At 71.0% G+C, this 45,890-nt stretch carries 45 protein-coding genes and 1 tRNA gene; 26 read left to right on the top strand and 20 right to left on the bottom strand.

Features of this window, described 5'->3' with window-relative positions:
- From JNL41_RS17795 to JNL41_RS17775, 5 genes are all read left to right on the top strand, one after another.
- A partial coding sequence (locus tag JNL41_RS17795; RefSeq protein ID WP_293477266.1) for an AMP-binding protein occupies nucleotides 1-601 on the top strand: 601 nt, incomplete at its 5' end.
- Nucleotides 602-640: 39 nt separating this feature from the next.
- Nucleotides 641-1,408 (top strand): SDR family oxidoreductase, encoded by a 768-nt coding sequence (locus tag JNL41_RS17790; RefSeq protein ID WP_293477264.1) that lies wholly within the window; start codon nucleotides 641-643, stop codon nucleotides 1,406-1,408.
- The gene (locus JNL41_RS17785) at nucleotides 1,408-2,610 is read left to right on the top strand and encodes a CoA transferase (protein ID WP_293477262.1); all 1,203 of its coding nucleotides are present in this window, start codon (nucleotides 1,408-1,410) and stop codon (nucleotides 2,608-2,610) included. Before JNL41_RS17790 ends, JNL41_RS17785 begins: the two co-directional genes overlap by 1 nt.
- Nucleotides 2,607-3,359: an enoyl-CoA hydratase/isomerase family protein gene (locus JNL41_RS17780; protein WP_293477260.1), complete on the top strand. Its 753-nt coding sequence runs from the start codon at nucleotides 2,607-2,609 to the stop codon at nucleotides 3,357-3,359. Before JNL41_RS17785 ends, JNL41_RS17780 begins: the two co-directional genes overlap by 4 nt.
- 56 nt (nucleotides 3,360-3,415) lie before the next feature.
- A complete protein-coding gene (locus tag JNL41_RS17775; protein WP_293477258.1) occupies nucleotides 3,416-3,691 on the top strand; it encodes a hypothetical protein in 276 nt (91 codons plus the stop codon).
- Between the two features lie 3 nt (nucleotides 3,692-3,694).
- Here JNL41_RS17775 and JNL41_RS17770 read toward each other — a convergent pair whose 3' ends face one another.
- Nucleotides 3,695-4,105, bottom strand: a complete 411-nt coding sequence (locus JNL41_RS17770) for a hypothetical protein (protein ID WP_293477256.1) — start codon at nucleotides 4,103-4,105, stop codon at nucleotides 3,695-3,697.
- Between the two features lie 146 nt (nucleotides 4,106-4,251).
- On the opposite strand from JNL41_RS17770, the gene JNL41_RS17765 reads away from it, so the two are divergent.
- The 4 genes from JNL41_RS17765 (at nucleotide 4,252) to JNL41_RS17750 (ending at nucleotide 10,555) form a co-directional block, all read left to right on the top strand.
- A complete protein-coding gene (locus JNL41_RS17765) occupies nucleotides 4,252-5,070 on the top strand; it encodes an acyl-CoA thioesterase domain-containing protein (RefSeq protein ID WP_293477254.1) in 819 nt (272 codons plus the stop codon).
- A gap of 106 nt (nucleotides 5,071-5,176) precedes the next feature.
- Nucleotides 5,177-7,300, top strand: coding sequence for a M13 family metallopeptidase (locus JNL41_RS17760; protein ID WP_293477252.1), 2,124 nt, complete (start codon nucleotides 5,177-5,179; stop codon nucleotides 7,298-7,300).
- Nucleotides 7,294-8,100: an RNA methyltransferase gene (locus JNL41_RS17755; protein WP_293477272.1), complete on the top strand. Its 807-nt coding sequence runs from the start codon at nucleotides 7,294-7,296 to the stop codon at nucleotides 8,098-8,100. The genes JNL41_RS17760 and JNL41_RS17755 overlap by 7 nt, the downstream gene beginning before the upstream one ends.
- A gap of 58 nt (nucleotides 8,101-8,158) precedes the next feature.
- Complete coding sequence (locus JNL41_RS17750) at nucleotides 8,159-10,555, top strand: ATP-binding protein (protein ID WP_293477250.1); 2,397 nt, start codon at nucleotides 8,159-8,161, stop codon at nucleotides 10,553-10,555.
- A gap of 108 nt (nucleotides 10,556-10,663) precedes the next feature.
- Here JNL41_RS17750 and JNL41_RS17745 read toward each other — a convergent pair whose 3' ends face one another.
- Together JNL41_RS17745 and JNL41_RS17740 are read right to left on the bottom strand one after the other, a co-directional pair.
- Nucleotides 10,664-11,461 carry a class III extradiol ring-cleavage dioxygenase gene (locus JNL41_RS17745; RefSeq protein WP_293477248.1) on the bottom strand — a complete coding sequence of 266 codons (798 nt, stop codon included), beginning with the start codon at nucleotides 11,459-11,461 and terminating at the stop codon, nucleotides 10,664-10,666.
- A 64-nt stretch (nucleotides 11,462-11,525) separates the two neighbouring features.
- Nucleotides 11,526-12,101 (bottom strand): NAD(P)H-dependent oxidoreductase, encoded by a 576-nt coding sequence (locus JNL41_RS17740; protein WP_293477246.1) that lies wholly within the window; start codon nucleotides 12,099-12,101, stop codon nucleotides 11,526-11,528.
- Between the two features lie 122 nt (nucleotides 12,102-12,223).
- On the opposite strand from JNL41_RS17740, the gene JNL41_RS17735 reads away from it, so the two are divergent.
- Nucleotides 12,224-13,150: a LysR family transcriptional regulator gene (locus JNL41_RS17735; RefSeq protein ID WP_293477244.1), complete on the top strand. Its 927-nt coding sequence runs from the start codon at nucleotides 12,224-12,226 to the stop codon at nucleotides 13,148-13,150.
- Nucleotides 13,151-13,152: 2 nt separating this feature from the next.
- On the opposite strand, the gene JNL41_RS17730 is transcribed toward JNL41_RS17735, so the two are convergent.
- The 3 genes from JNL41_RS17730 to JNL41_RS17720 all read right to left on the bottom strand — a co-directional run bounded on the left by JNL41_RS17730 (nucleotide 13,153) and on the right by JNL41_RS17720 (nucleotide 15,265).
- The gene (locus JNL41_RS17730) at nucleotides 13,153-13,995 is read right to left on the bottom strand and encodes a DUF6644 family protein (RefSeq protein WP_293477243.1); all 843 of its coding nucleotides are present in this window, start codon (nucleotides 13,993-13,995) and stop codon (nucleotides 13,153-13,155) included.
- Nucleotides 13,992-14,606, bottom strand: coding sequence for a DUF6644 family protein (locus JNL41_RS17725; RefSeq protein ID WP_293477241.1), 615 nt, complete (start codon nucleotides 14,604-14,606; stop codon nucleotides 13,992-13,994). The genes JNL41_RS17730 and JNL41_RS17725 overlap by 4 nt, the downstream gene beginning before the upstream one ends.
- 134 nt (nucleotides 14,607-14,740) lie before the next feature.
- Nucleotides 14,741-15,265 carry a nicotinamide-nucleotide amidohydrolase family protein gene (locus tag JNL41_RS17720; protein ID WP_293477239.1) on the bottom strand — a complete coding sequence of 175 codons (525 nt, stop codon included), beginning with the start codon at nucleotides 15,263-15,265 and terminating at the stop codon, nucleotides 14,741-14,743.
- Nucleotides 15,266-15,389: 124 nt separating this feature from the next.
- Between JNL41_RS17720 and JNL41_RS17715 the strand changes: the two genes are divergently transcribed.
- Together JNL41_RS17715 and JNL41_RS17710 are read left to right on the top strand one after the other, a co-directional pair.
- The gene (locus tag JNL41_RS17715) at nucleotides 15,390-16,427 is read left to right on the top strand and encodes an FAD-dependent oxidoreductase (RefSeq protein WP_293477237.1); all 1,038 of its coding nucleotides are present in this window, start codon (nucleotides 15,390-15,392) and stop codon (nucleotides 16,425-16,427) included.
- 14 nt (nucleotides 16,428-16,441) lie between these two features.
- Entirely contained in the window at nucleotides 16,442-17,611 is a 1,170-nt protein-coding gene (locus JNL41_RS17710) for an acyl-CoA dehydrogenase family protein (RefSeq protein WP_293477235.1), read from the top strand.
- A 133-nt stretch (nucleotides 17,612-17,744) separates the two neighbouring features.
- On the opposite strand, the gene JNL41_RS17705 is transcribed toward JNL41_RS17710, so the two are convergent.
- Nucleotides 17,745-18,428, bottom strand: a complete 684-nt coding sequence (locus tag JNL41_RS17705; RefSeq protein ID WP_293477234.1) for an energy transducer TonB — start codon at nucleotides 18,426-18,428, stop codon at nucleotides 17,745-17,747.
- Between the two features lie 139 nt (nucleotides 18,429-18,567).
- On the opposite strand from JNL41_RS17705, the gene JNL41_RS17700 reads away from it, so the two are divergent.
- A complete protein-coding gene (locus tag JNL41_RS17700) occupies nucleotides 18,568-19,392 on the top strand; it encodes a transglycosylase SLT domain-containing protein (RefSeq protein ID WP_293477233.1) in 825 nt (274 codons plus the stop codon).
- 51 nt (nucleotides 19,393-19,443) lie between these two features.
- Here JNL41_RS17700 and JNL41_RS17695 read toward each other — a convergent pair whose 3' ends face one another.
- Together JNL41_RS17695 and JNL41_RS17690 are read right to left on the bottom strand one after the other, a co-directional pair.
- Nucleotides 19,444-20,643, bottom strand: a complete 1,200-nt coding sequence (locus JNL41_RS17695) for a CoA transferase (protein WP_293477232.1) — start codon at nucleotides 20,641-20,643, stop codon at nucleotides 19,444-19,446.
- Nucleotides 20,644-20,709: 66 nt separating this feature from the next.
- Nucleotides 20,710-21,933 carry a hypothetical protein gene (locus JNL41_RS17690; RefSeq protein WP_293477231.1) on the bottom strand — a complete coding sequence of 408 codons (1,224 nt, stop codon included), beginning with the start codon at nucleotides 21,931-21,933 and terminating at the stop codon, nucleotides 20,710-20,712.
- 183 nt (nucleotides 21,934-22,116) lie between these two features.
- Here JNL41_RS17690 and JNL41_RS17685 point away from each other — a divergent pair, with 183 nt between their 5' ends.
- Nucleotides 22,117-23,247, top strand: a complete 1,131-nt coding sequence (locus JNL41_RS17685; protein ID WP_293477230.1) for a DUF2336 domain-containing protein — start codon at nucleotides 22,117-22,119, stop codon at nucleotides 23,245-23,247.
- Nucleotides 23,248-23,383: 136 nt separating this feature from the next.
- Nucleotides 23,384-24,184, top strand: a complete 801-nt coding sequence (locus JNL41_RS17680) for an NUDIX domain-containing protein (RefSeq protein WP_293477229.1) — start codon at nucleotides 23,384-23,386, stop codon at nucleotides 24,182-24,184.
- A gap of 1 nt (nucleotide 24,185) precedes the next feature.
- Here JNL41_RS17680 and JNL41_RS17675 read toward each other — a convergent pair whose 3' ends face one another.
- The 3 genes from JNL41_RS17675 to JNL41_RS17665 all read right to left on the bottom strand — a co-directional run bounded on the left by JNL41_RS17675 (nucleotide 24,186) and on the right by JNL41_RS17665 (nucleotide 26,691).
- On the bottom strand, nucleotides 24,186-24,647 hold the full coding sequence (locus tag JNL41_RS17675) for an Hpt domain-containing protein (RefSeq protein WP_293477270.1): 462 nt from the start codon (nucleotides 24,645-24,647) through the stop codon (nucleotides 24,186-24,188).
- Nucleotides 24,648-24,731: 84 nt separating this feature from the next.
- Entirely contained in the window at nucleotides 24,732-25,511 is a 780-nt protein-coding gene (locus JNL41_RS17670; protein ID WP_293477228.1) for an NAD kinase, read from the bottom strand.
- Between the two features lie 55 nt (nucleotides 25,512-25,566).
- Nucleotides 25,567-26,691, bottom strand: a complete 1,125-nt coding sequence (locus tag JNL41_RS17665; RefSeq protein ID WP_293477227.1) for a DUF2336 domain-containing protein — start codon at nucleotides 26,689-26,691, stop codon at nucleotides 25,567-25,569.
- Between the two features lie 116 nt (nucleotides 26,692-26,807).
- On the opposite strand from JNL41_RS17665, the gene glpK reads away from it, so the two are divergent.
- A complete protein-coding gene (glpK, locus tag JNL41_RS17660) occupies nucleotides 26,808-28,304 on the top strand; it encodes a glycerol kinase GlpK (RefSeq protein ID WP_293477226.1) in 1,497 nt (498 codons plus the stop codon).
- Between the two features lie 158 nt (nucleotides 28,305-28,462).
- Here glpK and selD read toward each other — a convergent pair whose 3' ends face one another.
- Nucleotides 28,463-29,518, bottom strand: a complete 1,056-nt coding sequence (gene selD, locus JNL41_RS17655; protein WP_293477225.1) for a selenide, water dikinase SelD — start codon at nucleotides 29,516-29,518, stop codon at nucleotides 28,463-28,465.
- 40 nt (nucleotides 29,519-29,558) lie between these two features.
- Between selD and mnmH the strand changes: the two genes are divergently transcribed.
- From mnmH to JNL41_RS17635, 4 genes are all read left to right on the top strand, one after another.
- The gene (gene mnmH, locus JNL41_RS17650) at nucleotides 29,559-30,614 is read left to right on the top strand and encodes a tRNA 2-selenouridine(34) synthase MnmH (protein WP_293477224.1); all 1,056 of its coding nucleotides are present in this window, start codon (nucleotides 29,559-29,561) and stop codon (nucleotides 30,612-30,614) included.
- 52 nt (nucleotides 30,615-30,666) lie between these two features.
- On the top strand, nucleotides 30,667-31,437 hold the full coding sequence (locus JNL41_RS17645; protein WP_293477223.1) for a class II aldolase/adducin family protein: 771 nt from the start codon (nucleotides 30,667-30,669) through the stop codon (nucleotides 31,435-31,437).
- A 358-nt stretch (nucleotides 31,438-31,795) separates the two neighbouring features.
- Nucleotides 31,796-33,067 carry an efflux RND transporter periplasmic adaptor subunit gene (locus JNL41_RS17640; protein ID WP_293477222.1) on the top strand — a complete coding sequence of 424 codons (1,272 nt, stop codon included), beginning with the start codon at nucleotides 31,796-31,798 and terminating at the stop codon, nucleotides 33,065-33,067.
- Complete coding sequence (locus tag JNL41_RS17635; RefSeq protein ID WP_293477268.1) at nucleotides 33,067-36,303, top strand: efflux RND transporter permease subunit; 3,237 nt, start codon at nucleotides 33,067-33,069, stop codon at nucleotides 36,301-36,303. Before JNL41_RS17640 ends, JNL41_RS17635 begins: the two co-directional genes overlap by 1 nt.
- A gap of 251 nt (nucleotides 36,304-36,554) precedes the next feature.
- Here the strand turns inward: JNL41_RS17635 and JNL41_RS17630 are convergent, their stop codons facing one another.
- Both JNL41_RS17630 and JNL41_RS17625 read right to left on the bottom strand, forming a co-directional pair.
- The gene (locus JNL41_RS17630) at nucleotides 36,555-37,067 is read right to left on the bottom strand and encodes a cytochrome c family protein (RefSeq protein ID WP_293477220.1); all 513 of its coding nucleotides are present in this window, start codon (nucleotides 37,065-37,067) and stop codon (nucleotides 36,555-36,557) included.
- A gap of 65 nt (nucleotides 37,068-37,132) precedes the next feature.
- Nucleotides 37,133-37,585 (bottom strand): YaiI/YqxD family protein, encoded by a 453-nt coding sequence (locus JNL41_RS17625; protein WP_293477218.1) that lies wholly within the window; start codon nucleotides 37,583-37,585, stop codon nucleotides 37,133-37,135.
- 84 nt (nucleotides 37,586-37,669) lie between these two features.
- On the opposite strand from JNL41_RS17625, the gene JNL41_RS17620 reads away from it, so the two are divergent.
- From JNL41_RS17620 to JNL41_RS17610, 3 genes are all read left to right on the top strand, one after another.
- A complete protein-coding gene (locus JNL41_RS17620; protein ID WP_293477216.1) occupies nucleotides 37,670-37,855 on the top strand; it encodes a hypothetical protein in 186 nt (61 codons plus the stop codon).
- 58 nt (nucleotides 37,856-37,913) lie between these two features.
- Nucleotides 37,914-37,989 (top strand) — tRNA-Thr (locus JNL41_RS17615).
- Nucleotides 37,990-38,040: 51 nt separating this feature from the next.
- Entirely contained in the window at nucleotides 38,041-39,447 is a 1,407-nt protein-coding gene (locus JNL41_RS17610; RefSeq protein ID WP_293477214.1) for an amidase, read from the top strand.
- Between the two features lie 177 nt (nucleotides 39,448-39,624).
- On the opposite strand, the gene JNL41_RS17605 is transcribed toward JNL41_RS17610, so the two are convergent.
- The 4 genes from JNL41_RS17605 to JNL41_RS17590 are packed head-to-tail and all read right to left on the bottom strand — an operon-like array spanning nucleotide 39,625 to nucleotide 43,539.
- Nucleotides 39,625-40,410: an ABC transporter permease gene (locus tag JNL41_RS17605; RefSeq protein WP_293477212.1), complete on the bottom strand. Its 786-nt coding sequence runs from the start codon at nucleotides 40,408-40,410 to the stop codon at nucleotides 39,625-39,627.
- Nucleotides 40,407-41,291 carry an ABC transporter permease subunit gene (locus tag JNL41_RS17600; RefSeq protein ID WP_293477210.1) on the bottom strand — a complete coding sequence of 295 codons (885 nt, stop codon included), beginning with the start codon at nucleotides 41,289-41,291 and terminating at the stop codon, nucleotides 40,407-40,409. The genes JNL41_RS17605 and JNL41_RS17600 overlap by 4 nt, the downstream gene beginning before the upstream one ends.
- Nucleotides 41,288-42,448, bottom strand: a complete 1,161-nt coding sequence (locus JNL41_RS17595) for an ABC transporter ATP-binding protein (protein WP_293477208.1) — start codon at nucleotides 42,446-42,448, stop codon at nucleotides 41,288-41,290. Before JNL41_RS17595 ends, JNL41_RS17600 begins: the two co-directional genes overlap by 4 nt.
- Nucleotides 42,421-43,539, bottom strand: a complete 1,119-nt coding sequence (locus tag JNL41_RS17590) for a polyamine ABC transporter substrate-binding protein (protein ID WP_293477206.1) — start codon at nucleotides 43,537-43,539, stop codon at nucleotides 42,421-42,423. The genes JNL41_RS17595 and JNL41_RS17590 overlap by 28 nt, the downstream gene beginning before the upstream one ends.
- Before the next feature lie 70 nt (nucleotides 43,540-43,609).
- Between JNL41_RS17590 and JNL41_RS17585 the strand changes: the two genes are divergently transcribed.
- Together JNL41_RS17585 and JNL41_RS17580 are read left to right on the top strand one after the other, a co-directional pair.
- Complete coding sequence (locus tag JNL41_RS17585) at nucleotides 43,610-43,963, top strand: DMT family protein (protein WP_293477204.1); 354 nt, start codon at nucleotides 43,610-43,612, stop codon at nucleotides 43,961-43,963.
- Nucleotides 43,964-43,986: 23 nt separating this feature from the next.
- On the top strand, nucleotides 43,987-44,589 hold the full coding sequence (locus tag JNL41_RS17580) for a hypothetical protein (RefSeq protein ID WP_293477202.1): 603 nt from the start codon (nucleotides 43,987-43,989) through the stop codon (nucleotides 44,587-44,589).
- Nucleotides 44,590-44,629: 40 nt separating this feature from the next.
- Here the strand turns inward: JNL41_RS17580 and JNL41_RS17575 are convergent, their stop codons facing one another.
- Entirely contained in the window at nucleotides 44,630-45,088 is a 459-nt protein-coding gene (locus JNL41_RS17575; protein ID WP_293477200.1) for a hypothetical protein, read from the bottom strand.
- Nucleotides 45,089-45,267: 179 nt separating this feature from the next.
- Here JNL41_RS17575 and JNL41_RS17570 point away from each other — a divergent pair.
- A partial coding sequence (locus JNL41_RS17570; protein ID WP_293477198.1) for a class I tRNA ligase family protein occupies nucleotides 45,268-45,890 on the top strand: 623 nt, incomplete at its 3' end.

Raw genomic sequence — 45,890 nt, 5'->3', positions numbered from 1 at the left:
CCAGCGCATCCTGGAGCGGTACGGCATGAGCGAGGCGGTGATCATCACGACGAACCCGCTGGACGGCGAGCGCATCGGCGGCTCGGTCGGCTACCCGCTGCCGGGCGTGGAGCTGCGCATCGGTGGCGGTGAGGAGACCGGCGTGATCCAGATCCGCGGGCCCTCGGTGTTCTCGGCTTACTGGCGCATGCCGGAGAAGACGGCCGAGGAGTTCACGGCCGACGGCTTCTTCATCACCGGCGACGTCGGCCGGACCGATGCGGACGGGCGGGTCTGGATCAGCGGCCGGGCGAAGGACCTGATCATCTCGGGCGGCTACAACGTCTATCCGAAGGAAGTGGAACTGGTGCTCGACGAACTGCCGGGCGTGACCGAGAGCGCGGTCATCGGCGTGCCGCACCCGGATTTCGGGGAGGGCGTGGTGGCGGTGGTGATGGGCCGCGGCGACGAGGCGGCGATGATCGCCGAGGCGCGCTCGCAATTGGCCGCCTACAAGGCGCCCAAGCGCGTGGTGTTCGTGGACGAGCTGCCGCGCAACGCCATGGGCAAGGTGCAGAAGAGCCTGCTGCGGCAGCAATACGAACACTTGTTCGAGGCCTGATCGCCGGGCAGGGTCCGCGTCCAGAAACGGGAGGACGGGATGGATCTGCAGCTCAAGGGCAAGACCGCGGTGGTGACGGGCGCGACGCGCGGGATCGGGCGGGCCATCGCCGAGGCGTTCGCCGACGAGGGCGCCAACGTCGCGATCTGCGCGCGCAACGCCGAACAGGTGGCCGAGACCGTGAAGGCGCTGGAGGCCCGGGGCGTGAAGGCCTTCGGCCAGGCGGTGGACATCTCGGACGGGCCCGCGATCAAGAGCTTCGTGCAGGCGGCCGGCGAGGCGCTGGGCGGGATCGACGTGCTGGTCTCCAACGCTTCGGCCCTGGTCCAGGGCAACGACGAGGCCTCGTGGCAGGCGATGTTCGACGTCGACATCATGGGCGCGGTGCGCACGTTCGACGCGGCGCTGCCGTTCCTGGAGAAGGCCGGCGCGCGCGGCGACGCGGCCTTCATCATCACCTCGTCGGTCTCGGCGGCCGAGTCGGACAACCCCAACAGCTACGGCGCGATGAAGGCGGCGCAGATCCACTTCGCCAAGGGCGTGGCGCGGCAGTACGCGCCGAAGCACGTGCGCTGCAACGTGGTGTCGCCCGGGACCGTGTTCTTCGAGGGCGGCGTGTGGGGGAACGTGAAGGCGGGCATGCCGCAGTTCTTCGAGCAGATGATCGCGCGCAACCCGACCGGCCGCATGGCGACGCCGGAGGAGGTCGCCGCGGCGACGGTGTTCCTCGCGAGCCCCAGGTCGGCGTTCACGACCGGGATCAACATGGTGGTCGACGGCGCGATCTCGCGGCGGGCCAACTTCTAGTGGCCGGCGGGGCGCTTGCCGGCCTGAAGGTGCTGGACTGCACCCATGTGATCGCCGGCGCCTACTGCTCGCTGGTGCTGGCCGACCTGGGCGCCGACGTCGTCAAGATCGAGCCGCCGGCCGGCGAGTCGACGCGCGGGATGCTGGGCCTGCGGGCCGACGCCTTCCGCGCCTTCGACCACGTGAACCGCAACAAGCGCGCGATCGCGCTGGACCTCGCGACCGAGGCTGGCGCGGACGTGGTTCGCAAGCTGGCCCGGACCGCCGATGTGTTCGTCGAGAACTACCGGCCGGGCGCGATGGACCGGATGGGGCTGGGCTACGAGCGGCTGTCGGCGATCAACCCGCGGCTGGTCTATTGCTCGGTCTCGGGGTTCGGGCTGGACGGGCCGTATCGCGAGCGGGGCGGGTTCGATCTGGTCACCCAGGCGATGAGCGGGATCATGAGCTTCGTGGGCGAGGCGGGCAGCGAGGTCCCCTGTTCGACGGCGGTGCCGATCTCGGACCTGAACGCCGGCGTGTTCGCCGCGGTCGGCGTCCTGGCGGCGCTGCAGAGCCGGACCGCCACGGGCCGGGGCCAGCACGTCGAGACGTCGCTGCTGGAGTCGGCGCTGGCCTACACGATCTGGGAGACGGGCATGTACCTGTCGAGCGGCGAGGTGGCGAGGCGCAACGGCGCCCGCCACCGGCTGGCGGCGCCCTACGAGCCGCTGAAGACGGCGGACGGGCACATCGTGGTGGGCGTCAACAGCCAGCGGCTGTGGGCGCGGTTCTGCAAGGCGATCGGCGAACCGGCGCTGGCGGGCGAGGCGGGCTTCGACACGCCGGCGGGACGGATGCAGAACCGCGACGCGCTGCAGGCGCGGCTGGAGGGCGTGCTGACGACACAGCGAGGGGCATACTGGCTCGAACGGCTGGAGGCCGAGGGCGTGCCGGCCGGGCCGCTGAACGACATCGCCCAGGCCTGGGACGACCCGCAGGTGAAGGCGCGGGGACTGCTGGGCGAGGCGGGCGGCCGGCGGTTCGTGAAGACGCCGATCAAGCTGCACGACACGCCGGTCGCGCTGGAGCGCGGCCCCGGCGAGGTGGGGCAGGACACGCGCGCCGTGCTGGCCGAGGCCGGCTATTCGAGCGACGAGATCGAGGCGCTGATCGCCAGCGGGGCGGCGGCGGTGGAACGCAGGACGGAGACGAAGGCGTGAGCGGGGTGATGCACATCGAGCGGATTTCGCCCGCGATCACGCTTCTGGAGATCGACAACCCGCCGATGAACCCGCTGGGCGTGGAGATGCGCGCCACCTTCATGGCGGCGCTGGACGAGGTCGAGAAGAACGATGACCTGCGCTGCCTGATCGTGACGGGGCGGGGCCGCGCGTTCTGCTCGGGCGACGACCTGAAGGCCGCTTCGGGCAAGGGCGAGGACCTGGCGGGCTTCGGGCGGTTGCTGGACCGCCTGGAACAGACCCGCGTGCCGGTGATCGCGGCGGTGAACGGCTGGTGCGTCGGCGGCGGCTTCGAGCTGGCGCTCTGCTGCGACATCCGCCTGGCCTCGACCGAGGCGAAATTCGTCTGCGCCGGCGTGAACGTGGGGCTGATGGCGTCGACCTACCGGCTGCCGCGGCTGATCGGCGAGAGCCGGGCCAAGTCGATGCTGCTGACCGGCCTGCCGCACGATGCGGAGACGGCCGAGCGCTACGGCCTGGTGACCGGCCTGCATGCGCCGGACGCGCTGAAGGGCGCCGCGGCGGCGCTGGCCGAGCGGATCGCGACGCGCGCCCCGCTGTCGGTGGAGGCGACCAAGCGCACCTCGCACCGGGCGCTCGACCTGTCGCCCGAGGAGTCGGGGAAGATCTGGGGCGAGGAACTGCGGGTGCTGCGCAGGTCCGACGACCACAAGGCGGCGCTGGAGGCCTTCCGCGAGCGCCGCGATCCGGTGTTCACCCGCAGCTAGCGTGCCCTGAAGGCCGCGATGGTGTAGGCTGTCGCCGCGATCATGGGATGAAGGCTATGAGCGATCCTGTCGGCCCCGGCGATCTTGTTCTCTGCGTGAACGCGGCCCCCAATCATGCTTCCGGCCGGCCGGTGCCCCTCCAGGCGGGCGAGACCTATCGGGTTCTGGGCGTCATGGAGTTCGGCTGTCCGTGCGGGCGCTCGGACGCGCTGATCGACGTGGGCATCGACTTCGCCTGGTGCCAGACGCGGTTCCGGCTGCTGCCGAAGCCCAGGGCCCAGGCCAGGACGCGCCGGGTCTCGGCGCCCAGGGAAACCGAAACCGTCCGCTGAGGCTCAGCGCTCGGAGGCGCGGCGCCCCGGGGGGCGGATGTCGCCCTGCTGCACCTGGCGAAGGCGCGCCACGTAGATGGGCCCCGCGGCCATCACCACGCCGAGCACGTCGGCGGTGACCCGCGTCGGCGAGATCAGGCTTCCCGCGAAGCACGGCGCGAGTTCGCAGAACAGCACCACCCAGGCCGCCACCAGCGGGATGTCGCCGCGGCGGACGTAGGGCATGAGCGCGTAAGCCAGGTTCACGGCGGCGTAGAAGATCAGCACCCGGGCCAGGAACGGCTCGGCGAGGGGCGTCAGCGAGATCGCCAGGACGGCGAGGCACATGATCGCCGCCACCGGCACGTACAGCGGCCGTGGGATCGCCGGCGCCGCCGGAAGCCTGATCTGATGCCCCATCGTCATCTGCGCCACGATAGGCGCCGCGGCCTTGGCGCAGGCTTAATTTTCATGGTTGATCATGGGTTTATCGGGGCCTGCCCGCCGCGCGCCGCGTCTCGGCGGCCCGCCCTGGGGCGAAGGCCTTGCGCGCAGGCCCGCAACGGGCTTTGAGGGCGGCGATGAGCAAGCTCTTCTTCGACCTCCAGGCGACCCACAACCCGCACCGCTGGTACTTGCCGATCACGCCCGAGATCTGCGTCGGCCCGACGGGCAATCAGTTCATGTTCGGCGGGGTCGGCATGGCCTCGGCGGTGGCGGCGCTGGAGCGGACGGCGGGGCGGCCCCTGATCTGGGCCACGGCGCAGTATCTCGGCTACGCCCGGCCGGGCAGCGTGGTCGACATCGACGTCTGGACGCCGGTGGAGGGCAAGTACAACACCCAGGCGCGCTCGATCAGCCACGTCGACGACAAGGAGATCATCAGCGTCAGCGCCGCCCTGGGCGCGCGGGAAAGTCCCTTCGACAGCCAGTGGGTCGAGGCCCCGGTCGTGCCGAAGCCCGAGGCCTGCCCGGTCCGCCATCACTGGCGCGGGTCGGAGGAGGGGGTGCATTCGCGCATGGACGTGCGTTTCGCCAAGGGCCGCTCGGGGTTCGACCGGGACGGGGCGGCCGAGCCGGACGGGCGCACGATCCTGTGGGCGCGGCCGAAGGACGACCTGGCGATCGACGCGGCGATGCTGGCGGTGATGGCCGACTTCGTGCCGCAGGGCGTGGGCAACGCGCTTGGCCGCAACGCGGGCGGCAACAGCCTGGACAACACCCTGCGCATCCGCCGGATCGTGCCGACGCAGTGGGTGCTGTGCGACATCCGCATCTCCGGCGTGGCGGGCGGGTTCGCCCACGGCTCGATGTCGCTGTTCGCCGAAAGCGGGGAGCTGATGGCGACGGCCAGCCAGTCGCTGATCGTGCGCGTTCGGGAGAGCGCGGAGGACCGCTGATCGCAATCCGGCGTCGTGGCGCTCGCCTTGTGCCGGCCAGGGTGTATGTAGCGGCAAAATCGTGCGCCGCCGGGACGCGGGCCGCACCTGGGAGTGACCTGATCCTATGACCCTTCGCCTGCTGGCCGCCTGTTCGGCCGCCGCCCTGCTTTCCGCCTGCGCCACCATGGAGAAGGCGCCGCCCGCGCCACCGCCGGTCGCCGAAGCCCCGCCGCCTCCGCCCGCGCCTCCGCCGAAGCCCAAGGCCGCGGTCGGGACCTTCGGGTTCAACGTGGACGGCATGGACAGGTCCGCGGCCCCCGGCGACGACTTCTATCGCTACGCCGTCGGCAAGTGGACCGACACCACCGAGATCCCGGCCGACCTCTCCAGCGTCGGAGCCTTCGTGGCGATCCGCGAGACGGCCAACGCGCGCATCCGCGGGATCATCGAAGACACCGCCAAGGCGCCGGCCGCCGAGGGCTCGGACGCCCAGAAGATCGGCGACTACTTCGCGAGCTTCATGGACCAGGCGCGGATCGAACAGCTCGGCGCGGCTCCGCTGAAGCCGGAACTGGACGCCATCGCCGCGATCAAGACGCGCAAGGACCTGTCGGCGGCGCTGGGCGGCTCGATCCGCGCCGACGTCGATGTGCTGAACGCGACCAACTACTACACGCCGCGGATCATGGGCCTGTGGGTCGCCGAGGACCTGGACGACACCACGAAGTACCGGCCCTACCTGCTGCAGGGCGGCCTCGGCATGCCCGACCGGGAGTACTATCTCGGCTCGAACGCCCGCTACGTCGAGCTGCGCGGCAAGTACGAGACGCACGTGGCCAACATGCTGCGGCTGGCCGGCTTCTCCGAGCCCGAGGCGCGGGCGAAGCGCGTGATGGCGCTGGAGATGGCCATCGCCAAGGCCCACGTCAGCGTCGACGAGACCAACGACGTGGCCAAGGGCAACACGGTCTGGCTGCGCGCCGATCTGGCGAAGAAGGCGCCGGGCCTCGACTGGACCGCCTTCCTGATCGCCGCCGGCATGAACGACCAGCCGCGGTTCGGCGCCTGGCAGGCGACGGCGATCGCGGGGACGTCGAAGCTCGCGGCCAGCCAGCCGATCCAGGCTTGGAAGGACTACCTGGCGTTCCACACGGTCGAGAACGCTGCGCCGTACCTGTCGAAGGCCTTCGTGGACGAGAGCTTCGAGTTCAACAACCGCGCCATGAGCGGCACGCCGCAGCAGCGCGAGCGCTGGAAGCGGGGCGTCGACAACACCTCGGCGGCGCTGGGCGAGGCGATCGGCAAGCTCTACGTCGAGAAATACTTCCCGCCGGAGGCCAAGGCGCAGGCCAGGGAGATGGGCGAGAACGTCCTCAAGGCCTTCGCCGCGCGCATCGACCGGCTGGACTGGATGGGGCCCGAGACGAAGGCCCAGGCCAAGAAGAAGCTTTCCAATTTCAACATCATGGTCGGCTATCCCGACAGGTGGCGCGACTACTCGGCCCTGTCCGTGGTGAAGGGCGACGCCTACGGCAACGCCCGGCGCGCCGGGCTCTTCGAGTACCGCCGCAACCTCGCCAAGCTGGGCCGGCCGGTGGACCGCGGCGAGTGGTTCATGACGCCCCAGACGGTGAACGCGCTGTTCGCGCCGAGCCAGAACTCGGTGACCTTCCCGGCCGGCATCCTGGCGCCGACCTTCTTCGATCCGAACGCAGACGCGGCGGTGAACTACGGCGCCGTCGGCGGCGTGCTGGGCCACGAGGTGAGCCACGGGTTCGACGACATCGGCGCGCTGTTCGACGCCGACGGCAACCTGAAGAACTGGTGGACCAAGGCCGACATGGACCACTTCAAGGCCGAGGCGAAGAAGCTGGCCGACCAGTACTCGGCCTACGAGCCGCTGCCGGGGCTGCACATCAACGGCCAGCAGACCTCGAGCGAGAACATCGCCGACGTGGCGGGCCTCGCCACCGCCTGGGACGCCTACCAGCTCTCGCTGAACGGCAAGCCGGCGCCGGTGATCGACGGCTTCACCGCCGAGCAGCGGTTCTTCCTCGGCTGGGCGCAGAACTACCGCGCCAGGTTCCGCGAGGCGGCGCTGCGCCGGCAGATCGTCACCGACGTCCACGCGACGGCGCCGTACCGCGCGCTGACGGTGCGCAACCTCGACGCCTGGTATCCGGCGTTCGACGTCAAGCCGGGCCAGAAGCTGTACCTCGCCCCGGCCGAGCGGGTGAAGATCTGGTAGCGGTCGCGATCGACGGCCCCGCGGACCCCCGGCTGGAACCCTACCGGGCGGTCCGCGAGCGCGACCTGACGGGCCGCGAGGGGCTGTATGTCGCCGAGGGGCGTGTCGTGCTGGAGAAGGCGGTCGCCGTCGATCCCGCGGCGGTGGTCTCCGTCCTCGTGGCCGCGCATCGGCTGGAGAGCCTGGCCGGGGTGCTGGCGGGGCTACCGCCGTCGACGCCGGTCTACGCGGCCGGGCAGGCGGCGATGGACGCGGTCGTGGGCTTCCCGATCCACCGGGGCATCCTGGCGCTGGTGCGGCGGCCCGTGCGGGACGCGGCGGCGCTGGTGGCGCGCCTGCCGGCGAGGGCGCTGGTCGTGGGGCTCGTGGGCATCGCCAACCACGACAACATGGGCGGCATCTTCCGGAACGCCGCGGCCTTCGGCGCCGACGCGGTGCTGCTCGACGACACCTGCTGCGACCCGCTCTACCGCAAGGCCATCCGCGTCAGCGTCGGGGCCGCGCTGAGCGTGCCGTTCGCGCGGGCCGGGAACGCGGCGGCCATGGCCGACCTGCTGGCGGGCGCGGGCTTCGACATCGTGGCGTTGTCGCCGCGGGGCGACGTCGAACTGGCCGATTACGCGCCGGGCCCGCGGACGGCGGCGCTGTTCGGGGCCGAGGGGCCGGGCCTGCCTCAGGCCGTGATGGCCCGCGCGCGCACCGTGCGGATCGCGATGGCCGGCGGCTTCGACTCCCTGAACGTCGCCACCACGAGCGGCATCGTCCTGCACAATCTGGGAGCGAGGCGCGCCACGCCTTAGCTCGCGCTTAACGCGTTTGGGCCGACAACGCTCGCCGAGGCATGTCCGGGGGGAATGGATGTCGCGCGAGCGCTCGCAGGAGCCGATGGTCCCGCCTGGGCTGGAGCAGTCCCAGGCGGTGTTCGACCGCGCGACGCGTCTCGCCCGCACCCTGTTCGGCGCCGTCGAGGCCCAGATCACGCTCAGGATCGGCGACGGCTACTGGCGCAGCCGCACGGGCAAGACTGTGCCCACCGCCCGCGGCGTCGAGGAGGTGATGCGCCGCGGCGAGGTGGTCTGGATCGAGGACACGCGGCTGGACGCCCGCGTCCGCGACGAGGCCGCGGTGACCGGCCCGCCCCACCTGCGCTTCTTCGCCGGCGCGCCGATCCGCCTGGAGGACGGCTCGACGCCGGGTGCGCTTTCGGTGGTGGGGCTGGAGCCCCGCGCCTGCGACGCCGCGCTGGCGCGGCGCCTGGAGGACCTGGCCGATTTCGTCGCCGACGAGTGGGCCCGGGTCGACGCGACGCGCGCGCAGGCGGAGGCGGAGCGGACCATGTCGGCGATCGTGAACGCGATGCCGGTCTCGATGGTGCTGACCGACCGCGACCTGCGGCTGCTGTACGCCAGCCCGCCCTGGATCGCGGCGAGCGGACTGGAGGGCCGGCCGGTGGTCGGATGCACGCTCTACGAACTGCGCCCCGACATCTCCGACCAGTGGCGCGAGGGGCTGGAATTCTGCCTTCGGGGCCACTCGCGGACGATCGAACGGCTCCGGGTTCCGACCCCGGACGGCGCGACCGCGTGGGCGCGGGTGCAGATCGCCCCCTGGTACGGCCACGACGGCGAGGTCGGCGGCCTGATCGTCGGCTCCTACGAGATCACGCACATGGTCGAGGCGCTGGAGCGCACCGAGCGGTCGGAGGAGCGCCTGAAGCTGGCCGTCGAACTCGCCGAACTGCACGTCTACGAGATGGACTACGTCCGCGGCGAACTGCTGAAGGTGGGCGCGGAGGATTCGTTCTACGAGGAGCCCAGCACCTACGAGGGCCTGCTGGCGAACATCTGGCGCGGGATCGACCCGCGCGACGTCGCCGACGTCCAGGCGGCCTGGGCGCGCCACGAGCGCGACGGCGCGCCGTTCCGGCCCGAACATCGCGTCACCCGGGCCGACGGGCGCGAGGTCTGGGCGGCGGGGCGCGCGAAGCTGTTCGTCGACGACGCCGGACAGCCCCTGCGCCTGGTGGGCGCCTTGCGCAACATCACCGCGAAGAAGGCGGCCGAGCGGGCGCTCGTGCAGGCCAAGGAGGACGCCGAGGCCGCGAACCGCGCCAAGAGCGCCTTCCTGGCGACCATGAGCCACGAGATCCGCACGCCGATGAACGGCGTGCTGGGCATGGCCCAGGCGCTGGCGGCGGACGCCGACCTCTCGAAGGGCCAGCGCGACAAGATCGACGTGATCCGCCAGTCGGGCGAGAGCCTGCTCGCGATCCTGAACGACGTGCTGGATCTCTCGAAGATCGAGGCGGGCAAGCTGGCGCTCGAGCAGGCGCAGTTCGACGTGCGCGCGCTCGCCAGGACCGTGCAGGCCACCTTCCAGGCCATCGCCGACACGAAGGGCCTCGACTTCGAGCTCAGCGTCGACCGCTCGGCCCGGGGCGTCTACGAGGGCGACCAGGTGCGGGTGCGCCAGATCCTGTGGAACCTGGTCTCGAACGCGCTGAAGTTCACCGAGAAGGGCGGCGTGACGGTGCGCATCGGTCACGACGCGGGCGCGCTGTCGCTCACCGTGCTCGACTCGGGCATCGGCATGACGCCGGCCGAGCTCTCGGGCCTGTTCCGCAAGTTCGAGCAGGCCGACGCCTCGACCACGCGCAGGTTCGGCGGCACGGGTCTGGGCCTGGCCATCTGCCGCGAGCTGGCCGAGCTGATGGACGGCGTCATCACCGCCACCAGCACGCCGGGCAAGGGCTCGACCTTCACGGCGCGGCTGCCGCTGAAGAAGGTGGCGAACGTGGCGCGCAGGCCGAGCCGGGCGAAGGCGCCCAAGGCGCCGCCGGTCATCGAGGGGGGGGCGATCCGCGTGCTGGCCGCCGAGGACAACGCTATGAACCAGCTCGTCCTGAAGACCCTGCTCCAGCAGGTGGGGATCGAGCCTGTGATGGTGGCCGATGGCCGCGCGGCCGTGGCGGCCTGGGAGCGCGAGTCCTGGGATATCATCCTGATGGACGTACAGATGCCGGTGATGGACGGGCCGACCGCCACCGCCGTGATCCGCACGCGCGAGCGTCACGAAGGCCGGGCGCGAACGCCGATCGTGGCCCTGACGGCCAACGCCATGAGCCACCAGACCGCGGAGTACCTCCAGTCCGGCATGGACGCCTTCGTGATGAAGCCGATCGAGGCCGGGCGGCTCTACGAGGCGTTGCGGGCGGCGGTCGACGGCGAGAGCGACGCACGCAGCGCGGTGGCCTAGCCGCCCCCCTGCGGACGAGCGATCTGGCGAGATGCCGGAGGCCTTCGACGGCGGGTGTGTGGACGCCGTTGGGGTGCTTGAAGGCCCCCGGCTCCCTCTCGCGGAGAGCTATGAGCCGCCGAACTCGACGGCCGAGATGACCACGTCCATGACCTGATCGCGGAAGGCGATCCGGCCGCGCTCGCCCTCGGCGGCCCCTGCGGCCACCATCAGCGGCAGCAGGTGTTCTTCGCGCGGGTGGGCCTCGCGGGCGTGCGGCGCTTCTTCCCAGCGGGCGAGGGCGGCGTCGCGACGGGCCGGGTCGGTCACGGCGGCCTCCAGCCAGGCGTCGAAGACGGCGGAGCGCGCCGTGTAGGCCGGCGAGAAGCCGCGCATGTTGTGCCAGCTCATGCCCGAGCCGACGATCAGCACGCCCTCGTCGCGCAGGGGCGCGAGCGCCCGGCCGGCGGCGAGGTGGGCGGCCGGATCGAGGCCGGCCTTCAGCGAGAGCTGGACGACCGGGATGTCCGCGGCGGGCGTCACCAGCTTCAGCGGCACGAAGACCCCGTGGTCCCAGCCGTGGCCCGCGTCCTCGGCCGAGGCGATCCCGGCGGCGTCGAGCAGGCGACGGACGCGCTGCGCGAGGTCGGGGGAGCCGGGCGCCTCGAAGGTCAGCCGGTAGGTATGCTCCGGGAAGCCGTAGTAGTCGTAGATCAACGGCGGCCGCTCCCCCGCGCCCACGGTGAACTCGGGGGCTTCCCAGTGACCTGAGACGACCAGGATCGCCGTCGGGCGCTCGGGCAGGGTGGCGACAAGGTCGCGGAGGTAGGCCGCGGTGCGGTCCCAGGCGTCGGCCGGACCCCTCTGCCACTCCATGAAGAAGCAGGGGCCCGCACCGTGGGGGAGGAAGACGGTCGGGAGGGTCATGGCTTGGCCTGGGACCTTTCGCGGGGCGGGCGGGGGGAGCGCCCGCCCCGGGTTGCGGGGGATGTTACGCGGCCTTCGCGGCCGGCTGCGCCGGGGCGATGGTGTCGATCCAGGCCGAGAAGGCCTGGCCGTAGGCGCGGAGGAACTCGGTCGTGCCTTCGTTCACCAGTTCGCCGTTCTCGTCGAAGAGCGAGAACGAGTTGCCGATATAGGCCTCCTGGCTGAGCAGCGGGACGTTCAGGAACACCAGCGACTGGCGCAGGTGGTGGTTCGAGCCGAACCCGCCGATGGCGCCGGGCGACTGGCTGATGACCGCGCCGGGCTTGCCGTTCCACACGCTGGCGCCGTAGGGGCGCGAGCCGACGTCGATGGCGTTCTTCAGTGCGCCCGGCACCGAGCGGTTGAACTCGGGCGTGATGAACAGCACCGCGTCGGCCGCGGCGATCTGCTCGCGGAAGCGGACCCACTGGGCCGGCGGATCGGACTCGAGGTCCTGATCGAAGTGCGGCAGGTCGCCGATCTCCACGATGTCGAACTTGAGATTGGGAGTCACCGCGGCGAAGGCCTTGGCGAGCTTGCGCGAGACGCTTTCCTTGCGGAGCGAGCCGACGACGACGGCGACGTTGCGGACTTGGGTCATCTGGGTTGGTCCTTGCGAGAGGGGGCGCCGATCGCTCGGCATGGGGGGAAGATGATCGCGATCTTCGCCGTTGATAATCGCCGTCGTAAGGACAAGAGTGCGTCCAAACAGGAAACAATCGTATGGATCGTCTGGACGAGATCCGCGCCTTCGCCGCGGTGGCCGAGGCGCGCAGCTTCACGCAGGGCGCGCGCAAGCTGGACGTCTCCGGCGCGCAGATCTCCAAGCTGGTGGCGCGGCTGGAGAACCGGCTGGGGCAGCGGCTGCTGAACCGCACCACCCGCGACGTGTCGCTGACCGACACCGGCCAGGCCTACCTGGAGCGGGCGCGGGACCTCCTGGAACGGTTCGACGCCCTGGAGACCTCGGTGAAGGACCAGGCCGGCCCCAGCGGCAACCTGCGGGTCTCGGCTCCGGTGTCGTTCGGCAAGAACCAGCTCACGCCGGCGCTGATCGAGTTCGCCTCGCAGTGCCTGGCGGTGTCGCTGGACGTCAGCTTCTCGGACCGCATGGTGAACCTGGTCGAGGAGGGCTTCGACGTGGCGGTGCGGATCGGCCAGCTCTCGGACTCGTCGCTGGTGGCCAAGCGGCTGGCGGCGGTCCGGATGGTGACCTGCGCCTCGCCCGCCTATCTGGCCGGGGCCGGCGCGCCCCTGGCGCTGGAGGACCTGGCGGGGCATGAGGCGATCCTCGACACCAACGCGCGCGAGGCGACGCTGTGGCGGTTCGGCGCGCAGAGCGACGTGCGCGAGGTGCGGGTGCATGGGCGGCTGCGGTTCAACGGCGCCGAACCCTGCGTGGCCGCGGCGGTGGCTGGGTTCGGGATCGTGCGGACCCCGGCGTTCGCGGCGGCCGAGGCGCTGCGGGACGGGCGGCTGACGCCGGTGCTGTGCAACTTCGAGCCCGAGCTGATCCACGTCTACGCGGTCTATCCGCACGCGCGGCATCTGGCGGCGAAGGTGCGCGCGTTCGTCGACTTCCTGGCGGCGCGCTACGCCGGCGAGCCCGAGTGGCACCAGGGCTGGGGGCGCGAGCACCCCCGGCCGTAGGCTCAGGCGAACGCCAGCCAGCGGCCCGCGGCGGCGGTCATGATCCAGACGAGGATGGCGGCGAAGGCCATGCCCTTCACGAACGGCCCGTTCTCCTGGCCGCGGCCCGAGCCGGCCGACTGGACGACGGCGGTCAGCAGGATCACCCCGACGAAGGCCCAGGCGAAGCCCTTGTTGACCGGGTCCAGATGCTCGAAGTCGTCGGGCCTGTAGACGATGTGGGTTATTAGCTGCTGACAGGCGATCATGAGCAGCATGACCCCCAGGTAGACGACCCGCGTGAGGCCGCGGCTGGCGTAGAGGACGATCAGGCCGCCGGCCGTGATCACGTGCCACAGCCCGGGATTGGCCAGCTTGGCCTGCAGGAACACCCAGATGGCGAACAGGAAGATCGCCAGGCCGATCACGCCGAGGACCCGCGACACCGGGCCGAGGCGGCCGTCGTTCTTCGTCGCCGGGAGCGTGATGGCGAAGGTCAGGACGATGGCGGCGGCGAGGCCGATCATCTTCGCGGTGAAGGCTTCCGAGGTGTAGAGCCGTTCGCCGTTCGAGGCGCCCATCAAGAGGCCGGTGACCAGGATCACGATCAGCCCGGCCCAGGTCCATCCGGCGAGGTTCCGGTACATCTCGCGCGGCGGCTCCTCGGTGAGGCCGACGCCGATCAGGCGCAGGTTCATGAGCAGCGACGTGCCGGCCAGCACGGCCAACGCCAGCAGGTGGCCGACCTCGACCTGCGCGAAGGCGTAGACGGAGTCCTTGATCGGCTTGCCCGGAAAGGTGTCGTCGAGGTTCGCGACCCAGCCCGCAAGCTGAGGGAACAAGTCCTGGGGGGCCCAGACGGTCATTGCACCGGCGCTCCGATATCGAGGGCGCCGCTCTCCGAGGCCTTGCAGTCCTGGGCGACGTTGATCCAGTGGGGAAGGGGCTTGCCGCAGTTGATCCAGTCGTAGGCGATGTAGCGGCCGAAGAAGATCACCAGGATCCAGCTCGCGATGGAGAGGAACGCCGAGACCCGGACCTTGGTCGGCGGCTTCGCCAGCGTGTCCCACGCATGGATGTCGCGCTGCACGCGGTAGTGGAAGACGATGATGTTGATGAAGGCCAGCGCCAGGAACACCAGCTTCAGGCGGAACCAGAGATTGTGGTAGTAAACCAGAGGCTTGGCGAAGAAGAGCGCAGCGCCCGTGGCCAGCATCAGCACGATGCCGAAGACGGTCAGCGGCAGGATCCGGTCGGAGATCACCGAGACCGGCGTCTTCCGGAAGAGGACGCCCAGGAGCCGCAGGTCGACCACGAAGATCGTGCCGGCGAACAGGACCAGCGTCATCACGTGGGTGCCTTCGAGCAGGCCCCAGAAGTTGAGCGAACTCGCGAGCGCGTCGCTCCACGAGATGTCGATCTCGCCGGGACCTTTGCCCAGCTCGGTGGACATCCACACCAGGAAGTCACGGATCAAGTTGATGCGTCCCCCGCAAGCATACCGGCTCTTCTATCGCGCCGAGCCGTCGTGTCCATGTCCGGTTTGCGTCGCCGGAGAAACACTGGCACCCGAGGCTAGGCCGCGTCCCGGCGCCCGGCAAGCGGCCGAAGTCAGGCGGCGCGGTCGAGTTCGAGCAGCGCGTCGCGCAGCAGGGCGAGCGCGACCCGCAGGGCGCCCAGCCGCACCTCGGCGCGGCCGGCCGGCGTGAACCGCTGGACGTGATGGCGGGCGCCGCCGGCGCCGCGCCGCGCGCAGGCGAAGTGGACGAGGCCGCCGGGCTGGCCGGGGGCGTCCTCGGTGAAGCCGGTGATCGACACGGCCAGGTCGGCCTTCGACCGGCGGATGGCGCCTTCGGCCATGGCGACAGCCGCCGCCTCCGACACGGCGCCGTCCGTGTTCAGGATCGCCATCGGCACGCCGAGAAGCTCGTGCTTGGCCTCGTCGGTGTAGGTGACGAAGCCGCGCTCGAAGGCGTGGCTCGCGCCGGGAATGTCGGTGAGCAGCGAGGCGAGGAGGCCGCCCGTGCAGCTCTCCGCCGTGGCCAGCATCAGGCGGCGCTCGCACGCCTCGCGCAGGACATCCTGCGCGAGGCGGTCGATGTCGTCGGGCAGCGGCGGGGCGAGGGCCTCGGCCACTAGCGCTGCGGGGTGTCGGCCATCGTGCTCTCCGGGCCTCGAGCGTCTCGCGCAGTATGAACCCGGCGCGCTCCACCGCGGTTCCGGGCCTTGATTTTCGCCGGCGCAGCGGGTGGTTAGGCGCATGGACCGCAGCCCCCGAGTCACTGTCGCCGGCGCCGGCGTGCTGGGCTGGACGACCGCGCTGGCGCTCGCCGACGCGGGCTGCGCGGTGACGATCTGCGATCCCGGCGGACCCAACGCCTCCAGCGTGGCGGCGGGCATGATCGCGCCCGTGTTCGAGGCGGTGCTGGACGACGCGGCGCGACCGCACTTCGACCTGCTGATGGCGGCGCGCGACCTCTGGCCGGGCCTGGCCGCGCGGGCCGGGATCGCGCTCGACCGCTCCGGGGCCATGGCGGTGGGCGACGACGCGTGGCTGGACAGGATCGCGGCTGCCTTCCGAGGCCTGGGCGCGCCGTTCTCCGATGTCGGCCGCCGGACGATGGATGGGCTTGCGCCGGGACTGGAGCCTGCGTTCCAGCGCGGGCTGCTCACGCGCGAAGACTGGCGCGTCGACGTGAAGCCGGCCCTCGACGCGCTTCGGACTGCCGCCCTGCATGCCGGCGTGACCCACGACGCGACCTTCGTCGAAGCGCGCGGCGGCGAGGACGTGCTCGTCGTCGCCGCCGGCTACGCGCCCAGGCTGGCGAAGCTGGCGCCCGAGATGGCGCACCTCAGGCCGATCAAGGGCCACATCGTCGGGTTCGGTGACATGGCGGGCGGTGGCGTCTATGTGCGCTCCCCGTGGGGCTATGGCATCCGCTCGGCGGACGGCCTGACGTTCGGGGCGACGATGGAGGTGGGGCGGGACGACGCGGATCCCGATCCCGCGGTCTTCGGAGACCTGGCGGCCGGCGCCGAGAACGTCTTCAGGATGGGGCAGTCCCGCGCCTTCACGGCGGCGGCCGGTGTGCGTGCCGCGACGCCCGACGGGCTGCCGCTGGTGGGCTGGAGCGAGGCCGAGCCCGGGGTGATCCTGGCGGCCGGGGCGCGGCGGAACGGCTGGCTGGTGGCGCCGCTGGTGGCGAAGATCGTGGCGGCTTGCGTGACGGGGCGCGACCGGGGGCCCTATGCGGACCGGATGGATCCGGCGCGGTTCCGGGCGTCCCTCTGGGACTGAGGGGTGGGGTGACGATGAACGGCTTCTGGTTCTCGGACGAACAGCAGGCGATCCGCGACTCGGTGGAGCGGCTGTGCGCGCGCTTCGACGCGGCCTACTGGCGCCAGACCGACGAGAGCGGGGTGTTCCCCGAGGCGTTCGTCGCGGCGATGGCCGAGGCGGGCTGGCTGGGCGTGGCCATGCCGGCCGAACTGGGCGGCGCGGGCCTGGGCCTGACCGAGGCGGCGATCGTCATGCAGACGGTGGCCGAGAGCGGGGCGGGGTTCTCGGGCGCCAGCGCCATGCACCTGAACATCTTCGGCCTGATGCCGGTGGTGAAGTTCGGGACGCCGGCGCTGCGCGAGAAGGCGATCCCGCGGATCATCGCCGGCCAGGACAAGACCTGCTTCGCCGTGACCGAGCCGGACGCCGGGCTCGACACCACCAGCCTGACCACCCGCGCCGAGCGGACCAATGACGGCTATGTCATCCGCGGCCGGAAGATGTGGACGACCAACGCCCAGCGCGCGACCAAGATGCTGATCATCGCGCGGACCACGCCGAAGGATCAGGTGAAGCGGGCGACCGAGGGCCTGAGCCTCTTCTACACCGACTTCGACCGCAGCCGGATCACGGCCACGCCGATCCCGAAGATGGGCCGAAAAGCCGTTGAATCGAATGCGGTCTTCATCGACGACCTGCACGTTCCGGCCGAGGACCTGGTGGGCGAGGAGGGGCGCGGCTTCTACTACCTGCTGGAGGGGCTGAACCCGGAGCGGGTGCTGATCGGGGCCGAGGCCGTGGGCCTGGGCCGGGCGGCGCTGAAGCGGGCCGCGGGCTACGCCAAGGAGCGGGTCGTGTTCGGCCGGCCGATCGGCCAGAACCAGGGCGTGGCGCATCCGCTGGCGAAGTGCTGGGCCGAGCTGGAAGCGGCGAACCTGATGGCGTTCAAGGCGGCCGCCCTGCACGACGCCGGCCGCGACTGCGGGGCCGAGGCCAACGCGGCGAAGTACCTGGGCGGCGAGGCCGGCTTCCGGGCCTGCGAGGCGGCGGTGCTGAGCCACGGCGGCATGGGCTACGCCAAGGCGTTCGACGTCGAGCGCTACTTCCGCGAGTCGATGATCGCGCGCCTGGCGCCGGTGAGCCGCGAGATGATCCTGAACTACATCTCCGAACGCGTGCTGGGCCTGCCGAAGAGCTACTGAGGGGCCCGCCTCCAGGCGAAGTGGATACCGCCCGGAAGGCGGGCATTCAGGAGAGGGCGCCTTCCGGGCGCAAAACCGGCTTCCACTCTTGCTGAAGGCGCCCGCCCCTCCGACAGGCCCGCCGATCCGGTTCCTACTTCAGGCTGAACCGGATCGGGATCACGACCTGGCCGCCTTCGACGGGCTGACCGTCGACCGTCTGCGGCCGCATCCTGAAGAACTTCGCGAGCTTGAGGGCGGCGGCGCCGAAGTCGGCTTCGGCGGTCTCGGAGGTGACGCGGCAGCCGGCGAGCGCGCCGGACGCGGTGACCGAGCAGGCGAGGGTGGCCGTGCCCTCCGTTCCCATGCGCGCGGCGCGGTCGGGATAGTAGCGGGCGAACTCCTCGGCGCCGGGGCGCTTCAGCCAGTCGGGCCGGCCGATGACCGGGGGACGTGGCGGCGTGGGCGTCGCATCGGCCACGTCGAAGGTGGGGGGCGCGAGGGGCGGGGCGAGCGGCACGTCCTTCGGCGGAGGATCCTGCGGCAGGGGCGGGACGGAGATGTTGTCGGGGACCGGCAGGGGATCGTGCAGCCGGATCGGCGGCTTCTCCGCCGGCGTCGGGGGCGGGGGCTTGTCCGGTCGCTTGACGACGTCGACGATGATGGGCGGCGCCTCCTCGACGACGGGCGCCTTCGGCGGGGCGAACTGCATCATCGCCAGGTAGGCGGCGACGCAGGCGTGGACGCCCAGCGAGACGGCGACGATGAGGGTGGTCTTCTTCGACAGCGGCCGGCGGGCCGGCTCGAAGTCGAAAGGCGTGGCCTGGCGAGTGACCATGGGAACAGCTCCAAGCGGTTTACGCATGTAAGCTGATACTGAATTACAGCCGTAATGTGGCGAAATCGCGCAGACGGCGCGGCGGGGCGATCAAGCAAGGTTAACGGCAGATTCACCATGATCGGCGACTCCTGCCGCCATGGCCGTCCAGGGCATCCGAGGCATTGTCGAAGCCGCCATCCAGCGCGCCTCCCAGGCGACGGGGGTGGACTTCGGATTCCTGATGAAGACCGCCGGCCGCGAGAGCAGCTTCAATCCGCGCGCGCAGGCGTCGACCTCGTCGGCCGCCGGCCTCTTCCAGTTCGTGGAGCAGACCTGGCTGTCCACGTTGAAGCAGCACGGGACCAAGCACGGCTACGCCCGCTACGCCGAGCTGATCAGCAAGGGCGCGGACGGGCGCTATCACGTGAGCGGTTCGGAAGCGCGGCGCGCGGTGATGGACCTGCGCCTCGACCCGCACGCGGCCTCGCTGATGGCCGGCGAACTGGCCTCGGACCATGCCGCCTACCTGAAGGGGCGCACCGGGCGCGATCCCACGGCGGGCGAACTCTATGCGGCGCACTTCCTGGGCCCGCAGGGCTCGGCCAGGCTGATCAACGCGGCGCAGAACCAGCCGGGCGCCACGGCGGCGTCGCTGTTTCCCGATGCGGCGCGCTCGAACAGGTCGATCTTCTACCGCGACGGGCGCGCGGCGACGGTCGGCGAGGTCTACGCGAACCTGACGAAGACCGGCGGAGGCCAGGCCATCGCCCCGCAGGCGGAGGAGGCCGATCCCGTCGACGGCGGCTTCATCCAGTATGCCTCGGCGCGCCGCCTGTCGCGGCAGCGCGAGCAGGAAGCGCTGATCTCCATGATCCTGCGCGGCTCGCAGCCCTCGGATCAGCTCGGCGTCGGCAGCCGCCTGACCGGCTCGCTGTTCACCAGCGAGATGCTGAAGATGCTCTCGGACGGCCGCGATAGCTGAGCCCGCAAAGGCTCTCCCCCTTTCCCGCAAAGCGGGAAGGGCAGAGGGCGGCTAGCCCGCCGCGGCGCCGGCCTCGTACATGGCGTCGATGTCGGCGTCGGCGTAGCCGAGTTCCTTCAGGACGTTGCGCGTGTGTTCGCCGAGCCTCGGCGCACGCGGGCGCACGGTCGCGTCCGCGCCGGGGAAGCGGGCCGGGGCGGCGACGGAGCGGAACGTGCCCCCCTGGCCATCCTCGATCTCGATGAAGGCGCCGGCAGCGGCGATCTGCGGGTCTTCGGCCACCTGGGCGGGGACCTGCAGCGGCGCCCAGACGAGGTCGGCCTCGTTCAGCCGCAGGGCGATCTCGGCCATGGGGAGGCGCGCGAAGGCCGCTTCCAGCTCGACCGCGAGTTCGCGGGCGTTGGCGCGGCGCGCCTTGCCGCTGGCGAAGCGATCGTCGGCGATCAGGTCCTCGCAGCCCGCGGCCTTCAGGAACTTCTCCCAGCCGCCGTGGCCGCCGCGCGGGTTGTGGACGAACCAGTGGCCGTCCGAACTCCTGAAGTGGTTGGCGAGCGCGTTCATCGGGTTGTCGCGCGAGCGGACCGAGGCCACGCGGCCGAACTTCAGTTGCACCGCGAGGTCCGAGCCCCAGAGGTAGACGCCGGTGGCCAGCAGCGAGGTCTGCACGAGCCGGCCCACGCCGGTCTTCTCGCGCTCGTAGAGGGCGGCGAGGATCGCCGAGACGGTGGCCAGCGAGGTCGAGTGGTCGCCCATGCCCGAGGTGCGCATGAACGGCTCCGCGCCCTTGGGCGCCGTCATGTAGGCGATGCCCGAGCGGGCCCAGAACGCGGTGACGTCGAAGCCCGGCAGGTGGGCGTCGGGGCCTTCGAGGCCGTAGCCGGTGATCACCGCGTAGACGAGACGCGGGTTCAGCTTGCGCAGGGTGGCCTCGTCGAGGCCGTACTTCTTCAGCGAGGCCGGACGGGTGTTGGTGAGGAAGACGTCGGCGGTCTCGGCGAGCTTCGCCAGCGCATCGCGGCCCGCGGGCTTGGTGATGTCGAGGACCACGCCGCGCTTGCCGCGGTTGTCGACCTCGAAGGTGGGGTTGGCGCCCAGGTCGTTCTTCAGGTCCGCGAACACGTGGCGCATGTTGTCGCCCTCGGGCCGCTCGACCTTGATCACCTCCGCGCCCCAGTCGCCCAGGATGGCGGCCGTTCCCGGACCGGCGATGTAGGCGGTGAAGTCGACGACCTTCAGACCCTGCAGCAGCACGCGCACGTCTCCCCTTATGCGGGCGCGACCCTAGCCGAGGTGACCGGACGGCGCCCAGAGGGGTGCTTACGCGACCGCGGCGCGATCGTTGGCGGGCGGGCTGGCGGCGATGGCCTCGGCGATGGCGCGGGCGGCGGCGGGGATGGCGATGGGCCGGCGCAACAGGCTGTCGGCGCCGGCGGCGAGGGCGGCCTCGGCATCGGCGGCCTCCTGGCCGACCAGGGCGACGACCGGGGTGGCGCCGGCGCCGCCGGGCAGCGCGCGGAGCGTCGGAATCGCGCCGAGGTCGCCGCAGACCATCAGGTCGAGGTCGCAGATGCGGGCGAGCTCGACGGCGCGGGCGGCCTGGGCCGTCTGCACGATCTGGTGGCCGAGCTGCTCCAGACTGGCGCGCAGGGCGGCCGCGGCCAGCGGGTCCGGCTCGAGGGTGAGGATCCGCAGGCGTCGCGGGGGCGTCCCGGCCTCGGGGGCGGCCTGCGCGCCGCCGACGATGGCGAGGAGTTCGTTCACCGCGTCCAGCGCGACGCCGATCTGGCCACGGGAGGGCGCGGCCCGGCCGCGGGCGGCGGCGGCGAGCACATGGGCGACGCCGGTCAGGCCGTCGCGCAGCTCGTCCGAGAGGGTGTCGGCCAGTTCGGACTTCACGCGGGCGAACCTGCGGGCCGCCTCCGCCTGCTCGGCGCGTTCGGCCAGCAGGCGCTCGCGATCGGCGGCCAGCGCGTACTGGGCGCGCAGGATGCGGTTGACCAGCAGCGCGATGGCCAGCGCCAGGGCCGTGGCGGCGAGGCCGAGACGCGCGATGGGCGCGTCCTCCGGGTGGACGAAGAGGGCGGCGAGGGGGCCCGCCAGCGCGGCGGGCGCGACGATCAGCAGGCTGGGCAGCCAGGGCGTCGTGAACGCGATGCAGACGACCGCAGCGCCGAGCGAGAGGAGAAGCAGCGTCTCGCGCGCCGGGCCCGCGAAGTGGGCGAAGGCGGCGACCGAAGCTATGGCGCCGGCCCAGATCAGACCGCCCGCGATCTGCATCCGCGCGCGCCTGCGTAGATCCGCCGCAGCCGGCGTCCTGAGCCAGTCGACGATCCCGTAGAAGGCGCCCCAGCCGACCGCGAAGGCGCCCAGGCAGGCGCTCATCCAGGCGGCGTTGGCGGCATGGCTCCCGGCCCAGACGAAGATCGGCAGCGAGACGCCAAACCCCAGCAATGCATAGGGAAGCAGCGCCGCCTGGGCCTTCATCCCCTGCTCGCCGGCGGTGAGCGCGCGGGCCGGTTCGGCGGGCTTTGCGGACGTCACGGGCGGCCCCTTCGCAGGCGAGGCCGGCAGGGTAGGGACCCGCCCGTTGGCGGCGTCCTAAGCGAAATCCTTAATCCACAGATTCGCGCGGCAACCTCTCGTTAAGGCGCGAGTCGGCAATCTCGAATCGCGGGACTCCGGACGCGGTTCGGAACGGGTCCGACCTGGGGCGATTTGGGAACGATGGCGACGACGCGGTCAGCGCTGACGGATGTGGATATCCGCACGCTGGTGAAGGGCGCCACTCCGGACGAGCGCGCGCTCGCCGCCCGCAAGCTGTGCAACACCATGGACCACGTCCCGCTGTCGGACGACGACCGGGCGCTGGCCGCCGACATCCTGCGGGTGATGGCCGCCGACGCGGCCGAGCTGGTGCGCAAGGCGATCGCCGAGACGCTGCAGGCCTCGACCGTCGTGCCGCGCGACGTGGCGCTGAAGCTGTCGCGCGACGTGGAAAGCGTCTGCCTGCCGCTGCTGGCCCACTCGCCGGCGTTCTCGGACGACGACCTGGCCGAGATCGTGCGGCTGGGCGGCCCGGTGCGGCAGGTGGCCATCGCCAAGCGGCCCGAGATCTCGCGCAAGGTCACCGACAGCCTGGCCGAGCATGGCGGCGAGCGCGCCCTCGCCACCGCCTGCGCCAATCCGGGCGCCGATTTCGCCGAGACGGCGCTGAAGCGCGTGGTCGACCGGTTCGAGCAGTCGGAGCGGGTGCTGGCGGCGGTCGCCTACCGCCAGGTGCTGCCGCTGTCGATCACCGAACGGCTGATCGGACTGGTGACCGACCAGGTGCGCGACCACCTGGTGAGCCATCATGCGGTGAGCGCCGAGGCGGCGCTGACCCTCGCGACCGGCGTCGCCGAGCGCGCGACCGTCGACCTCGTGGACCAGGCGGGCAAGACCGCCGACGTGCGCGGCTTCGTGGGCCACCTGAACGGCGAGCGGAAGCTGACCGCGTCGCTGCTGCTGCGCGGCCTGGCGCACGGGCACATGACCTTCTTCGAGCATGGCGTGGCCGAACTGGCCGGGGTGCCGCATCACCGCACCTGGCTGATGATCCACGACGCGGGCTCGCTGGGCCTGCGGGCGATCTACGAGCGGGCGGGGTTGCCGGCGCGGCTGTTCCCGGCGTTCCGGGCGGCCGTCGACACCTTCCACTCGATGGAGTTCGACGGCGGACCGCGCGACCGCGAGCGGTTCCAGGAGCGGATGCTGCAACGGTTCCTGACCCAGCCCGACACCGCCGCGCGCGAGGACGTCGACTACCTGCTCGACCGCATGGACCGCACCGCGTCGACCGCGCGCCGCGTCGCCTAAGGAACCACGAAAAGCACGAAAAACACGAAAGGGGCTGTGCGCCCTTCGAGGCATTCGGGGACGGCCCGCCTTTCGTGTTTTTCGTGGTTTCCCTGCAGCCTTGCCTTCCGCGCGGTCAGGGTTCCAAGCTGGGAGGATGAGCGAAGCGCCCCGCCAGCCGGCCGAAATCCGACCCGCCGCCACCATCCTGCTGCTCCGCGACGAGCCGCAGTTCGAAGTGCTGATGGTCAAGCGCCATCACCAGATCGACTTCGCGTCGGGCGCGCTGGTGTTTCCCGGCGGCAAGACGCACGCGGGCGACGCCGACGCGGCGTGGGCCGATCATTGCTCGGGCTGGGACCGGTTCGACGACGAGCAGCGGACGCTGCGGATCGGGGCGATCCGCGAGGCCTTCGAGGAGGCGGGCGTGCTGCTGGCGGAATCTCCGGACGGCGCGCATTTCGCCGACGCCTGCGAGCTGTCGGTGCGCGAGCAGGTCGACCGGGGGGAGGTGGCGTTCCTGAACGTCGTGAAGGGCCTGGGCGTGCGGCTGCGGCTGGACGCGCTGACGGTGTTCGCGCGCTGGATCACGCCCACGATGATGCCGAAGCGGTTCGACACCTGGTTCTACGCGGTCCGCGCGCCGGCCGATCAGGTGGCGGTGTGCGACGGGCGCGAGGCGGTGGACGCCGAGTGGATCGCGCCGGACGAGGTGCTGCGGCTGGCCGACGCCGGCGAGCGGACGGTGATCTTCCCGACGCGGATGAACGTGCAACTGCTGGCCGAGGCGTCGAGCGCCGAGGACTGCGTGGCCCGCGCCGAGGCGCGGGAGCTGGTGACCGTGCTGCCGGTGGTGGAGATGCGCGAAGGCGCGCGGTTCCTGGTGATCCCGCCGAACGCCGGCTACGGCGCGGTGGAGGAGGCGATGGACCGCGCCCAGTTGGCGATGAAAACCTAGATCAGGCGCCGAATTCCTTGATCCGGCCTTCGAGCTCCTGGACGAGGATCTTTCCGACGGGGTGGTCCTCGGTCTTGATGTCGTCGCGGGCGCACGCCTTGATCGCGTCGATGTGGGCGTCGATGAGGCTGACGGGCGCGTCGAGGCGCTTGGCCTTGTCGTCTATCAGGCGGCACAGCAGGCCGGCGATGCGGGTGATCAGCGGGAAGCCGTAGGTCGTGCCCAGGCCCTTCAGGTCGTGGGCGCGGAGGTAGAGGCTTTCCAGGTTGTCGGCGGTGGGCCCCTCGGCATGCACCGTCTGGCGCGCGCCTTCCAGCTTGCCGATCTCGTCGTTCAGCCACTGCACGAAGTTGCAGGACAGGCTCTTGAGCGCGGCTTCGGCCTTGGCGATGGCGGCCGGATCGATGACGCCCAGACGACTGCCGCCGACCTTCAGGCGAAGGGCGTTCGGAGGCTCGATCATCTGGCCGGGCTTGGCTTCGCTCACGTGACACTCCCCACCGACAAGCGTCCGGAGGGTACGGTGAACGGGTTAACTGGAGGTGTCCTAGACGGAGAACTGCTCGGCCAGGACCCGTTCGCCGAGGCTGCGGCCGGCGTCGAACAGCATGCAGACCTGCACGTTGCGGTCCTCGGCGATGTAGACCTCGAGCACGTTGGGCGCCTCGAAGTTGTCGGCCACGGCGCTGACGGGCCGCTTGGCGCCTTCGAGGACCTCCAGGCGGATGCGGGCCTGATGCGACAGCAGCGCGCCGCGCCAGCGGCGGGGACGGAAGGCGCTGATGGGCGTGAGCGCCAGGATCTGGCTGTCCATCGGGATGATGGGGCCGTGGGCCGAGAGGTTGTAGGCGGTGGAGCCCATCGGCGTGGAGAGCAGCGCGCCGTCGCAGATGAGCTCGGGCATCCGCACCTTGCCGTCGATGGAGATGCGCAGCTTGGCGGCCTGGCGGGTCGTGCGCAGCAGGCTGACCTCGTTGAACGCGATGGCCTCGTGGCTCTGGCCGCCCACGTCGACCGCGTTCATGCGCAGGGGGTGGATGACGGCATGCTCGGCGGCGTTGATCCGCCCGAGGAGGTCGTCGTCGGCGAACTCGTTCATCAGGAAGCCGACCGAGCCGCGGTTCATGCCGTAGATCGGCTTGCCCTTGTCCATCAGCGCGTGGACCGTCTCGAGCATGAAGCCGTCGCCGCCGAGGGCCACGATCACCTGGGCGTCGTCGACGCCGGCGTCGCCGTAGCGGGCCGCGAGCCGCTCGCGCGACTCCTGCGCTTCAGGGCGGGTGGACGCGACGAAGGTGACGCGGGTCACGAAGGCGGAGCGGTTCATCGGCGGCCATAACCGCCGAACCGCGAGCGCCTGTCAAACAACGGTTTGACGTCGGTCAGGCGGCCGAGAGCGAGCGCGCGGCCTGGCGGAACGCGGCGCCGGCCACCTCGGGCGTGACCGGGGCGAAGGCGACCTGGGCCTTGGCCGCGCCTTCCGAGCCGCCGCCGGGCCGGCCGTCGTTCAGCTTGCGCGTCATCTCCAGGATGTCGGGGAACACGCTGCGGTCGATGCCGACGGCGGCGCAGGCCAGCGCCAGCAGTTCGGGCCGATCCGAGTCGATCGTGGCCTGGACGTGGCTCTGGTCGAAGCGGCCCAGCACGGCCAGCGCGGCCGCGAACAGACCCAGGCGACCCTCGCGCAGCGCGCGGATCAGGTAGCCGGGCCGCAACTGGCCGGCCGCGTGCAGCTTGTCGATCAGGCGCCGCTCCATCGCCTCGCGTTCGCCGTCGCGCGCGGTGCGCGGCTGGGCCTCGGAGGCGGGGACGGCGACGATGTCGTAGTGGCCCTCGTTGATCGAGGCGGCCAGCGCCTCGTCGAGGATGGCGACGTCGAGGCGGAAGCGGTCGGCGAGGCCCTGGCGCAGCGCCAGGCCCACCCAGAGGTAGAGGCGCTTGGCGAGCTGGCCCGTGAGCCGGGGATGCTGCGAGAGCGGCGTGCGCAGGGCCGCGATCTGGCGGGCCGCCTCGACCAGCTCCTCCATGTCGGCCTGCGAGAGGTCGGCCGTAGGGTTGCCGGCCAGCGCGGTCAGCACGGCGGGCTCGGCCTGCTCGAGGATGGCGCCGACGACGGCCTGCGAGAGGTTCGGACGGCGCGCGACCTCGATCTGGTGCTCGATGGTCGCCTCGACCAGCAGGCGGACGAGGTCGAGGTCCTTCAGCACCGGGCTGCCGGCGATGATCGGGCGGGCGATCTCGATGTCGTCGAGGGCGAGCACGTTGACGAGGGCGTTCGGCGCCCAGTCGGCCTCGGCGAGCTTCTCGGACAGGCGGCGGCGGATGTCGCGTTCGGCCTCGACCACCAGGCTCATGAAGATGGACGAGAGCAGCGCCTGGATGGCGCCGGACTTCATGACGTCGCCGGCGTGCGGCGCATCGCACAGGTCGGCGATCGCCAGCAGGAGGCGTTCACGATCCGCCGGCTGGCGGCTCTTTGCGAGATCGAGCAGACTTCCGCTGCTCATCGCGAGACTCAAGCCAAATCCCCCCAGAAGCGACACTCTGAATTCGGCGGACAGACACTGAGGCTCTCGAATGAAGACATGTTTAAGGGCGCCGTCGAACGGGAGGTAACCACACCATGGCCGAGCCGCTGATCCTGGCGCTGGACCAGGGCACGACCTCGACGCGGGCGATCCTGTTCGGCGCCGACGGCACGGCGCTGGGCGAGGCCGGCCGGCCGCTGGAGCAGCACTATCCGCACGACGGATGGGTCGAACACGACGCCGATGAGATCTTCGCGGCGTCGTTGGCCGTGCTGAAGGAGGCCGTGCAGAAGGCCGGCCGCGCGATGGGCGACGTGGCGGCCATCGGCATCACCAATCAGCGCGAGACGGTCGTGGTCTGGGAGAAGGCCACCGGCAGACCCATCCACAAGGCCATCGTCTGGCAGGACCGGCGGACCGAGCCCGTCTGCGCGAGGCTGCGCGAGGCCGGGCGCGAGAGGCGCGCGACCGAGATCACCGGCCTGCTGCTGGACCCCTACTTCTCCGGGACCAAGCTGGCCTGGCTGCTGGACCACACGCCGGGCGCGCGCAAGGCGGCGGAGGCCGGCGAACTGCTGGCCGGCACCATCGACACCTGGTCGATCTGGAAGCTGACCGGCGGCCAGGTCCACGCGACCGACGCGACGAACGCCTCGCGGACGCTGCTCTACGACATCCGCGCCCATGCCTGGTCGGCCGAGATGGCCGAGATGCTGGAGGTTCCGCTGCGGATGCTTCCCGACGTGCGCGACTGCGCCGGCGACTTCGGCGAGACGGACGCGGGGTTGCTGGGCCGCGCGATCCCGATCCGCGGCGTGGCGGGCGACCAGCAGGCGGCGCTGATGGGGCAGGGCTGCATCAACCCCGGCGAGATGAAGGCCACCTACGGGACCGGTTGCTTCATGCTGCTGAACACCGGCGAGGCCGCGCCGGTGAGCCAGGCGCGGCTGCTGACGACGGTGGCGGCGCAGGTGGGGGGGCGGACCACCTATGCGCTGGAGGGCGCGATCTTCATCGCCGGCGCCGCGATCCAGTGGCTGGGCGAGGGGCTCGGCGTACAGGGCGGGCCGCAGGCGGCCGAGGCGCTGGCGGCCAGGGCGAACGAGGATCTGGGCGTGGTGCTGGTTCCGGCGTTCACGGGGCTCGGCGCGCCGTGGTGGGACGCCAATGCGCGGGGCGGGCTGTTCGGGCTGACCCGCGACGCCGGCCTGGCCGAGATCTCGCGGGCGGCCTTCGACGCCTGCGCGCTGCAGACCCGCGACCTGATCGAGGCGATGCGGGCCGATGCGCCCCAGGCGTTCCGGGGCGACGTGGAGCTGCGTATCGACGGCGGGATGTCGAAGAGCGCGTGGTTCAGCCAGCGCCTGGCCGACCTGACCGGCGTGGGCGTGAGCCGGGCGACGTACCAGGAGACGACCGCGCTGGGCGCGGCCCTGTTCGCCGGCGTGGGGGCGGGCGTCTACCGGGACGTGACCGAGGCGGCCGGCGCAAGGCCCAGGACCGAGGGCTACCGGCCCAGGATGGCGTCCGATCCGCGCGAACGGGCCTACGCCCGCTGGCTGGACGCCGTGAACCGCGTCCGGACCAGCTAGTGTGCTGGATCTGAAGTTCGCCTGCTTCCGGGTCGGAGCGCCGAGCGAACTTCAGATCCAGAAAGCACACTAGAAACAAATATTTCTCTAGTGTCCTTATCGATTCCGAAGTTCGACCGAGTCCGCCTCACGCGCTTGCGAACTTCGGAATCGGGACACTAGAGCAGGCGGACCCGGGGCCGGATGCCCATGGAGCGGCCGGCCAGGCGGCCGATAGCGGTGGCGGCGCCGAAGCCGCGGGCGTGGGCGGCGTCCAGCACGGACCCGGCGGCGTCCGGCGCACAGGCGATCAGCAGACCGCCGCTGGTCTGCGGGTCGGTGAGCAGGTCGCGTTTCCAGTGCGGGACGGGCGAGAGCTCCTGCACGAGGTCCTGGTAGCTCTCCCAGTTGCGGGTCGAGGCGCCGGTGCGCACGCCCGAGCGCACCAGCCGCTCCACGCCGGGCAGGAAGGGCACGGCGCCCACCTCGATGTCGGCCAGCAACTGAGCGCCCTGGGCCATCTCCAGCGCGTGGCCGATGAGGCCGAAGCCCGTGACGTCGGTGACGGCGTGGACGCCGGCCATGCCGGAGAGTTCGCGGCCCAGCACGTTGAGTTGGGTCGTCGTGGAGATCAGCGTGTCGTAGCCGCCCTGCTCGAGCCGGTCCTGCTTGAAGGCGGCGGACAGCACGCCGACGCCCAGCGCCTTGGTGAGGATGAGCGTGTCGCCCTCGCGGCCGCCCCTGTTGGTCAGCACCTTTCCGGGATGCACCAGGCCGAGGGCGACGAGGCCGTAGATGGGCTCGGCGCTGTCGATGGTGTGGCCGCCCGCCACCGGCACGCCGGCCGCGGCGCAGACCGACGCGCCGCCGGCGAGGATCCTGCCGATGGTGTCCGGCGACAGCTTGCCGACCGGCATGCCGACGACGGCGAGGGCGAGGATCGGCTGGCCGCCCATCGCGTAGACGTCCGACAGCGCGTTGGTGGCGGCGATGCGGCCGAAGTCGAACGGGTCGTCGACGACGGGCATGAAGAAGTCGGTGGTGGCGACCAGCGCCTGCTCGTCGTTCAGCCGCCAGACGGCCGCGTCGTCCGAGGTCTCGGTCCCGACCAGCAGATTCGGGAAGGCGGCGGCCTGAGGCATGCGGCTCATGATGTCCCGCAACACCGCCGGCGCGATCTTGCAGCCGCAGCCGCCGCCGTGGGCCAAGGACGTCAGGCGTACTTTCTCAGGCATTCCGGCTCTCCCCCAGAGCGAAGCGGGCTATAGCACCACTATGAGCCTGCTGCTCACAGAGGATGTCTCGGCCGAAGCCCTGGCGCGCTTCGACATGCTGATCGACGTGCGCAGTCCGGGCGAGTTCGCCGAGGACCATGCGCCCGGAGCGGTTAATCTTCCGGTGCTGTCCGACGCCGAGCGCGCGGAAGTGGGCGCGATCTACGTGCAAGAGAGCCGCTTCAGGGCGCGCCGGATCGGCGCGGCCCACGTGGCGCGCAACATTGCCCGGCACCTGGAGACCGTGCTCAGGGACAAGCCGGGCGGCTTCCGGCCGCTGATCTACTGCTGGCGGGGCGGCATGCGCTCGAACGCCATGGCCACGATCCTGTCGCAGGTGGGCTGGCCGACGACCGTGCTGTCCGGCGGCTATCGGACCTATCGGCGGCATGTGACGGCCAGGCTCTACGACGGCGCGCTCTCCCTGAGGTTCGTCCTGCTGGACGGCCACACCGGATCGGGGAAGACCGAGATGCTGGGCAAGCTCGCCGCGCGCGGGTTGCAGACGCTCGATCTCGAGGGACTGGCGGCGCACCGAGGCTCGCTGTTCGGCGCGCTCGCCGGCCGGCCGCAGCCCAGCCAGAAGCTGTTCGAGAGCCGGCTGCTGGCCGCGCTCGACGGGTTCGATCCCGCGCGGCCCGTGGTGGCCGAGGCCGAGAGCAGCAAGATCGGCGAGCGGATGGTCCCGCCGGCGCTCTGGTCGCAACTGGCCCACGCGTCGCGCATCGAGCTGATCGCCGAGCCGGCGGCGCGGGCGCGCTATCTCGTCGGGGCCTACAGCGACATCGCCGAGGACCGGGTCGCGCTGGACGCGGCGCTGGGGCGGCTGCCCGTGCGGGTCAGCGGCGAACGGCTGGCGACGTGGCGCGGGCTCGCCGACGCGGGCGACTTCGCGGGGCTCGCCCAGGCGATCATGGCGCTGCACTACGACCCTGCCTACGATCGCTCGCGCAAGAAGCACGACCGGCCGCTGAGGGGCGCGGTCGGCCTCGATCCGACCGACCCGGCGGACTTCGAGGCCGCCGCCGACGCGGTGGCGGCCCTGGCCGGCGCTTGACGCCCGCGCGGCGGGAGAGGACGCTGGAGCGAAGGACGACAAGGAGAGCGCCATGGCGGACGGTTCGGTCGCGGGCGTCACCTCGCTGAAGGGCAAGGTGAGCGCGGAAGAGTGGCAAGCGCGCGTGGACCTGGCGGCGCTGTACCGCCTGGTGGCGCTGTACGGATGGGACGACCTGATCTACACGCACATCTCGGCGCGGATCCCGGGGCCCGAACACCACTTCCTGATCAACCCCTACGGGCTGCTGTTCGAGGAGATCACCGCCTCGTCGCTGGTGAAGATCGACCTGGACGGCAACATCCTCCAGGAGACGCCGTACTTCATCAATCCGGCGGGCTTCACGATCCACTCGGCGGTCCACGCCGCGCGCGAGGACGCCAAGTACGTGATGCATCTGCACACCGACCAGGGCGTGGCCGTGGCGGCGCAGAAGGACGGCCTGCTGCCGCTCAGCCAGCACGCGCTGATCGTGATCCCCCGGCTGGCCTACCACGACTACGAAGGCATCGCCCTGAACCACGACGAGCGCGAACGGCTCGTGGCGGACATCGGCGACAAGCCGCTCATGCTGCTCCGCAACCACGGCACGCTTTCGACCGGCGAGACGGCGGCGGACTGCTGGCTCGGCATGTTCTACCTCGAGCGGGCCTGCACCATGCAGATCCAGGCGCTGTCGGGCGGCCGCGACAAGGTGCTGATCGCCCCGGAGGCCTCGCAGACCGAGGTGAAGGCCCAGACCGGCCGCGGTTTCGGTGGCGGGCTGGCGTGGCCGGCCTGCCTGCGCAAGCTGGATCGCGCCCTGCCGGGTTACGACGCCTGAAGCCGCCGGCGATCCCGCGCTAGTGTCCCGATTCCGAAGTTCGCAAGCGCGTGAGGCGGACTCGGTCGAACTTCGGAATCGATAAGGACACTAGAGAAATATTTGTTTCTAGTGTGCTTTTTGGATCTGAAGTTCGCTCGGCGCTCCGGCCCAGAAGCGGGCGAACTTCAGATCCAGCACACTAGACGGCAGGCGCCTGTCTGTTCCCGTGGGATAAAGTTTCAGCCCCGCAACCTACAGCCATCCTCGTGTCACTGGACCGCGTGTATGCAGCGGGCTTGAGGACGCGTGCGATTTACAGTCATACGTTCGGTTGCAGTCATGCGCCCGCCGGTAGCGGGCTTCGGAGCCCCGCTTGTTGAGACGCCACTTCTTCCTCGTCGCAGCCCTGGTGATCCTGGCGGTGATGATCGTCTTCGGCGCGTTCAAGGTGTTGGCCAAGAAGGCCGGCGGCGAGGGCGGCGGCCAGGCCGCGATGGCCCAGGGCATGGGCGCCGCGCCTGCGGGCAAGGGCGCCGGGGCCGGCGCCGGCGCCGGCGCGCGGCGGGGCGGCATGTTCGGCGGACCGACGCAGGTTTCGGCGGTGGCCATCCAGCCGCGGGTGTTCGAGGACACCATCGAGGTGCTGGGCGTCGCCAAGGGCCGCCAGTCCGTGACGCTGACGGCCGCGGCGACGCAGCTCGTCGACCGCGTGCGCTTCAACGACGGCCAGCGGGTCGCGCGCGGCGCCGTGCTCGTCGAGCTCAAGGACACCGAACAGGACGCCGGCACAGCCCAGGCCGAGGCCCGCCTCGTCCAGGCCCGGCGCGCCTACGACCGCTACAAGACGCTCGGCGAGAAGGGCTTCGCCTCCAAGGCCGCCATCGACCAGTACGAGGCCGCGTGGCGCTCGGCCCAGGCCGACGTGAACGCCGCCAGGGCGCGTCAGAACGACCGGATCATCCGCGCCCCCTTCGCCGGGGTCGTCGGCTTGTCGGACGTAGCGCCCGGCGCGCTGGTGAACCCCGGCGCGCCCATCGTCACGCTGGACGACGTCTCGGTCATGCGCGTCGATTTCCCGGTGCCCGAGCGCTACCTCGCGCAGCTTCGTGAGGGGCAGCCGCTGCTCGCCACGGCCGACGCCTTCCCCGGCCAGACCATCCAGGGCCGCATCGCCCAGCTCGACACGCGGATCGACCAGCGCACGCGCGCGATCACGGCGCGGGCCGAGTTCCCCAACGTCGGCGGGCGGCTGAAGCCCGGGATGCTGATGCGGATCGGCATCTCGCGCGGCCAGCGCACCAGCCCGAGCGCGCCGGAGTCGGCGATCTCGGTGCAGGCGGACAACGCCTTCGTCTACGTCATCCACTCGCGGCCCGCGCAGGGCGACCGGCCCGCCGGGTCTATGGTCGAGCAGCGGCCGGTGGTGACGGGCCTGCGCCAGCAGGGCTTCGTGGAGATCGTGGACGGCGTGAAGCCGGGCGAGCGGGTCGTCGCCGACGGCCTGAACAAGGTCCAGCCCGGCCAGCCCGTGCGCGTCGCCGGCGGCGGCGTCCGTCCGGGCCCCGCCGCGCCGGGCGCGCGGCCCGCGGCGCCGGTGAACGCGGCCCCGGCCGGAGCGCGGACCGAGCGTCCGCGGCCCGCCGCATGATGCTTTCCGACATCTCCGTCCGCAGGCCCGTGTTCGCGGCGGTCGCCGCGATCATCCTGTGCGTCGTGGGCTTCGCGGCCTTCAGTTCGCTCACCGTGCGCGAACTGCCCAGCGTCGACCCGCCGGTGGTGGGCATCTCGACGACCTACCGCGGCGCGTCGGCCGAGGTGATCGAGGAGCGGATCACCGAACTGATCGAACGCCAGGTGGCCGGGATCGAGGGCATCGACCGGGTGAACTCGTCGTCCCGCGACGGGTCCTCGCGCATCTCGATCTCGTTCAAGCTGGACCGCGATCTCGACGCGGCGGCCAACGACGTGCGCGACGCGGTGAGCCGGGTCTCGGCGCAGCTTCCGGACCAGGCCGACCCGCCGCAGATCCAGAAGGCGACCGCCGACTCGTCGCCGATCATGTTCCTGAACTTCACTTCGCAGACGATGAACCGCCTGCAACTGTCGGACTACGCGCAGCGCTACCTGGTGGAGCGGCTCTCGACGGTTCCGGGCGTGGCGACGGTGGGGGTCGGCGGCGCCCAGTACTATTCCATGCGCATCTGGCTGGACCCCGACGCCATGGCGTCGCGCGGGATCACCGTCGAGGACGTGGAGAGCGCGCTCACCAGCCAGAACGCCGAGCTGCCGGCCGGCTCGCTCGAAGCGCCGACCAAGGACTTCACCATCCGCGTGCGGCGCGGCTATGCGACGCCCGCCGAGTTCGCCCAGATGCCGATCACGGCGTCCCGGACGCCCAGCACCGCGACGGCCTCGGCTGCCCTGGGCGGGACCGCCGCCGGCGCCGGCGCCGCCGCGGGCGCAACGCGTGCGATCGCCACCGCCGTCGCCGGCCAGGACTACATCACCCGCCTGGGCGACATCGCCCGCGTCGAGGAAGGTCCCGACGAACGCCGCCGCCTGTTCCGCTCGAACGGGCGCGACATGGTGGGCATCGCGATCACCCGCCAGAGCCAGGCCAACGACCTGGAGATCTCGGACGGCGTGCGCGCGGCGCTGAAGGAGATCAACGCGGGCCTGCCGAAGGGCACCCGTCTCGGCGTGTCGGTCGACTACACCGAGTTCACCCGCCACGCGATCCAGGAGGTCTGGATCACCATGGCCATCTCGCTGGGCATGGTGGCGCTGGTGAACTTCCTGTTCCTGGGCACGGCGCGGGCGGCGATCATCCCGACGGTCGTCGCGCCGATCTGCATCCTGTCGACGTTCATCGTGCTGGCTCCGCTGGGCTTCTCGATCAACCTGCTCACCCTGCTCGCCCTGGTGCTCGCCATCGGCCTCGTCGTCGACGACGCCATCGTGGTCGTCGAGAACATCCAGCGACGGATCGACGAGGGCGAGCCGCCCATCGTGGCCGCCCAGCGCGGCGCACGGCAGGTGTTCTTCGCGGTGGTGGCCACCACCATCGTGCTGATCTCGGTGTTCGCGCCGCTCATGTTCCTGCCCGGCTTCATCGGCCGCCTGTTCGTGGAGCTGGCGGTGTCGGTGGCCGCCGCCGTCGGCTTCTCGGCGCTGCTGGCGCTGTCGCTGTCGCCGATGCTGGCGTCCAAGCTGCTGCGCCCGGCGCACGGCGAGGGCGTGGTCGCGCGCACGGTCGACGGCCTGATGCACAAGCTCCGGAACTCCTATCATGCCTCGCTGGAGGCGATGCTGGGCCGCCGCATCGTCTCGGTCGGCGCGCTGGGCCTCGTCGCCTTCCTGGCGATCGGCGCCTATGTGACCTTCTCGGTCCTGCCGCGCGAGCTGACGCCGGAGGAGGACCGCCGCCGCGCCTCGGTCAGCTTCTCGGGGCCGGAAGGGGCGGGCTTCGACTACACGCTGGCGGCCAGCCGGCAGGTCGAGAAGGTGCTGATCAAGTACGTGAACGAGGGCGTCCTGGAACGCTACGTCTTCTCGATGCCGCGGTTCGGCAACAGCTCGTTCAACAGCGGCGGCGGCAACGCCATCCTGTCGGACAAGACCAAGATGACGGCGCCGGAGCTGTCCGCGCGGCTGAACCGCGAACTGGCCGGCGTGACCTCGGTGCGGGTCATCGTCTCGCCCGAGGGCGGGCTGCAGAGGGGCGGGCCCGGCAGCGGCGGGGGCGGCGGCTCCAGCATGCAACTGATCGCGACCGGGACCGACTATCCGGAGATCGCGCGCTGGATCCAGCCGATCCTGGCGGCGGCCAACGAGAACCCGGGCCTGGCGCGGCCGCGCCTCGACTACGAGCCGACCAGCCCGCGGGTGGTGGTGAACATCGACCGCGACAAGGCCGCTTCGCTCGGCATCTCGGCGCAGACGGTCGGCCGGGCGCTGGAGACGCAGTTCGGCTCGCGGCGGGTCACGACCTACATCAAGAACGGCCAGGAGTACGACGTGCTCCTCCAGACCGACCGCGCCCGGCGACAGACCGAACAGGACCTGAGCCGGCTCTACGTGCGCACGGCCGGCGGCGACACGGTGCCGCTCTCGACGGTGGTGACCACCCAGGTCCGCGGCGACACGCCCGACCGCTCGCGCGTGGACCGGCTGCGTTCGATCAGCCTGAACGCCCAGCTCAATCCGGGCTATTCGATGGGCGAGGCCATCGCCTTCTTCCGGGCCGAGGCGGCCAAGCAGCCGGGATCGGTGACGGTGAAGTGGGGCGGCGGCGCGCGCGACTACCTCGAGGCGTCGGGGTCGATCGGGCTGGCGTTCGGCATGGCGCTGTTGCTCGTCTTCCTGGTGCTGGCGGCGCAGTTCGAGAGCTGGATCCACCCGGCGGTGATCATGCTGACGGTGCCGGTGGCGGCGGTGGGCGGGCTGTTCGGCCTGCTGATCGCGGATTCCTCGATCAACACCTACAGCCAGATCGGGCTCATCATCCTGATCGGGATCGCGGCCAAGAACGGCATCCTGATCGTGGAGTTCGCGAACCAGCTCCGCGACGAGGGGCTCAGCGTGCGCGAGGCAGTCATCGAGAGCGCGAGCCTGCGCCTGCGGCCGATCATCATGACGTCGATCTCGGCGGCGGCGGGCGCGATCCCGCTGATCGTCTGGGGCGGCGCGGGCGGCGAGGCGCGCAAGACCATCGGGGTGACCATCTTCTCGGGGGCGATCTTCGCCACCCTGGTCACGCTCTTCATCGTTCCGGTCTTCTACAACATGCTGGCGCGCTTCACGAAGTCGCCCATGGCCACCGCGCGCCGCATCGAGGCGTTCGAGGAAGCCGAGAAGGCCCGGGTCGCGAACGCGGCGGAGTAGGGCGGGGCGCTGATATCACCTCCCCCTTGCCGGCGAGGCAGCGACCGGCGCCAGGGAGCCTGGAAAAAGGGGGGGTGTCAGGTCCCTGGGCCCGGCCGGTGGCGGGGGGCGCCACCCTTCGGATTGGGGTGTCGATCCAGACAGATGCTCTCTATCGACGCCGGCACCATGACCCCCCGCGCATTGCGCGTCAAGGTTGAAACTCGACAAAATCTTGCGCTTTTTGGGCGAGTGTCACCCAAGGGCGGCGCCTACTTGGGCGTGTGGCCCGTTTCGACCATCAGATAGGCGATCAGGTCGTTGCGGTCCTTGGCGTCCTTGAGGCCCGCGAACGTCATCTTCGTCCCCGGCAGGAAGGTCTGGGGCTGGGCCAGCCACTGGTCGAGGTGGGAGGCGTCCCACTCGAAGCCGGCCGCCTTCAAGGCGTCGGAGTACTTGAAGTCGGGGTTGCTGGCCGACCTCTTCCCGAACACGCCGTGCAGGTTGGGACCCGTCATGTTCGCGCCGCCGGGCGTGATCGTGTGGCACGACTGGCAGAGGCCGAACTTGGCCTGGCCGTTGGCGAGGTCGGCGGCGTTGTAGGGCGCCGGGAACGAGGCGAGCAGCTTCTGCTTGTCCTCGGCGCTCATCTCGGGCGCGGCGGGGGCGGAGGCGGTGGTGGGGCCGGAGGTCGCGTCGCCGGACTTCTGCTCGGGCTGGGAGGGGCTGCAGGCGGCCGCCAGCGTGGCGAAAGCGGCGGCGGCGAGAATCGGTCCCAGGCGCATCAGTTTCATCTCCGGCTGAATTTCGCGCGCAAGCTAGCGTCGCGCCCTGCGGATGCAAGGCCGGGCTAGCGCTTCTTCCGCCGTTCGCGGTTCACGGCCTCGTCCAGCGCCTGCAGGAAGCGCGAGCGGTCGGCGGCCGCGAAGGGCGGGGGGCCACCCGTCACCTCGCCGGTCGAGCGGATGTGCTCCATGATGGACCGCTGGGCGAGCGCCGAGCCGATGGAGTCGGCCGTGAAGGCGCGCCCGTTCGGCGCGATGGCCGCCGCGCCGGCCTTCAGCACGCGGTCGGCCAGCGGGATGTCGTTGGTGACCACGATGTCGCCGGGCGCCGCCTCGCCCGCGATCCAGTCGTCGGCCACGTCCGGGCCGGCCTCGACGACCCGCAGCTCGATGGCCGGCGTCGTCGGGACGCGGATGAAGCTGTTGCAGACCACGAAGGTCTTCAGCCCGTAGCGGGCGGCGACCTTGTAGGTCTCGTCCTTCACGGGACAGGCGTCGGCGTCGATGAAGATGCGCATGCGCGGCCTCGCATAGCCAAAAGGAACCGGCGAGACCATCCATCGGTTGGGATCGCGGCGGGGGCGGAATGTGGGGTCGATCCCATGTCGGACGACTGGCTGCGCGCCCTGAACGACGTCGAACTCGCCGAACTGCGCGCCCGCAGGCTGCGCGAGCGCTACGGCGTCGCGGCCGAGGACGAGTGCGCCGCGGAAATCCGAAGCTTCGCACCGGACGACCCGCGCCGCCGCCGCCTGGAGCAGGTGAGGAAGGCGCTGCGCCGGACGTGAGCGCCCCTCTTGGCGCCGCCCGCCCGAGACCGCATAAGCGGCCGGCCCACGCGCATGCGCCGGATTAGCTCAGTTGGTAGAGCAGCGGTTTTGTAAACCGAAGGTCGCGGGTTCGAGTCCTGCATCCGGCACCACGCTGGCGCCTTCGGCCATGGCGCGTATGCTCCCGAAAACGGGGGAAAGCCATGCGTTTCGACGAGTATCGCAAGCATGACGCCGTGGGGCTGGCCGCACTGGTCGCCAGGGGCGAGGTGACGGCCGACGAGTTGCTGGAGACCGCGCTGGCGCGCGCCGCGGAGGTCAATCCCAGGATCAACGCGATCACCCGGGACATGAGCGACCTGGCGCGGGGCGCGGCGCTGGCGGACGGGCCGCTGGCGGGCGTGCCCTACCTGCTGAAGGACCTGGGCGCATCCTACGCGGGCGTGCCGACGACGGGCGGCTCGCGGCTGACCGCGGAGTTCACGCCGGCGGCCGACAGCGCCATGACGCGGCTCTACAAGGCCGCGGGGCTGAACATCTTCGGCAAGACCAACACGCCGGAGTTCGGCATCTGGCCGGTGACGGAGCCGCATCTGCTCGGGGCCTGCCGCAACCCATGGGACCTGAACCGCAGCCCGGGCGGATCGTCGGGCGGCGCCGCGGCGGCGGTGGCGGCGGGGATCGTGCCGGCGGCGCACGCCAGCGACGGCGGGGGCTCGATCCGCATCCCGGCGGCGGCCTGCGGGCTCTTCGGCATGAAGCCTTCGCGGGGGCGCGTGTCGTTCGCGCCGGGCGGCGAGGGCTGGGCCGGCGCGTCGATCCAGCATGCGGTGACGCGCTCGGTGCGCGACTCGGCGGTCCTGCTGGACGCCACCTGCGCGCCGCAGCCCGGCGATCCGTACTTCCTGGCGCCGCCGGAGCGGCCCTACGCCCAGGAGGTCGGGCGCGACCCCGGCAAGCTGAGGATCGGCTTCTTCGACGGCGCGCTGACCGAAGGCATGGCGGTGCAGCCCGAAGTGGCCGCGGCCGTGCGCGACGCCGCCAGGCTCTGCGAGGAACTGGGCCACCGCGTCGAGGCGGCGACCCTGCCGGGCGACCACGCGGCGATGCAGGCCGCGGCGCGCACCGTGCTCTGGGCTTCGATCACCAGCGTCGTGGACGGCGAATGCGAGCGCCGGGGCCGGCCCCTGGAGGACGGCGAACTCGAGCCCATCACGCGCAGCATCCACGAACTGGGCAAGCGGACCTCGGGCCCCGACTACGTGAAGGCCGTGCAGACGATCCACGCCTGGGGCCGCGACTGCGCCTCGCTGTTCGAGACCTACGACGTCTTCCTGCTGGCGACCCTGGGCCGGCCGGCGATCCCGATCGGCTGGCTGTTCGAGGACCCGAAGGAGATCAACGCGCGCCTGTTCAGCTACATGCCGAACACGCAGGCGTTCAACAATTCCGGCCAGCCGGCGATGACCGTGCCGCTGGCCTGGAGCCCCGACGGATTGCCCATCGGCATCCAGTTCGCCGCGAAGGTCGGCGACGAGGGGCTGCTGTTCCGGCTGGCGGGCCAGCTCGAGCGCGCGCGGCCCTGGTTCGACCGCGTGGCGCCGCTCTAGCAAGGGAGCGCCGGCAAGTCGGGGGCGCGTGCCGAGACGGGACGCACAGCCTTCGAGGCCCGGCACGGGGGTGCGCCGGGCTCGCCGACGTCGGGGGCGACGTTGGCCGCAGGCGGTCCGGCTGACGGCCGGTCAGGGTCACGCAGCGCCGGGTCCGGACCGCCTGCGGCGATTCCGTCAGGGTGACGGGCGCCGCCGCTGCTGGATCAGGTAGACCGCGATCACGCCCGTGGCCACGAGGCCGATGAGCAGGGTCGAGACCGCGTTGATCTCGGGGTTCACGCCCAGGCGCACCTGGCTGTAGAGCCGCATCGGCAGGGTCGTGGCGCCGGGACCCGACGTGAAGCTGGCGACGACGAGGTCGTCGAGGCTCAACGTGAAGGCCAGCATCCAGGCGGCCGCGACGGCCGGCGCGATCCCCGGCAGGGTCACGAGCGCGAACGCCTTCCAGGGGGGACAGCCGAGGTCCTGCGCCGCTTCCTCGAGGCTGCGGTCGAAGCTCTGCAGGCGGGCCTGCACGACGACCGTGGCGTAGGCCAGCGTGAGCGTCGCGTGGCTGAGCGTCACCGTCCAGAAGCCGCGCGGCAGGCCGGCGGCGACAAACAGCAGCAGCAGCGAGAGGCCCAGGATCACCTCGGGCATGACCAGCGTGGCGTAGACGCCCCCCGCGAGCACCATGCGACCGCGCGAGCGGCTGCGGGTGAGGGCGATCGCCGCCAGGACGCCGAGAACCGTCGCGATCGTGGCCGAGATGACGCCGACCCGCAGGGTGACCCAGACCGCGTCCAGCATCTGCCGGTCCTGGAATAGGGCGACGTACCACCGCGTCGAGAAGCCCGCCCAGACCGTGACCAGCCGGCTCGCGTTGAAGGAGTACAGCACGAGGATGACGATGGGCGCGTAGAGAAAGGCCAGACCCAGGGCGACGGAGGCGATGTTGAAGGCGCTCGGACCGCGTCTCATCGCGCCACCTTCGCCTGCTCGCGCTCGAACAGCAGGATCGGGACGACGAGGGTGGCCAGGAGCACGATGGCGACCGCGGAGGCGGCGGGCCAGTCGCGGTTGGCGAAGAACTCGGTCCAGATGACGCGGCCCAGCATCAGGGTCTCGGAGCCGCCCATGAGGTCGGGAATCACGAACTCGCCGGCCATGGGAATGAAGCAGAGCAGGGCGCCGGCCGCCGCGCCCCGCAGGGAGAGCGGGAAGGTGACGCGCCAGAAGGCCTGGAGCGGCGTGCAGCCGAGATCCTGGGCCGCCTCGATAAGACTCTCGTCCTGGCGGTCGAGAACGGCGTAGAGCGGCAGCACCATGAACGGCAGGTAGGCGTAGACGAGGCCCAGCAGGACGGCGGCCTCGGTGTTCAGGATGTCGACGGTGGGCAGGCCGACGGCGCCGAGCGCCGCGTTCAGGACGCCCGCGGGCTTCAGGATGGCGACCCAGGCGTAGATGCGGATCAGGAAGCTGGTCCAGAAGGGCAGGATCACCGCCATGACGAGCGCCTGGCGCAGCCGCGGCGGACAACGGGCGATGCCGTAGGCGATGGGATAGCCGATCAGCAGGAGCACGCCCGCGGCCAGCCCCGCGAGCCGCAGGCTGGACAGGTAGGCGTCGAGGTAGAGGCTGTCCTGCGTGAGCCGCACATAGGTCTCGCCGTCGAGCGCGGCGAGGAAGGCGCGGACACCCGCGACGCCCTGGCTCCAGTCGATGCGGGGCGCGTAGGGCGGGATCGAGAGCGCGCTGTCGGACGCCGAGAGCCTGGCGACCAGCAGGAACGGGAAGGCGAAGAAGATCGCGAGCCAGAGACCCGGCAGGATCGCGGCGAGGCCTGTCCGCGGACGCCTCATCGCGTCAGCACCACCGCGCTTGCGGGCTCGAAGCTGAGCCAGACGGCGTCGCCGCAGCCCAGCGGCCGGGCGACCGTGCGGGTGGCGTTGGCGCGGGCGGCGCGGATCGTGCGGCCGGGCGCGATCTCGACGAGGTAGGTCGTCCAGTCGCCGAGGTAGCCGTAGTCGAGGATGGTCCCGGCGAGCACGTTGTCGCCGAGCTGCGGCTCGGAATGGACGGCGACCTTCTCGGGGCGCACGGCGACCCAGGCGGTCTCGCCGACCGGGCCGGCTCCTTCCGCCTCGATGGGTCCGTCTTCGCTCAGCAGGCGCACGCGGCCGCCCTCGGACGTCGCGACCCGGCCCTCGAACAGGTTCACGTCGCCGATGAAGCCCGCGACGTAGCGGTCGGCGGGCGCCTCGTAGACCTCGGCGGGGCGGCCGACCTGCACGATCCGGCCTTCGCGCATCACCGCGATCCGGTCGGCGACGACCATGGCCTCGTCCTGATCGTGGGTGACGATCATGAAGGTGAGGCCCAGCGCCTGCTGGAGGTTCATCAGCTCGAACCGGGTCTCCTCGCGCAGCTTCTTGTCCAGCGCGGCCATGGGCTCGTCGAGGAGCAGGATCTTCGGTCGCGGTGCGAGCGCGCGGGCCAGGGCCACCCGCTGCCGCTGGCCGCCGGAGAGCTGGTCGGGACGGCGCCTGCCCAGGCCCTCGAGCCGCACCAGCGCCAGCATCTCCTCGACGCGGGCGGCGGTCTCGGCCTTCGCGACGCCCTGGCGCTTGAGGCCGAAGGCGATGTTCTGGGCGACGCTCAGGTGCGGGAAGAGCGCGTAGCTCTGGAACATCATGTGGACCGGCCGCTGGTGGGGCGGGTCGGCGGCGATGTCGCGGCCGCCCAGCATCACCCGCCCGGCGTCCGGCTGCTCGAACCCGGCCAGCAGGCGCATCAGCGTGGTCTTGCCGCAGCCGGACGGGCCCAGCAGGGCGAAGAACTCGCGCTCGTAGATCGACAGGCTGACGTCGTTCACCGCTCGCGTGTCGCCGAACGCCTTGGACACGCCGTCGAAGCGCACGAGCGGCGCCGCCGCCGGGTCGGCCCACGGCGCGAAGGTCTCGCGGATCCCGCCGATGTTGGGCCGGCCGCTCAACGGCCCGTCAGCACCCTGGTCCACTGGCGGTTCACGTCGCGCAGCAGGTCCTGGTCCTTGGTGGTGGTCACGAACAGCCGCTTCGACAGCTCGGCGCTGGGGTAGACGTTCGGATCGTCGCGGACCGCGGCGTCCACCAGCGGCGTCGCCGCGGCGTTGCCGTTGGCGTACTGCGTGAAGTTCGACGCCCTGGCTATGATCTCGGGCCGCAGCATGAAGGCGATGAACCTGTGCGCGGCGTCGGCGTGCGGGGCGCCCTTCGGAATGGTGAAGACGTCGAACCAGACCTGGCTGCCTTCCTTCGGCACGACGTAGGCGAGCTTGACGCCGTTCCTGGCCTCCTCGGCGCGCGTCCTGGCCTGGAGCACGTCGCCCGAGTAGCCGACGGCCACGCAGATGTCGCCGTTGGCGAGCGCGTCGATGTACTCCGACGAGTGGAACTTCTTCACGTAGGGCCGCGCCTCGAGGAGCAGCGCAGTGGCCCCTTCGTAGTCGGCCGGGACCTTCGAGTTCGGGTCCTTGCCCAGGTAGTTGAGCGCGACGGCGTACATGTCCTCCGACGCGTCGAGGAAGTAGACGCCGCAGTCCTTCAGCCTGGCGAGGTTGGCGGGATCGAAGACGACCGCCCAACTGTCGATCTTGACGCCCGGCAGGCGCTTGGCCACCGCATCGACGTTGTAGCCGATGCCGATGGTGCCCTGCATGTAGGGCACGCTGTACTTCTGGCCCGGGTCGAAGGGCTCCATGTGCCTGACGACGTCGGGCGAGAGCTTGTCGAGGCCCGGCAGTTGCGCCTTGTCGAGCGGCTCGATGGCGCCCGCGATGATGTAGCGCGGGACGTTGTGGTTCGACGGGACCACGATGTCGTAGCCGGTGTCGCCCTGCAGCACCTTGGTCTCGAGCACCTCGTTGGAATCGAAGGTGTCGTAGGTGACCTTGATGCCGGTCTCCTTGGTGAACTGGGTCAGCAGCGCCGGGTCGATGTAGTCGGACCAGTTGTAGATGCGCAGCTCGGTCGAGGCGTGGCCCGCGGCCTTGTCGTCAGCCGCTCTGGAGCAGGCCGAGAGCGCCAGCGCCGCTGCGGCCCAGATCGCCGCCGTCATCCATCTGCGCATGGCCTTGCCCCCGTGGTCCGCGGCTCAGGTTATAGGTCGCTTCCTTGCCCCGTTAAGCGCGAAATGGACCATGAGCCCCAACTGGACCGCGATCGCTCCCATCCTGATGCTGATCGCCTCGAACGTGTTCATGACCTTCGCGTGGTACGGCCACCTGAAGGTCGAGCACCGGCCGCTCTGGATCATCGTGATGGTGAGCTGGGGGATCGCCTTCTTCGAATACTGGCTGGCGGTGCCGGCGAACCGGATCGGCCGCGCCGTCTACAGTCCCGCCGAGTTGAAGACGATGCAGGAGGTCATCACCCTGGTGGTCTTCGCCGTGTTCTCCGTGCTCTATCTGGGCGAGAAGCTCACCATCAATCACGCGGTCGGATTCGGCTTCATTGCCCTGGGGGCATGGTTCGTATTCAGGGGGCCGCTCTGAAGCGAGGCAGGGGAGGAACGGCGATGCTGAGAACGATGGCGGCGGTCGTGGCCGTGAGCATGGCGGGCGCGGCCCACGCCCAGGCGCCGGCGGCGCCCAGCGTGGTCCGGGGCAAGGTGACCGCGATGGACGCGACCTCGCTCACGGTCAAGGGAGACAAGGGGCCCGCGACCAGGGTCGGACTGGCTCCGCAGTGGTCGGTGGCGGTTATGAAGCCCGTGACGCCCGATGCGATCCAGCCGGGCAGCTTCATCGGCACGGCCGAGATGCCGCAGAAGGACGGCACCGGCAAATCCCTGGAGGTCCACGTCTTCCCGCCGGGCGTGAAGATGGGCGAGGGGCACTATGGCTGGGACCTGAAGAAGGGCTCGATGATGACCAACGGCACCGTGGGCCAGGTCGTCGCCGGCAAGAAGGGCACGCGTCAGTTGCAGGTCAGCTACTCCTACGGCAAGCGCACGATCAACGTACCGGCCAACGTGCCCATCGTGCAGATCGCCCCCGGCCAGCGCAGCCAGGTGAAGGTGGGCACGCCGGTCTTCATGGTCGTGCAGAAGGGCGCGAACGGCCAGTTGATGGCCGGTTCGGTGTCGATCGGAGAGAACGGCGCCAAGCCGCCGATGTAGCCTTCTTCCCCCGAGGCGGAACCCGAGGGGAAGGGGCGTCCTAACCGCCCACCATGGCGACGACCTCGTTGGTCTTGGAGATGAACTTCACCCCCTTGACCCGGCCGTCCTTGTAGCGGTCCCAGGCGCTCTTCACGTCGACGGGCGTCGGGCCGGCGGCGCCGGCCGTGGCGGGCTTCTGGGCGACGACGTCGACCTCGTAGATGCCGTCGGGCGGCGTGGCGGCGTAGACGCGCGGCAGGAACCCCACCTGGGTCCAGCCGCCGCCGTCCGTCGAGGCCTTGGCTTCCAGGTCCAGGCCGCCGCCGGACGCGGTCTTCACGGATCCCGACTGGATCGACAGCACCTGCTCCTGGCCGGCGTACATCGGGGCCTGGCGGGCGAGCGACTTCTTCGGGGCCTCGGCGGCCGGGGCCGCCGCGTCGGCCGCAGGCTTTTCGCTGCAGGCGGCCACAGAGAGACCGGCGAGGACGCCGGCCGCAAGGATGAGCTTGCGCAACGTAACACTCCCTTCCCGGGCGGAGTTCTCCTGGCGACTCGGATGGCCGCTGTGCTCGCCCCTCAGGGGAGTTTGCGCCGATAGGTGGAGTTGGCGAGCATTTCTTGCGCCGACCGCTTTGGCGAACGATCTCCAGCGCCTATAAGCCCCGCTCCCTCATCGAAGACGTCTTTCCGGCCATGTCCCGCATCCTCATCACCTCGGCCCTGCCGTATGCCGCCGGCGCCAAGCACCTGGGGAACCTGGCGGGCTCGATGCTGCCGGCGGACGTCTATGCGCGGTTCCAGCGGGCCCGCGGGCGCGAGACCCTCTACATCTGCGCCACCGACGAGCACGGCACGCCGGCCGAACTGGCTGCGGTCGAGGCGGGCATGCCGGTGGCCGACTTCTGCGCGCTGGCGCATCGGAAGCTGTACGCGATGTGCCTCGGCTTCGGGCTGTCGTTCGACCATTTCGGCCGTTCGTCGTCGCCGCAGAACCGCAGGCTGACCCAGAGCTTCGCCCAGCAACTGTGGGAGGCGGGCTTCATCGAGGAGCGGGTGACCCAGCAGGTCTATTCGCTGGCCGACAAGCGCTTCCTGCCCGACCGCTATGTGATCGGCACCTGCCCGCACTGCGGCTACGAGGCGGCGCGCGGCGACCAGTGCGAGAACTGCACGCGCGTCCTGGACCCGGCCGACCTGATCCGTCCGCGCTCGGCGCTGTCGGGCTCGACCGAGATCGAGGTGCGCGACTCCAAGCACCTGTTCCTGCGCCAGAGCCTGTTCGCCGATCGTCTGCGCGAGGGGATCGAGGCCAAGCG

The sequence above is a fragment of the Phenylobacterium sp. genome (genome assembly GCF_016793285.1).
In the GTDB taxonomy this organism is placed as follows: domain Bacteria; phylum Pseudomonadota; class Alphaproteobacteria; order Caulobacterales; family Caulobacteraceae; genus Phenylobacterium.
This window is presented reverse-complemented; position numbering and strand designations above follow the sequence as displayed.

Excerpts from the sequence above, each read along its gene's own strand:
- JNL41_RS17760 (WP_293477252.1), top strand. The coding sequence starts at position 5,177 with ATGACCCTTCGCCTGCTGGCCGCCTGTTCGGCCGCCGCCCTGCTTTCC.
- JNL41_RS17680 (WP_293477229.1), top strand. The coding sequence starts at position 23,384 with ATGAGCGAAGCGCCCCGCCAGCCGGCCGAAATCCGACCCGCCGCCACC.
- JNL41_RS17790 (WP_293477264.1), top strand. The coding sequence starts at position 641 with ATGGATCTGCAGCTCAAGGGCAAGACCGCGGTGGTGACGGGCGCGACG.
- JNL41_RS17715 (WP_293477237.1), top strand. The coding sequence starts at position 15,390 with ATGGACCGCAGCCCCCGAGTCACTGTCGCCGGCGCCGGCGTGCTGGGC.
- glpK (WP_293477226.1), top strand. The coding sequence starts at position 26,808 with ATGGCCGAGCCGCTGATCCTGGCGCTGGACCAGGGCACGACCTCGACG.
- JNL41_RS17750 (WP_293477250.1), top strand. The coding sequence starts at position 8,159 with ATGTCGCGCGAGCGCTCGCAGGAGCCGATGGTCCCGCCTGGGCTGGAG.
- mnmH (WP_293477224.1), top strand. The coding sequence starts at position 29,559 with ATGAGCCTGCTGCTCACAGAGGATGTCTCGGCCGAAGCCCTGGCGCGC.
- JNL41_RS17740 (WP_293477246.1), bottom strand. The coding sequence starts at position 12,101 with ATGACCCAAGTCCGCAACGTCGCCGTCGTCGTCGGCTCGCTCCGCAAG.
- JNL41_RS17635 (WP_293477268.1), top strand. The coding sequence starts at position 33,067 with ATGCTTTCCGACATCTCCGTCCGCAGGCCCGTGTTCGCGGCGGTCGCC.
- JNL41_RS17665 (WP_293477227.1), bottom strand. The coding sequence starts at position 26,691 with ATGAGCAGCGGAAGTCTGCTCGATCTCGCAAAGAGCCGCCAGCCGGCG.
- JNL41_RS17630 (WP_293477220.1), bottom strand. The coding sequence starts at position 37,067 with ATGCGCCTGGGACCGATTCTCGCCGCCGCCGCTTTCGCCACGCTGGCG.
- JNL41_RS17700 (WP_293477233.1), top strand. The coding sequence starts at position 18,568 with ATGGCCGTCCAGGGCATCCGAGGCATTGTCGAAGCCGCCATCCAGCGC.
- JNL41_RS17670 (WP_293477228.1), bottom strand. The coding sequence starts at position 25,511 with ATGAACCGCTCCGCCTTCGTGACCCGCGTCACCTTCGTCGCGTCCACC.
- JNL41_RS17730 (WP_293477243.1), bottom strand. The coding sequence starts at position 13,995 with ATGACCGTCTGGGCCCCCCAGGACTTGTTCCCTCAGCTTGCGGGCTGG.
- JNL41_RS17685 (WP_293477230.1), top strand. The coding sequence starts at position 22,117 with ATGGCGACGACGCGGTCAGCGCTGACGGATGTGGATATCCGCACGCTG.
- JNL41_RS17580 (WP_293477202.1), top strand. The coding sequence starts at position 43,987 with ATGCTGAGAACGATGGCGGCGGTCGTGGCCGTGAGCATGGCGGGCGCG.
- JNL41_RS17610 (WP_293477214.1), top strand. The coding sequence starts at position 38,041 with ATGCGTTTCGACGAGTATCGCAAGCATGACGCCGTGGGGCTGGCCGCA.
- JNL41_RS17645 (WP_293477223.1), top strand. The coding sequence starts at position 30,667 with ATGGCGGACGGTTCGGTCGCGGGCGTCACCTCGCTGAAGGGCAAGGTG.
- JNL41_RS17620 (WP_293477216.1), top strand. The coding sequence starts at position 37,670 with ATGTCGGACGACTGGCTGCGCGCCCTGAACGACGTCGAACTCGCCGAA.
- JNL41_RS17735 (WP_293477244.1), top strand. The coding sequence starts at position 12,224 with ATGGATCGTCTGGACGAGATCCGCGCCTTCGCCGCGGTGGCCGAGGCG.
- JNL41_RS17590 (WP_293477206.1), bottom strand. The coding sequence starts at position 43,539 with ATGCGCAGATGGATGACGGCGGCGATCTGGGCCGCAGCGGCGCTGGCG.
- JNL41_RS17605 (WP_293477212.1), bottom strand. The coding sequence starts at position 40,410 with ATGAGACGCGGTCCGAGCGCCTTCAACATCGCCTCCGTCGCCCTGGGT.
- JNL41_RS17600 (WP_293477210.1), bottom strand. The coding sequence starts at position 41,291 with ATGAGGCGTCCGCGGACAGGCCTCGCCGCGATCCTGCCGGGTCTCTGG.
- JNL41_RS17775 (WP_293477258.1), top strand. The coding sequence starts at position 3,416 with ATGAGCGATCCTGTCGGCCCCGGCGATCTTGTTCTCTGCGTGAACGCG.
- JNL41_RS17765 (WP_293477254.1), top strand. The coding sequence starts at position 4,252 with ATGAGCAAGCTCTTCTTCGACCTCCAGGCGACCCACAACCCGCACCGC.
- JNL41_RS17705 (WP_293477234.1), bottom strand. The coding sequence starts at position 18,428 with ATGGTCACTCGCCAGGCCACGCCTTTCGACTTCGAGCCGGCCCGCCGG.
- JNL41_RS17675 (WP_293477270.1), bottom strand. The coding sequence starts at position 24,647 with ATGATCGAGCCTCCGAACGCCCTTCGCCTGAAGGTCGGCGGCAGTCGT.
- JNL41_RS17625 (WP_293477218.1), bottom strand. The coding sequence starts at position 37,585 with ATGCGCATCTTCATCGACGCCGACGCCTGTCCCGTGAAGGACGAGACC.
- selD (WP_293477225.1), bottom strand. The coding sequence starts at position 29,518 with ATGCCTGAGAAAGTACGCCTGACGTCCTTGGCCCACGGCGGCGGCTGC.
- JNL41_RS17585 (WP_293477204.1), top strand. The coding sequence starts at position 43,610 with ATGAGCCCCAACTGGACCGCGATCGCTCCCATCCTGATGCTGATCGCC.
- JNL41_RS17745 (WP_293477248.1), bottom strand. The coding sequence starts at position 11,461 with ATGACCCTCCCGACCGTCTTCCTCCCCCACGGTGCGGGCCCCTGCTTC.
- JNL41_RS17710 (WP_293477235.1), top strand. The coding sequence starts at position 16,442 with ATGAACGGCTTCTGGTTCTCGGACGAACAGCAGGCGATCCGCGACTCG.